Below are 57,671 nucleotides of genomic sequence, written 5' to 3'. Positions count from 1 at the left end.
AAATAAAAGGAGCTATGAAAATAAAAAAATTTTCTGTGCAATATAGGTCTGAACTGGGGCACGCTCTCGCTAGCTTCGCCACGTAGCGGATACTAAGCGAAAAACTGCGTTTCTCTTGTTTTTCGCAAGTACCGACGGGCTCAGACTACCCCAAATTCAGACCTATTTTGCCGAAAATTTCTTCATTAATTTGATTTTCACAGTAGCTTTGCTATTTTTTCTCCTGATTCGTTGACTTCTTGATACGTAGTCATGATAAGCTCTCTTCCAGCTCTTTAAATACTTCATCCATGGGTTGTGAATCATCCTTTAATGCTTGAGAATAGCCTGTAGTCATCATGGCATGGAAGGCATCATTCGACATTTCTTCTTGAATGGGGATGGACTTTTTCTCTATTTTTGCAAATACTCTTGTTTTTTTCGTGATAGACATAAACCATACCTCCTTTTATAAAAGTATAGGAAATGTGTTGTATATTACAACAATTAAAGGTACAAAAAAGGAGCTGTGAAAATCAAAAAAAATTTTTGATTTTTATAGCTCCTTTTTCCCTATGCTCCCGAACGGACTCGAACCGCCACTACTGGCGTCGGAGGCCAGCGCTCTATCCATTAAGCTACGGGGGCAATTATTTGCCAAAGCTACAGAGCTTAAATCAGTCTATAACAATGGTGATAACTTCAAAAGTATAGAACATTCCGATAAAAAATTCAAGGGAATAGCAGATAAACTTCACTATGGTTTATCGAGAAAGTTCATTGCATTCCTGTAGTAGAAAACTTCACTATGCCTTGTCAAAAGAAAAAAGAAAAAATTTCTATTCATTTACCCACTGCTTCTTGAAAAAAATTTCCTATTTGCTATAATAATCATATTGTACAATTTCAGAAGGGGTGAGTCTATGCAGGAAGATTTTTTGACGAAAATACGCTCTGCTTACAACCAATTTACCAAGGCAGAGAAAAAGGTAGCGGACTATATTTTACAAAATCCCGATCAGGTTCTGTTTATGTCTATTTCGGATTTGGCGGAAACCTGTAAGGTGGGGGATACTTCTGTTTTCCGTTTTTGTAAAACTATGAATGTGAAGGGCTACCAGGAATTTAAGATGACTCTTTCTCTGTCCATGCGTGGAAATGGAAAGGAAAGCAAGGAGGGAGATGGAGGCAATGTTTCTTTACAGGATAACAATATTGCGGAGCTTGCCGGAAAGGTTTTGGAAGAAACCATTGATTCCATTAAGGAGACTCATTCTCTCTTGGACTTTAACAAGGTTACGGAGGCTATGAATGCCCTTTCCAAGGCAAAACGGATTCTGTTCTTCGGTGTTGGCGCTTCCATGCTGACCGCGATGAAGGCGATGAATAAGTTCCATCGTATTGAGCCGAAGGTTTATTGTTCGGAGATGGTAAGTCAGCAGTTGATGAGTGCAGCAACCATGGAAAGAGGAGATGTGGCCGTGATTTTCTCCTATTCCGGTGCGACCAGGGACATCGTGGAGATCGCAAAGCTGGCGAAGGAGTCCGGAGCCACTGTGGTATCCATCACCCGTTTCCAGAAGTCGGAGCTTACGGATTATACGGATATTTTATTGCTTTGCGGAGCCAATGTGGGTTCTCTGCAGAAGGGCTCCACCTCCGCAGAAATCAGTCAGCTCTTCTTGGTAGACATAATGTACACCGAGTATTATCGGAGACATTACGAGTATTGTAATCAGATTCTGGAAAAAACCACTGTGGCTATCAAAGATAGAAATTAAAGGAAGCGGTCAGAGGACTAGGCTGTCCAAAGCTATAGATCCCATAATCATAATAGTCTGATATGATTCATGTCTTTATAAAAAATAGGTCTGAAATAGGAGAGTGAATACTCCGATTTCAGACCTATTTGCCTTAGGAATAAATCTTATCCGTTTTTCTCTAAACTGTCCCGAAGCTCTTGAATCTTGTCACGATATAGTGCGGCATCTTCGAAGTTTAACTCTGCAGCGGCTGCCCGCATTTTCTTACTAAACTCACGAATCATCTTTTCAATCTCTGCTCTGGACATGGATTCCACATCCTTTTGGAAGCCCTTCTCATCATCTCGCAGTACCTTGGAGATGGCAATCAAATCTCGAACTGCCTTCTTGATGGTGGTGGGGGTGATGCCATGGGCTTTGTTGTATTCTTCCTGAATCGAACGTCTTCTCTTGGTTTCGTCAATGGTACGCCTCATGGAGTCGGTAATGGTATCCGCATACATGATAACATGCCCCTCGGAATTTCGAGCAGCACGACCAACGGTCTGAATCAAAGAGGTTTCGGAACGAAGGAAGCCTTCCTTATCCGCATCCAAAATGGCCACCAGCGTAATCTCCGGAATATCCAGTCCCTCTCTAAGCAGGTTAATGCCCACCAAAACATCAAACTTATCCAGACGCATATCTCGGATAATGGCGGCTCTTTCCAAAGTATCAATATCGGAATGGAGATACTTAACTCTTACCTTTGCTTCCTGCAAATATTTGGTAAGGTCCTCTGCCATTTTCTTGGTAAGGGTGGTGACCAGAATCTTATTGCCCTTGTCGGTTTCCTTATGGATTTCGGAAAGTAAGTCGTCAATCTGTCCCTTGGTGGGGCGCACCACGATTTCCGGATCCAAAAGTCCTGTAGGACGGATAATCTGCTCTGCCCTTAGGATTTCATGCTCCGCCTCGTACTCTCCGGGAGTTGCGGAAACGAAGAGCATTTGGTTGATTTTTCCTTCAAATTCACTGAAATTTAAAGGTCTATTATCCAGAGCGGAGGGAAGACGGAATCCGAAGTCCACCAGAGTGGTTTTTCGGGATAGGTTTCCATTATACATTCCCCGAATCTGGGGCAGGCTGATATGGCTCTCGTCTACAATAATCAGGTAATCCTCCGGAAAGTAGTCCATTAGGGTGTAGGGAGGCTCTCCGGGCTGGGCAAAGTTTAAGTGTCTGGTGTAGTTCTCGATACCGGAGCAAACCCCGGTTTCCCGAATCATTTCCACATCAAAGTTGGTTCGCTCGGAAATACGCTGGGCTTCCAAAAGCTTTTCTTCACTCTTAAAATAGGCTACCCGCTCATCCAGCTCTTCCAAAATATTTTTGCAGGCAATCTTCATTTTCTCCATAGGAATAACGTAGGGGGTGGCAGGGAAGACCATGCAGTGCTCAAGCTTCGCCTTGCCCTTTCCGGTGAGGGCATCAATCAGCTGAATTTCCTCGATTTCGTCTCCGAAAAACTGGATGCGATAGGCCTGTTCGCCTTCGGATGCGGGGAAAATGTCTACAATGTCCCCCTTTACCCGAAAGGTTCCGCGGCGAAAATCCATATCGTTTCGGTTGTACTGGATTTCCACCAGGTTCTTAATCAATTCATCTCTATCCCGCATCTGTCCGGGACGGAGGGAAATGGCCATATTTAAATATTCCGTGGGGGCTCCCAAACCGTAGATGCAGGAAACGGAAGCCACCACCACCACGTCCTTACGCTCGGAAAGGGCTGCCATGGCAGAGTTTCGTAATTTGTCGATTTCCTCGTTGATGTCCGAATCCTTCTCAATATAGGTGTCGGTGCTGGGAACATAGGCCTCCGGCTGGTAGTAATCGTAGTAGGAAACGAAGTATTCCACTGCATTTTCCGGGAAAAATTCCTTCATCTCGGAGTAAAGCTGTGCCGCCAGAGTCTTGTTATGGGAAATGATGAGGGTGGGCTTTTGGATTTGTTGAATCACATTGGCCATGGTAAAGGTTTTTCCGGAGCCGGTGACACCCAGCAGGGTTTCAAACTGGTTTCCCTCCTGTAAGCCCTTCACCAGTTTTTCAATGGCAGCAGGCTGGTCCCCCATGGGGGCGTAATCCGAATGCAGTTTAAATTCTCCTGTAAGCTGTGATCTATCCATAAAACTCCTCTTTTAAAAAATGTGTAGTTGATACAGATTTCTAAAGCTAAAAAAGCATGTTATTTCTAGTATAGCAAATTCATATACGTTAAAAAAGAAATTTACAGTAGAATAGAGGGGAATATAATGCGGGGTTTATCAGCGGGAGAGTCTTGCGCCCTAGGAGAGCAAGCATTTAGTAGCTATAGAGTCTTGCGTCTTTGGAGGACAAGCATTCAACAGTGAAAAAGTGTTAGAAGAGAAAGGAGCGAAAATGCAGTATTCCATTTGTGCATTGCCGGGAGACGGAATCGGACCGGAGATTGTAAGAGAGGCTAGAAAAGTACTGGAAAAGGTGGCAGAGCTGGAGGGCTTTAGCCTTCAGTTTACGGAAAAAGCCTTTGGGGGTGCAGCCATTGATTTGTACGGAGAGCCTCTGCCGGAGGATACTTTAGAGGCCTGCAAAGCTTCCCAAGCAGTGCTGATGGGAAGCATTGGGGGAAAGGTAGGCGTTTCCCCCTGGTATTCTTTGCCGGTGGAAAAGCGGCCGGAGGCGGGTCTTCTTTCTCTTCGGAAGCAACTTGGCCTTTTTTGTAATCTTCGTCCTGCCAAGCTTTACAAGGAACTTCGGGATGCCTGTCCTTTGAAGGAAGAAATCATTGGGGATGGCTTTGACATTATGATGATTCGAGAGCTTACCGGGGGCTTGTATTTCGGAAAGCGCTCCATTACCGAGGAAAATGGAGAAGAGGTGGCCAGAGACGAGCTGATTTATCGGGCTCATGAAATCGAAAGAATCGGACGTATTGCCTTTTCCCTGGCAAAGGCAAGGGGGGGCAAGCTTTGCTCCGTGGATAAGGCCAATGTTTTAGATAGCTCCAGACTTTGGAGAAAGATTTTCACAAAGCTGGGAGAGGAAGAGAAGGAGGTGGAGCTTCGCCATGCCTTAGTGGATTCCACTGCCATGGAGCTGGTTAGAAATCCGAGAAACTTTTCCGTGATTGTCACCGAAAATATGTTCGGAGACATCCTTTCCGATGAGATGGCGGAGATTGCCGGCTCTTTGGGCATGCTTCCCTCTGCTTCCTTAGGGGAAAATGCCTTTGGGCTTTACGAGCCCAGCGGCGGCTCTGCTCCGGATATTGCAGGACAGAATATCGCCAATCCCTTAGCTACCATTCTATCCGCAGCAATGCTGCTGGAAATTTCTCTGGGGGAGAAGAAGACGGCAAAAAGAGTGGAAAATGCCGTGGAAAAGGTATTGGCACTGGGGGGCAGAACCAAGGATATCTTCTCCGGAAAGGAAGGAGAAAAGCTTTTGTCCTGTTCGGAAATGGGGGATTTTGTAGTGGCTCAGCTGTAAAGTTCTAACAGTTTTCTTTGCATATAGGTCTGTAATGGGGCACGCTCTCGCTAACTTCGCCTTCGTAGCAGCACTAAGCTTCAATCGGCGCTTTGCTTGATTTCAGCAAGTGCTGACGGGCTCAGATTACCCCATTTTCAGACCTATATGCAAGAAAACACTAGGATATTGAACTTTTTCAGCTTTCGCTTTGTTGTAAGAGGAACTTCTTGGAACCTTGTTTGTCAAAAAAAATAATAGAAAATCTTAAAAAAATAGGCAAAACGGAAAAAGCTTGTGGCGACTCCGATTTGCCTTGCTTTATGTGGGGGCTCTCCGTATAATGGTAGAACGGCGTAAGCCATGAGAATAAGGAGAGTGGAATGGATAATAATAATGATTTTAAAGGCGGTGAGAATGGAGGCTTCTCCAACTGGGGACAGACGGTTCTCATCGTTTTAATAGCGGCAACAGTAACCTTCTTTATATATACGGTAGCCCAGCGTTTTATGACCAAGGGCATGTCTCAGGAATTAAGCTATAGTCGTTTTCTTTCTATGGTGGATCAGGACTTGGTGGCCAAGGTAGAGTGGGGAGACGGACAGATTACGGTTTACCCCAAGAGTAGAGTGCAGACAGAGCAACCGAAGGAGAATCCAAGTAAAGAGGAGAAGGAAGGCATTGCCAGGGATGATGAAGAAGGAAAGGCCTTGAACTTTGATACGTCAAAGGAAGAAACTTCTTTCTCTGAACAGAATTCCTCCTTGTCGCAAGATTCCTCTAAGAATAATGAGGAAGGTCTCAAAGAGAACGGTTTAAAATCGGAAGAGGTTTATTTTAAGGAGGATATTTCCGAGAGGACTTCTTGGGAAACTATCCTGGGGATGATTTTAAAGAATCATTTGAAGAGAAGAAATAATGCAGGATCCGACAGCTCTTCTGGACTGACGCAGGGAGAAAGCAGAGTCTATTATGTTGTGCCGGTCAACGCGGATGCGGCATCTTTGGTGGAGCGTCTCTATAGACATAACGTGGAGATTTACAGAAAGAGACCGGATAATTCCGCCTTTCTGATGCAGATTATTGTCAGTATTGTGCTACCCTTTGTTTTCCTGATTCTTCTGATGAACACCATGGTGAAGAAAATGGGAGCCTCCGGTGGAGGATTCTCCGGGGTGGGTAAGTCCAAGGCGAAGATGTATATGCAGAAGGACACCGGCATCAGCTTTAAGGATGTAGCAGGTGAGGATGAGGCGAAGGAAAGCCTTGTAGAAATCGTAGACTTCCTACATAATCCCACAAAGTATACTTCTATCGGTGCAAAGCTTCCTAAGGGAGCCCTTTTGGTAGGGCCTCCGGGAACCGGAAAAACCCTTCTGGCCAAGGCTGTGGCAGGAGAGGCCAATGTGCCCTTCTACTCTCTTTCCGGTTCAGACTTTGTGGAGATGTTCGTTGGTGTGGGAGCCAGCCGTGTAAGAGATTTGTTCCGACAGGCAAACCAGACTGCGCCTTGCATCATATTCATTGATGAGATTGATGCCATCGGTAAGACCAGAGATACCCGTTACGGGGGCAATGATGAAAGAGAACAGACTCTGAATCAGCTCCTTTCCGAAATGGATGGCTTTGATGCGGGGAAGGGAATCATGGTCATGGGGGCCACCAACCGTCCGGAAATCCTGGATCCGGCTTTGCTTCGTCCGGGACGTTTTGACCGCCGTGTCATTGTGGAAAAGCCTGATTTGAAGGGAAGAGTCAATATCTTAAAGGTGCATGCCAAGGACATCAAGCTGGACGACAGCGTGGACTTTGACGAAATCGCCTTGGCCACCAGCGGCGCGGTGGGAGCGGATCTTGCCAACATGATGAACGAATCCGCCATCACTGCGGTAAAAAATGGTAGAGAAAAGGTTAGCCAGAAGGACTTGTTTGAGGCGGTGGAAGTGGTTTTGGTAGGTAAGGAAAAGAAGGATCGTATCCTTTCCCAGCAGGAGAGAAAGATTGTTTCTTACCACGAGGTAGGACATGCCCTTGTGGCAGCAGTGCAGAAGCACTCCGAGCCGGTACAGAAGATTACCATTGTCCCTAGAACCATGGGAGCTCTGGGCTACGTTATGCAGGTACCTGAGGAAGAAAAATATCTGAATACCAAGGCAGAGCTTCATTCCATGATGGTGGAATGTCTGGCAGGCAGAGCGGCAGAGGAAATCGTTTTTGAAACTGTAACTACCGGAGCCAGCAATGATATTGAGAAGGCGACGAAGATTGCCAGAGCGATGGTAACCCAGTACGGTATGTCCGAGAAGTTCGGCTTAATGGGACTTGCCAGACAGGAAAATATGTACCTGGGAGGTCGGGCTGTCTTAGAGTGCGGAGACGATACCGCTACAGAGGTGGACCAGGAAGTGGCACGCATTTTGAAGGAGTGCTACGAAGAGTCCAAGAAGATTTTGTTGGAAAATCGTTTTGCTCTGGATGAGATTGCAAAGTTCCTGATTGAGAAGGAAACCATTACCGGAAAAGAGTTTATGAAGATCTTTGCCGAAGTAAAGGAAAAGGAAGGAAGAGAAGAGCATCCGGAAAATTCTTCAGAGCTGAAAGAAGGAACAGAGGAAAATGAGGGCAAAGAGGAAGGACACTCCGAAGCCTAAGAGGCAGACGCTTCTATAGATAAACCGCATTTTCTGAAAGAAATGTACGAAAAAGGTCTGTCAGAGTTCCTTCTCTGGCAGACCTTTTCCCTATGATAAAATACCATATATGACTATGCCCGGTCTCTAAGGACGTACTTCCATAATGTCTGAAACAGTACAGGAAAACAAAAGGCAAAGCTGTCGTATGGTTTCTGTAGAGACCGGTAGGTTTTTCTTCAAACGATGCAGCAGTGCGGCAGAAACTTTGTGGTCTTGAATAAGACGATATTGGCTCACTTGTTCTCGTTCAATCAGTCGCCAAAATGGGGCATAACTAATCACATATACTCCTTTTAGAATGAGAAAAGGAAGACAAAATATAAAGAATTCTTCTATCTTGTATAATTTTAACATTACTATGCAGATTCGTATAGAAAGGAATAGACAAAATGACTTTTCTTTTCCTCTTAATTCTTCCCATACTCCTGCTTATCTATTCTCACTGGGAAAGAAATCAACTCAGAGTGGAGAGGTATAGGATTTCTACTGACAAGGTAAATAAAGCCTATCGTTTTCTCTTCCTGACAGACCTCCATGACAAGAGCTTTGGAAAGGATAATACTCTTTTATTGAAAAAAATTGAGGAATTAAAGCCTCGATGGATTTTCATTGGGGGAGATTTTCCTATAAGCTATTCCGGAGAAAAAACGGCGGAGAGAGATGAGGTGGAAAATTCCTGTCGTTTGCTGTATGCTTTAGCAGAAAAATATCCTCTTTACTATGCCTTTGGAAACCATGAAGAAAAGTTGTTTAGTAAAGAGGATTTTCAGGGAAAGCAGCAGGCCTTTTGGAAGGCTTTGGAAAAGGTGGAGCTCTTAGAAAATCGTTCCCTGCGCTTAGAGCAGGACTTAGAACTTAGCGGTTTGTCCTTGGATTTATCCTATTATCAGCCTCTACTTTGGAAGAAGAAAAAACCCTTAGGGGAAGAGGATAAGAAAAATTGGGAAAAGGCTATAGAAGCTACCGGGGAGAATCGGCCAAAAAACATTTTTCGTATTGCCTTAATGCACAGCCCCTTTTATCAAGCGGAAATGGAGGCTTTGCCGGTGGACTTGGTGCTGTCCGGACATTTTCATGGAGGGGCTATCGGCTTCCCGGGCTTTGCTTTGATGACTCCCCAGTATAAGTTTTTTGTGAAGAATCCAAGAGGTTTACGAAAAGTAGGGGGACAATGGCATTTTACCGGAAGGGGACTGGGCACCCACAGCATCAATGTGCGCTTGGCAAACTTCCCGGAGCTGGCTTGCTTTGACATTCTTCCGATGGGAGAAGCGTAAGGAGAAAATGATGGAAGAAAAGGTGATTTTTTATAAGCTGGATGCCTTTGAGGGGCCGCTGGACTTATTGCTCCACCTTATTGAAAAAAATAAAATCGATATCTATGATATTCCAATTTCGGAAATCACAGAGCAGTATCTGGAATATATGAAGGCGCTGGAGGAAGAGGATTTGGAAATCGTTTCCGCCTTCCTGCTGATGGCAGTGACGCTTCTGGAAATGAAGGCCAGAATGTTGCTGCCCAAGAAGGAGGAAGAGGAAGGGGAGGAAGTAGATCCCAGAGAAGAGCTGGTACAGAGACTTTTAGAATATAAAAAATATAAAAGAATCAGCAGAATGCTACGAACCAAGGAAGAAACTGCCCCCAATATCATTGAAAAGGAACCCAGTATTCCGAAGGAAGTGGAAAAGTACAAGCCGCCTTTGGATCTGGAGGATCTGTTGAAGGGCTTGGATATTCTTCGCCTTCGGGAGACCATGAAGGAGATTTTAAGGAGGAAGGAAGCCAGAAAGGACCAGCTTCGGGCAAACTTTGGAAAGATTAAGCGGGAAAAGATAAGCTTGCAGGGGAAAATGCAGGATATTCTGGCTTATGCGAAGAGCCACGGCCGATTTTCCTTCCGACAAATGCTAAAGAAAAAGCAGGGAAAGACGGAGACGGTGGTGAGCTTCTTGGCCATTTTGGAGCTGATGAAAATGGGGAAGATTACTCTTAAGCAGGAAAATGCCTTTGGAGACCTGGATATTACTGTTAATAAAGAAGCGGAGCAGGAAGAAATGGATCTGACGCTGGTGGAAGATTTTGATTAATAAAGCGCTGCGCAAGCTATGCATGGAAGGTCTCGTCAGTGAATTAAATATAGAAAAGAATTTATCTTAAATAGCTTTTAGAAGGGAGTAAGGCAGGTGGAGGAAAACGAACAGTACTCTTTGAAAGAAGAGTTGGAAAAAACTTTGGCAGGGGAAGCTGCCGAAGTCTTACGGGATAGGGATTCGGTGGAAGAAAAAGCCGAAGGCTCTCGGGATAATGCCCCGGTTCTTAGCTTGCAGGAAGAAATAGAAAGAGAAGATGCCCTAAGCTTGCAGGAAGAGGAAGATTTACTGGAAGCTCTTTTGTTTTCTTTGGGAAGAACCGTGAGTCTGGAAGAGATGGCAATTTGTCTGCACATGGGTGTGGATGGAGCAGAGCTTGCGGCAGAGCGTTTACGGAAGAAATATGAGGAGCGACAGGGAGGGCTTTTGATCCGAAAGCTGGAGGGAAAATATCAGATGGTCAGTCATCCCAAAACCTATGATGCTTTGATTCGAGTGGTTAAGCAGAGTAGGAAACCGGTGCTTTCCGATGTGCATTTGGAAACCCTTTCCATTATCGCCTACTGCCAGCCGGTTACAAAGGCAGAGGTAGAGCGGATTCGTGGGGTAAAGTCCGACCATGCGGTAAATCGTTTGGTGGAATTCGGCTTGATTGAAGAAGTGGGCCGTTTGGACGCTCCGGGAAGACCTGTGCTCTTCGGCACCACCGAGGAGTTCCTGACTCGTTTCGGTGTAGATTCTCTTGCCTCCCTTCCCAGTCTTCCCAAGGATCTGGAGAAGCTTTTGGAAGAGGAAGTAACGGAGGAACTTAAGGACAGCCTTGGCTTAGAGCCGGAGAAGGTAGAAGAAGCTAAAGAAGAGCAGTTGGAAGATCAAAAAGAAGAGCCGGACGAAGAACCGGAAGAAGTTACGGATGAGGCGGAAGAAAGTACAGAGCCGGAAGATGCTGTAGAGGAAGAGACTCCGGAGCCGGAATTTTCTGCGGAAAGCGAAGAAGAAAAAGAACTGGAAGAAGCTGCGGATGAGGCGGAGGTAGAAGCGGAAGAAACAGCGGAAGAAAGTACAGAAGGGCAGGAGGACGCGAAGGCATTGGACCCGGAACAGTAGGCAGGGACCTTTTGCAAGAGGAAGAAAGCTTTATCGAAGCTTATCTTATGGAATTGGAGGCGGAGAAGGAAGTAGAGCTGGAAGAAGACAACGAAGTATTCGAGAACTCGGAAACCGAAGATAAATCAGAGGCTGATGTGGAACCGGAGCCCGAAGAGGACTTAGAAGAGATTCGGGAGCCGGAACTCGAAGAAGAATCGAAAGACTTAAACCTTCTCCCTGCAAGGGGAACCTGCCGTAGAAAGCCGTTAAGAAACTGTTATAGAGAAGAAAAGGGAGTGCAAAGAAATTCCTGGAGAAAGGAGAAATGCAAGTGGAGGCTAAGTTAAAAATCAAATATCATGTAAAGGAGCTGGAAAAGCTTCGCTACATTGACGGAAAAAGTGACTGGATTGATTTACGGGTAGCGGAAAATGTCAGTATGAAGCAGGGAGAATACCGACTAATCAGTATGGGTATCTCCGTGGAAATTCCCAAGGGCTATGAAATGCTGATTGTTCCCAGAAGCTCGGCCTATAAGAACTTCGGGATTTTGCAAACCAATGCCATGGGAGTGGTGGATGAATCCTTCTGCGGCGACAATGACATTATCCATATGCCTATCTTAGCCATGCGAGATACGGAAATTCATATCAACGATCGAATCGGACAGTTCCGCTTGATGCCTCACCAGCCGGAGGTACATTTTATCGAGGTGGATCATCTGGATAACGAAGACCGTGGGGGTTTTGGCACCACCGGGAAGGCATAATAGGAGGGGAAAATGCAAAAAAGGAAGAACAAAAAAGGAAAAAGCTTAAGCTCTTTTCTGCTACTCTTTCTCCTTCTCTCCTTAAGCCTTTTTGCCTGTAAGAATAAGGCGAAGGAATATCGTCTTCTGGGAATAGAAGCCCTGGAACGGGGAGACGGAAAGACGGCATTGGAAAACTTTAATCTGGCCTTGGAGAAAAGTAACGGGCAGGTCTCCGCTTTGCAAATGGATATTCTCGCTTATAAGATTGAGGCGGAAATTCAATTGGGAAATATTTCCGATGCGGAGGAAAGTTTGCAAAGCTATAAGACCTTGGCGAAAAAGGATTTGCCCCTGCTGGAAGAGAGAATTGCCGGAAAAAAGCTGATTCAGGAGCTGGGAACTGCTTTGAATGACAATAAGCTGGAGGATGCGGAGAAGCTCCTTTCAGAAATCAAAGAAAAGGGGCTGGAAGAAGATAGGGAATATCTTTTTGATGGGGCGGTATATCTGGAGAAGACCGCCAAATGGCAGGAAGCTTATGAAGCCTTTCAGCAATACTGTACCCGTTATCCGGGAGATGAAGATGCGAAAAGGGAGCTTAGCTTTCTGAAAAACCGTATGGAAGCGTTGGAGAAGAATCCTTTGCTGAAAGAAAAAGCGGGGATAGTGGAAAAGCAGGAAACAACGGAGACTACAGAGACAACAGAGACAACAGAAGGAAGCAATTAAGAAAAGCAAGACTATTTCAAAAGGAGCTGGAGAATAATCGGAGAAGTTTTCTATCTTGCATAGAGTCTATGTAAAACTTGATCATTTTATAGCTCCTTTTTTAGTGTCAAAAATCCGTAGTCAAAACTCAATTATTTATGGAGTAGATTCAAAAAAATATTAGAACCAAAAAACTTTTAGGAATGCATTTCAAAAACTATCACAAAATAAAAACTTTTTGGAATGCATTCCGAAAACTATCACAAAACAAATAGTTTTCGGAATTAAATCCAAAAACTTTACTTTCTATAGAAAGGATGCTATTCTCAACGGGAAGGGAGGTGCCGGGGTGATTATAAGAGAAGAATATCTGAATAAGCTAAAGGCTCTCAAGGATAAACACATTATCAAGATTGTGACCGGAATAAGAAGATGCGGAAAATCAACGCTACTGCTCCAGTTCCAAGATTGGCTGTTAGAGCAAGGGATTGATCAATCCCAAATTATTTTTATTAACTTTGAGGATTTGGAGTATGAGGACTTGAATAATTATAGAAGTCTTCATAAATATATTAAAGAGAATTTAAAGAAAAACAGCAAGACTTATATTTTTCTGGATGAAATTCAAAATGTAGATAAGTTTCCTAAAGTATTGGATAGTCTACAGTTAAACCCGGATATAGATTTGTATGTGACCGGCTCCAATGCCTATATGCTTTCCAGTGAGATAGCTACCCTGATTTCCGGAAGATATATCCAGATTGAGATGCTTCCTCTGTCTTTTAAGGAATATTGTCTGGCAAAGGGGGGATTTGAAGATAGGATTACAAGATATACTGAATACTTAGTATCCAGCTCGTTTCCTTACGCTTTAGCATTGGATTCCGAACCGAATATTATTAGAGATTATTTGGAAAGTATCTACAATACAATAGTAATTAAAGATATCATGAATCGGAAACAGGTGACGGATTCTATGATGCTTCAAAGTGTTTTGAAGTTTATTTTTGACAATATCGGGAATCCCTTTTCCACCAAAAAAATAGCGGATACCATGACTTCCGACGGTAGGAAGATTGATTCTAAAACGATAGAAAAATATCTTACGGCTTTGAAGGAATCTTACGTCATTTATCAGGCTAAACGCTTTGATATCAAAGGGAAACAGTACCTTAAGACCTTGGATAAATACTATGTGGTAGATATTGGACTTCGATATATGCTTCTGGGCAAACAAGCTATGGATGCAGGCCATATACTGGAAAATATTATTTATCTGGAATTGCTTCGCAGATCCTATGATGTGTATGTGGGAAAGGTGGATAGCTTTGAGGTGGATTTTGTCGCACAAAATCAGGACGGCAATCATTATTATCAGGTGGCTCTGACGGTAAGAGAAGAAGCTACCTTGAATAGAGAATTAAGACCATTGCAAATGCTTCAGGACGACTATCCCAAGGTGCTTCTTACACTGGATGATGACCCTTCAAGGGATATAGACGGCATAAAGATTCTGAATGCAAGAGACTGGCTACTGGATTTGAAACAGTAGAATGGAAATTGAAACTGTACAAATGGAAATCAAAGTCGTAGACATGGAAATTTTCTTGCTAGGACAGGAAAAGGATAGTATACTTTTTTCTCGTATACTTATACCAAAAGGAGAGTAGCGGATGGCGAAGAAAAAAGCGGGAAAGCAAGTAGGAGAAAGAGGTGGAAATATGGCAAGATATGAGGAATTATCCGTAGAGGAATTGGAAGCCTTAAGAGCGGAATTAAAGGATGAATACAGGCGCTACCAGACCATGGATATGAACCTGGATATGAGTAGAGGAAAGCCCTGTAGAGAGCAGCTGGATTTGAGCAATGATATGATGGATGCTCTGGACAGCAATGCGGATATGTATTCCAGCGAGGGTGTGGATGTTCGAAATTACGGGGTATTGGATGGAATTGCAGAGGCCAAGGAGCTACTTTCCGATATGATGGAAAATCATCCTGACCATATCCTTATTTTCGGAAACTCTTCTTTGAATGTGATGTATGACTCCATTTCCCGTTCCATGACTCACGGTGTTATGGGAAGTACCCCCTGGTGTAAGCTGGATGAGGTAAAGTGGCTTTGCCCGGTTCCCGGTTACGATCGTCACTTTGCCATTACCGAGTACTTTGGGATTAAAATGATTCCGGTACCTATGACGGAGCAGGGTCCGGATATGGATATGGTGGAGGAACTGGTAGCTTCCGATGAGGCGATTAAGGGAATCTGGTGTGTGCCGAAGTACTCCAATCCTCAGGGCTATAGCTATTCCGATGAGACGGTACGCCGTTTTGCCCGCCTGAAGCCGGCAGCAAGAGACTTCCGTATCTACTGGGACAATGCCTATGGTATGCATCACCTTTATGACCATGAGCAGGATTATTTGATTGAGATTTTGGCGGAGTGTAAGAGAGCGGGACATCCGGATTTGGTGTATAAGTTTGCCTCCACCTCCAAGATTTCCTTCCCGGGCTCCGGTATTGCTTCCATGGCAACCAGCTTAAACAACCTGGACGATATTAAGAAGCAGGTACAGTACCAGACCATCGGACACGATAAGGTAAACCAGCTTCGTCATGTTCGTTTCTTCCAAGACATCCACGGTATGGTGAAGCACATGCAGAAGCATGCCAATATTCTTCGGCCTAAGTTTGAGATGGTGGAGGTTATTTTCGAGAAAAACCTTGCAGGCACCGGTGTGGGAGAATGGACCAAGCCGAAGGGGGGATATTTCATCAGCTTTGAAACCCTGCCCGGCTGTGCCAAGGCTGTAGTGGATAAATGTAAGAAGGCGGGAGTAACACTGACTCCTGCAGGCTCCGCCTTCCCCTATAAGAAGGATCCTAATGACAGCAATATCCGTATTGCGCCAACCTATCCCCCACTGGAGGATCTGCGTATTGCCTCCGAGCTTTTCACCCTCTGTGTAAAGCTGGTGAGTGTGGAGAAGCTTTTAAAGGACAAGAAGGAAGTACAGGCGTAAACGCTACTCTTCCCCTAAAAATTCCTGTAAAAGATAGGTATAGACCTTTTGGTGCTTGGCCTCCCATTTTAAGCAAAGGGCCTTGGCACTTTCTTCATCGGGAACCGTAAGCTCCACTCTACAGAGCAGGGTGCGATTTTCCCGAATTTCCAACTGCACAAGGTATTCCTTTGTGTCTGTCTCCGAATAATCGGAATATAAGGCCGCCTCACTTTGCAGGCGGCTTTTGTTTTTGGAAAGAAAGAGGTCTATATCCTCCCGTACCAGCTCCGGAATATCCTGGGAAAAGAAGTTTAATGTCTGCTTGCCCTCCTCCGTGATTTCGTAGCGGGTGGTACTTTGGCTATGTTCTGCGGAAATAAGGGAAGCTTCCACCAAATCATTGATGCATTGCTGTAAAGTAAAATAGGTGGTATATTCATTTTCTAAAAAAAATCCACTAAGCCGACTGTTGCTTAGGGGGTATTTTACGGAATGAAGTAAGTAAAGAATCATCAGTTTGTATTGGGTCAATGCTTCTGTAGCCATAAATTCCTTTCTTTATCCCCTAAATGGGGGTTCCCAGCTTATTCAGAATATAAATATTTGCAAAATGCGCTTTTTTCTAAGAAATACGCTATACTGCTCTAAGGAAATTGCTTTTCCGAAAGAAAGTATTGAGCCTTAAAGAGAAAAAAGCAAAGAATGGAATTAGTTTAACAGAATTGTAAGCCTAGTTGCAATAGAAGGAAGCGTTAATGGAAAATTCTGTCTTTCTCGAAAGGGCTTCCTGTGCTAAAATAAAGCCCTATGGAGAGTTTGCTATGAGAGAAAAAATCAATAAGTTAGCCAGAGGAATTATTGAGGAAGGAATCCCTTCCCTGCATTTTTCTGTTGAGAAGATTATGGCAGTAATTCCTTATAGAGAGAGTCGAACCTTTGAAATCTTTTTGCAGTCGGTAAATGGAGTGGCCATGCGTGGCCTGGTCTATGCCAAGGGCCCCTATCTTACCCTGCATAAATCCGCCTTTGGGGGTGTGCGTACCAAGGTAAGCTTTACCATTGATACGAAGAATCTGGGGGATGAGGAGGAAATCAAAGGGGAGCTTTGCTTTGTGTACAATGGGGGAGAGAAGCGGATTCCCTATTCCTTTGTGGTGGAAAAGCAGCCCTCTGCAAAGCAAATCCATGAGATTAAGGATTATTCTCATTTGCAACAGATGGCGGAGGAGGACAGAAAGGGCTGTAGCAGAATCTTTGATTACAGCGACTTTTTGGAAGCTCCTATTTTTCAGGACATTACCGCCCTTAGACTTTATGAGCTTTTAAAGCCCTGCGGGGACAGGACTCTTGCTTTAGAGGAGTTTTTGACTTATTTCTCTCATCGGCCTAAGAATGCCAAGAAGCGAGAGGTGCTTCCCTACCAAAGACGGGAGGAAAGGGAGGAGGTTCTCCATTTTCCGGAGGATGCAAGTCTGGAAGAAAAGATTACGGAGTGCATCCACAGAGGAGATTGGAGGCTTAGTGCCTTTGCCCTTTATAAAAAGGGTGTGGAGGAGAATGTTAAGATTACCAAATTGTACGAGAATCTCCTTTATGCTATGCCCATGGGCTATGCGGAAGAATTGCCTAAAGGGGTATATCTTTATTTCTCCTATGAGTATCGTTTAGAAGAGGGGATTAAGCTTCCTCTTTATTATAATATTTTGAAGAATTTCCAGGAAGGTTCCGAGATTTTCTCCCACTTTGCAAGACCGATGCAGGACTATGCCATTTCCTGTCTTTTGCAGGGGGAGATTAATGAGGAGCTGGCTTTGTTGTATAGCAAGCTGATTTTACCGGAAATGATTGATGAACGGATGGCGGAGTTCCTTCCGAAGATTTTAAACAGCTATCTGGTGGAGGTGGAGGATCAGAATATTGAGCGTTTGGTTCTGACCCACCCTGCGTTGCGTCGGGAATGTTCCTTCCCGGTGAAGGGGGGATTTTGTACGGTACCCATGCCCCTTCCCAATATGATTCTTCTTTTCCAGGATGCCTTAGGAAACCGATACAGTCGGGTGCCTCACAGAAAGACCAGACTGATGGAAGAGACGGAGTTGGAGAAGAAGTGCCAAAGCCTCTCGGAGGATAAGGGCATTTTCCTGATTCGGAAGACCCTTAGCCTGGTGGAAAAGGGAATTTCCGACAGTAAGGATTTGGAACTGATGGAAAAGGCCTTTTCCTATGAGGACTTTACCCTGTATTTTCGGATGAAGATTTTGCATCTGATTCTTTCCTATCATAAGAAGGCGGAGGGAGTAGAGTTCCCTAAGGAGAATCTGGAATTTCTCCATGCCCTTTCCTTTGCCGCTTTAAAGAAGGAAGAGAAGGAGGATGTGCTTAGTGCCCTGATTTATCGGGGAGATTATGACAAGGCTTTGGAATATCTCATTGCCTATCCCTACCTTTCCTTGGATAAGCGGGCTTTGGAGGCATTTTTAGAGGGGGCTCTTTCCGAAGGACAGGGAGAGAAGGTTTACGGGGAAGAGGAAAGAGAGATGCTTTTGTATCTTTCGGAAAAAGCCTTTCTTTCCAAGCTGGAAAAGGACAGTATTCTTCATTTCCTTTTGGAGGAATATAACGGCACCACAGAAGAGATGCTGCAAATGATGCGGGTAGCAGACCAAAAGAAACAGCAGAAGGCGAAGATTCCCTCTTCTTCCTTCTTAAACATGGGGGAGCGGCTTTTGGCCCAGAGCCTTTTTACGGAGAAACGAAAGGAAAGCGAAGAAATTTTTGCTCTCTATACCCGTTACGGGGGAGCGGATCCTTTACTTCTTCGTGCCTTTTTTACAGCCTATTCCGCCTCTGTCTTCCTGGGACAGAAGCCGGAAAAAGAATGGATTATGCAGCAGATTTTTGAAGAGGTCAGGGGAGAAAGCCATAAGGAAAGAGTACCGGTACTTTATCTTTTGGCACTAAGCCTTTCCTTCTCCAAGAGAGCGGAGCTTAAGGAGGAAGAGCTGGAGGAGCTTTCCGCCTTCCTGCCTATTCTCTTGGAAAAGTCTTTGATTTTCAGCTATACCAAGGAGCTGGGAAAATTTGTTTCCCTGCCCAATGAAATATTAGAAAAGTCTGTCTTGGAATATCACGGAAGAGAAGAGGAAAAACCCTTCCTATCCATAAGAAATCAGGGAGAAGTGGAGTTCCACAGAGAGGAATTACAGGAGTGCTATCACGGCATTTATACAGCATCCTTCCTGCTTTTCCCGGGAGAAAGCATGGAATATCGCTTTACCTTGGGGAAAGAGGATACCTTACTGTACCAATCCACTCTGAAGAAGGAGGAATCCGAGAAGGCCTATATGGGAGAGGATGCCTATGCCAAGCTTTGTCGGATGTGTGAACTGATGACGGAGAAGAAGGCGGAGCCTTTACTGGAAATGATGGAAGAGTACGGCAAGAAGGAAATTGCTTTATCGAAATTACTGGAGGAGTAAGAGAAAGAGGTATTTGTGAAAAGCATTGGCATTAGTTTAGGGGATGACTATACCGACATTTCCCTATATCAAGAAGAATATACATATCGCTTTCCTACCCTTCTTTGTAGAGAGAAGCGAGGGACAGAGTTCTCCATCGGAGAGGAAGCCTATAAGAAGAATCTCACCGGAGGAGTAGTTCTTGTGGATAAGCTCTTGTCCCTGTTTAAGAAAAAAGGCAGTGCCACCATTGAAGGGCAGTGCTATGAGGCGGAGGAGCTTCTGTCGATCTTCCTTCGTTTTCTGCTGAAAGAAGGAGAGAAGCGGATAGCGGAAAAGGAACTTCCGGAGGAAGAGGGAAAGGATACTTTAGTCCTTACCCTTCGGGATGGAGAGCCGGAGCTCTTTAAAAGATTAAAGGAGCTTTTGGGAAAGCTTTTCGGAGAGGAGTATTCGGTGCAGTGCATCAGCCACACCGAGGCCTTTGCCCACTACCTTTTAAGGCAGGATAAAACCCTCTACAACCGCTTGGTGGGCATGTTTGAGTTTTCCAACCAGGTGCTTCACTACTATGAAATGCAGGTGTCCAAGGGGGCGAAGAAGTATGCCATTTCTGCGGGGGAAGCCCAGCCGGAGGCCATTTCCTTTGACATTATGGAAAAGCCTCAGGGAAAGCGAATGGCGGACCAGATTCTTTCCGGTCTTAGCGATAAAATTACCAGAGGGAAGGTCTACAGTGCCTTCTTTTTGTCCGGAAAGGGCTTTGAAAGTACGGACTTTGCTCCGGGCTTTATGAAGAAACTTTTAAAGGGAAGAAGAGTTTGCGTGGAATCCTTCCTCTTTGCCATCGGGGCCTTGGAATATGCAAAGCTCCTGGGAAGAGGAGAAGAGGAGGAGTATCTTCTGCTTTGTGAAACCAGGGTAGCCTATGATGTTTCTGTCCGAGTGAGTCAGAAGGAAAGGGAATTCCCCTACTATCTGGCAAAGGCGGGAGATGCCTGGTTGGAAAAGGAAGAGGAGATTTTGCTCTTACCGGATCAGCAGGATTATATTGATTTTACGGTGCAGCCCTTTGTGGGCAGTAAGGGCAGGCAACTTCGCATGCTACTGGAAGGCTTTCCGAAGAGAGAGGAGCGTTGCACGAAGCTCTCTTTAAAGAGTCGATTTGTGGATGCGTCCACGATTTTGATTTCCGTGGAGGATAGGGGCTTAGGAGACTTGCACCCTGCCTCCGGTATGGTGATTGAAGAGCGAATCAGTTTGGGAAAGGAGTAATGTATGGCAGTGATTTTATGTCAAAAAGAAGCTACATTTCCCTATTATTATGAGCGGTTGGATATTTCTGTCTATTCCTTGGAGGAGCTTTGCTATGCGGTGGGAAAGTATCCCCTCCTGATTCCGGAGCATTTTGTGGATCATCGTCTTTTGGAATGGGTCAGTACCGGCTTGAATCGCCCCATGCTTTCCGAAAAGCTGAAGCAATTAAAGGACATGGGGGAGCGGGAGGAGCGTTTGCTTTTCCGTCTGCTTCGGGAGTGCTCCTATTTTACGGAGAGAGAGCTGGAGGACTTTTCCTTAGAGCTTAGAAGGATTCAGGCTCTATCCGAGCCGGAGCGGAAGGAAAGGATGGGAGACAGCTTCTTTTCCTTAAAGAAATACAGAAAGGCCTTGGATGCCTATCAGGACGCATATCATTTGGAGGAAAATGGCAGAAGGCTTCGTAAGATTGCAGAGTCCTACCTGTATTTAAAGCAGTTTCAAAGAGCAGGAGATGCCTTTGCGAAATTATATAGAAAAAATCAGGATAAGGCTGCTTTACGAAGATTGTATTTCCTGTCTCAGATTACCTTTCCGAAGGATCGGTACAAGGAGCTTTGGCAGGGAGTAGAGGAAGACCTGGTCAAGGAATGGCAGGCAGAATGGGAAGACGCTTTGAAAGAAGCGGAGCAGGCGGAAGGAATTTTGGAGCTGAAGAATGCCTATAACGAGGGAGAAGAGGCATTTTTCCAAGAAGCGGAGAAAAAGCTGGAAGCCTGGAAAGAAGAAATACGTGGTAGAGCCTAGTTACAGGAGGGGAAAATGAAAGAACTTGCAAAACAATATAATCCGGAAGAGGTAGAGGACCGTATCTACGAAAAGTGGCTGAAGGGAAATGCCTTCGCCGCAAAGGTAAATCCGAATAAAAAGCCCTTTACCATTATGATGCCGCCTCCCAATGTTACCGGGCAGCTGCACATGGGACACGCCTTGGACAATGCCTTACAGGATACCCTGATTCGTTTTAAGAGAATGCAGGGCTTTGAGGCTTTGTGGCAGCCGGGAACGGATCATGCCGCCATTGCCACAGAGGTAAAGGTTATCAATAAGCTGAAGGATATGGGCATTGACAAGTGGGAGCTGGGAAGAGAAGGCTTCTTAAAGGAGGCCTGGAAGTGGAAGGAAGAGTACGAGGATCGTATTGTCAACCAGCTCCATAAGATGGGCTCCTCCCCGGACTGGGATCGTCTCCGTTTTACCATGGACGAGGGCTGCTCCCATGCGGTACTGGAAACCTTTGTCCGTCTGTATAAAAAGGGCTTGATTTACCGCGGTTCCAGAATGATCAACTGGTGTCCGGTTTGTAATACCTCCATTTCCGATGCGGAGGTTTTGCATGAGGAGCAGGAAGGCTCCTTCTGGCACATCCTTTACCCGGTAGTGGGAGAGGAAGGCCGTTTTGTGGAGATTGCTACCACCAGACCGGAAACTCTCTTAGGTGATATGGCGGTGGCTGTAAACCCGGAGGATGAAAGATATAAGGATATCGTAGGAAAAGAACTGCGTCTGCCTTTGACAGACCGGGTGATTCCGGTGATTGCGGATGCCTATGTGGATAAGGAGTTCGGAACCGGTTGTGTAAAGATTACCCCTGCCCATGATCCCAACGACTTCCTTGTAGGAGAAAGACATGGCTTAGAGGTTTTAAACATCTTAACGGATGATGCCAAGATTATCTGTGAAGGCTCCCCCTATAACGGCATGGATCGTTATGAAGCCAGAAAGAAGATGGTGGAGGATTTAGAAAAGCAGGGACTCTTAAAGAAGGTGGTGCCTCACAGCCACAATGTAGGTGTGCATGATCGTTGCGGAACCACCGTTGAGCCTATGGTAAAGCCCCAGTGGTTTGTGAAGATGGAAGAGCTGGCAAAGCCCGCTATCGAAGCGCTGAACAAGGGAGATTTGGAATTTGTTCCGGAAAACTACGGTAAGACCTACCTGCATTGGCTGGAAAATATCAAGGATTGGTGTATTTCCCGTCAGCTTTGGTGGGGACACCGCATTCCTGCTTACTACTGTGAGGACTGCGGAGAGCTAATCGTATCTTTGGAAAAGCCGGAGTGCTGTCCAAAGTGTAAGAGTGCATCCCTTCGTCAGGACGAGGATACCCTTGACACCTGGTTCTCCAGTGCCCTTTGGCCCTTTGAGACTTTAGGCTGGCCGGAGGAGACGGAAGATTACAAGTATTTCTATCCTACGGATGTGCTGGTTACCGGCTATGACATCATTTTCTTCTGGGTAGTTAGAATGGTATTCTCCGGAATTGAGCAAACCGGAAAGACACCTTTTAAGAAGGTCCTGATTCACGGTCTCGTTAGAGATGATCAGGGAAGAAAGATGAGTAAGTCCTTAGGAAACGGAATCGATCCTTTGGAAATCATCGGAACCTACGGGGCGGATGCCTTGAGAATGACGCTTCTTACCGGAAATGCCCCGGGAAACGATATGCGTTTCTATCATAGCCGTGTGGAAGCCAGCAGAAACTTTATGAATAAGGTTTGGAATGCTTCCCGTTTCCTCTTTATGAATGTAAAGGAAGAGGAGAAAGAAGCTCTTCTGGCCCTGGTAGGAAAGAAGGAAGCCAGTCTGGAAGAGGTGCTTTCCGTGCTTCCCAAGAACCTGGCGTTGGCAGACCGGTGGATTCTTTCCAAGTGTAACCACACCGTTTCCGAGGTGACCAGAAACTTAGAGTCCTTTGACCTGGGAATTGCCCTGGATAAGATTCAAAACTTTATCTGGGAAGAGTTCTGTGACTGGTATATCGAGATGGTAAAGCCCAGACTCTACAGTGAGGGAGGAGAGAGCAAGACTCTTGCCCTTTGGACTCTCTTAAAGGTTTTGAAAACTTCCTTAAGTTTGTTGCATCCCTTCTGCCCCTTCATTACGGAAGAGATTTACGACACGGAAAAGTCTTTATTCCCGGGAGAAGAGAAGATGCTGATGCTGTCGGATTGGCCTGTTTTCGCGGAAGAACTGGACTTTTCCGAGGCGGAGAAGGAGGGAGAGACCATCAAGGAAGCGGTTCGTGCCATCCGAAATATTCGTACGGAAATGAATGTTCCCCCTTCCAAAAAGGCTACAGTTTACTTCGTAACCGAGGATGAGGGGTTAAGAAAAACGTTTACACATAGTAAGGTATTCTTTGCTACCCTTGCTTATGCACAGGATGTTATAATACAGCAAGACAGAACAGGTATTCCTGAAAATGCTGTTTCTGTCTTGATACCGAAGGCCAACATTTTCCTTCCCTTCTCTGATCTGGTGGATTTGGATCAGGAAAGAGAGCGTTTGGAGAAGGAAGAGGAGAGGCTGAAGAAAGAAATTCAACGTGCAGAGGGAATGTTAAAGAATGAGCGCTTCCTGTCCAAGGCACCGAAGGAAAAGGTGCAGGAGGAGGAAGAAAAGGCTATGAAGTACAGACAGATGCTTGAGCAGGTTCTGGAAAGAAAGAAGGCTCTTTCCTAAGCTTTAACTTCCCGAGTAGACGGGAGGTTTTATGTGTAAAGCAGAGAGAACAACGGCAGAGGAAAAGAAGAGAAGAGTATGGAGCGCTTTGCTCCTGCTTTTCTCCTTCTTGTTCCTCTTTTCTTTTCAGAGTTTTCAAGGACATGCCGAGGAAAGGGCAGCCAGCAAGGAAGAGCTTAGCGGCGTGAAGAAGGGAAGCACCACAGCCTATATCTGGGAAAAGGAAGACAGCGCCTGGAAGCTTTTGTATCTGGACGTAAAGAGTAAGTCCTGGAAGTATGCCAAGGAGCGTTGGGTACAGATTGGAGATCGTTTTTATTATTTCAATGCGGAAGGAAAGATGGCTGAAGGCTGGTTTAACGAGGATAGCCACTGGTTTTTCGCACAGTACGATAATAAAGAGCAAAACAGTGATACTGCCGGCGTAGTTCTTACCGGATGGGCAAGCATTCCGGACGAAAAGGGAAAGAATCAAATCTTTTACTTTGAAAAGGATGAGCAGGGACGTCCCCGAGGCATGGTACAGGCAGAGGGAGAAACCAACATTTCCTATCTGATTGAGGGAAAGAACTATTACTTTGACGCTCTGGGCTACGTGGATAAGAAGCTGATTTCCTTTGATGTGACGAAGTATCCCAGAAGCAGAGTGTAAAGGATATATCCTCAATGCATAGTAAATACAGAATAGGGACACTATGACCATTAAAATTATTGCGGTTGGGAAAATCAAAGAGAAGTTTTATCGAGAGGCACTTTCTGAATACGGAAAGCGCCTTTCTTCCTATTGTAAATGGGAAATTATTGAAGTGGCGGATGAAAAGACCAAGGAAGAAGCCAGTGAAACGGAAGTTTTACAGGTTTTGGAGAAGGAGGGAGAAAGAATTCTTAGTAAAATTCCGGATCGTGCCTTTGTGATTGCCTTGGCCATCCTGGGAAAGGAGTTGGATTCCATAGCCTTTGCCAAATTTTTGGAAAAGCAGGCCCTCCATGGAGAAAGTGAATTTTGCTTTGTGATTGGAGGCTCCCTGGGTCTGGCCCCCTCCGTCCTTTCCAGAGCCAACTATTCTTTAAGCTTCTCCGCCATGACCTTCCCTCACCAGCTTATGCGGGTGATTCTTTTGGAGCAAATATACAGAGTCTTCCGTATTAATGCAGGGGAGCCTTATCATAAGTAAAAAAGAAAAACGCATAAAAAAGCGATTACTTATAAATTCTTTTTATTTAAGTCAGACAAAAAATTTATAAATCGTGCAAAATGCTGGTAATCCTATTGGGAGAATGCTACAATGAAAACTAGTTTTTAATAGATTCGTAATTATCTCAATAGAATAGGAGGAGAAAATGTACCAGTCAGGCACGTATGTGGTTTATGGCTGTAAGGGTGTCCATAAGATTATCGGAACGACACACCTGAATTTAGAAGGAATTCCAAAAGACAAAGAATATTATATCTTGCAGGCAGTAAAGAAACCGGATGGTGCCGTATATGCTCCGGTAGAGGCAGGCAAGACCAATATGCGCTCGGTAATGACCAGAGAGCAGGCGGAAAGCTTTATGCTTGGTGTGGAGAACATTCATGCTTTACAATGTAAGACGCCGAAACAGCGGGAAGAGAATTGCAGAGACAGCATCAAAAGCTGTGCGCCGGATGCGCTGTTACAGGTTATCAAGACCTTGATGGAAAGAAGAGTGGAACGGGCAAGACAGGGGAAAAAACTTACTCTTTTGGACTTACACTTTATGGAGCAGGCAGAGGATATTCTTTATGAGGAGCTCTCCATTTCTCTCAGCATTCCCAGAGTGGAAGTGGAAGAAAGAATCCATGCCCATTCTCCCAAGAAGGCCGGCTAGAGTATAGAGTCGATGGAGAAGTCGCCAAGGAATGATGGAAGGAAAGTAAAGGAATAAAAAAGTAAAGGCAGTAAGAAAGTAAAGTCAGTAAGAAAGTAAAGCAATAAGAAAGTAAAGGCAGTAAGAAAGCAAAGGCAGTAAGCAAGTAAGGGATACATAGCTTTACAAAAACAGCTTTGGCGCAGGGATAATCTTAGCCCCTACGCCGGGGCTGTTTTTTTTGTAAAGCGTTTTATTTTCCTCGACTTCCCTATCCCTTCTTGCTTTCCCTTCCCTCTTTTCGTATACTAGGCATGTTCAAAAACTAAGAATAGAATTTAAGGTGTTAAAAAATATAATGAATAAGCAATTATTAGAAAGTATACGATATCTTGTAATGGGGATTCTCACCACTTTAGTGAATTACGTGATTTATCACGCTCTGGATCTTCTTTTGCAAAAGCAATCTATTTCTCCTTTTTTTTCCTATAAAATATCCTATGGGGTTGCCTTCTTCCTGGCGGTGGTCTTTGCCTACTACGGAAATAAGTTTTTTGTCTTTCAAAAAACGGAAAAGAAGGGAATTCAGGAATTTCTTTCTTTCTTTTCCCTGAGAGTGTTTTCCGGCATAGCCAGTTTTTTCCTGCTGGTATTTTTTGTGGATATTTTACATTTTTCCCATGGGCTGGGATGGCTGGGTAGCTCGGTCATTAATCTGGTGGGAAATTACTTTGCCAGCAAATTTTTGATTTTTAAGTAAGGAGAAAATGCTATGAATAAAGAGAGAAGCGCTTTCGAGAAAATCCGTTTAGGAAAGCAGGAAATCATTTCCTTCCTGCTCCCCCTTCTGGCCATGTTGGGGATTTTTGTGGCAAAGGGAGTATTTCCATTTGGAAAAGAAAGCTTTTTGCGTACGGACTTATATCACCAGTACGCTCCCTTTTTTCAGGAATTTCAAAGAAAGCTGCAATCCGGGGAATCTTTACTCTATAGCTTTCATATAGGTCTTGGCAGCAATTTTATTGCTTTGATTGCCTACTATCTGGCCAGTCCTTTAAATTGGTTTATTTTGCTTTTTCCTAAAGGCTTGGTGATTGAGTATGTAAGCTATCTGGTGCTTCTGAAAATTGCGCTGACAGGAGCGACGGCTTCCCTGTATTTTCGTTATCATTTTCAGAAAAACAGTCCTTACTTTATTATCTTTGCATTGTTTTATGCCCTGTCCGGTTACATTGCGGCCTATTCCTGGAATGTAATGTGGCTGGATTGTGTACTGCTTTTCCCTTTGATTCTCCTGGGCTTAGAGCGAATGATGGATAGAGGAGAGGTAGGGCTTTATACGGTAAGCTTGGCACTTTCCATTCTTTCCAATTATTATATCAGCATTATGATCTGCCTTTTTTTGGTGGTATATTTTCTGTTCCAGTTTTTCTTTATCCTTCGGGAAAGAAGACAGGGGATTTTTCTCATTCTTTTTCGCTTCGGCCTGTATTCCTTGTTGGCCGGGGCAATGGCGGCGGTTTTTCTGCTCCCGGCCTATTTTGCCTTGCGCTTTACCGCCTCTTCCAGCATTTCCTTTCCGAAGACCTTTACCCAATACTTTGGCATTATCGATATGCTTGCCAGACAATTTGCCTTTGTGGAAACGGAGCAGGGATTAAAGCATTGGCCTAATATTTATGCAGGGACTTTGTTGCTCTTCTTAATTCCCTTGTACTACCGAAATCAAAGCATTTCCCTTTCTCGAAAATGCTTTTACGCTATCCTGAGCATTTTCTTCTTTTTAAGCTTTTCTATCAATGTTTTGAATTTTATCTGGCATGGCTTTCATTATCCCAACAGCCTGCCTGCAAGACAGAGCTTCTTATACATTTTTCTCCTCCTTACCCAGGGGGCGGAGCTTATGGTGAAGCGTAAAGGCAATACGAAAAAAGACTATAGTCTTTCCTTCTTCCTTTGCTTTGTTTTTGCGCTTTTGTGCCAGAAGCTGATTACGGCGGAGGGCTTTCACTGGTCTGTCTTCTATATGGGTATGCTCTTCAGCTTTTTGTACTACCTTCTTTTCGTGCTGGAGAAAAAAGCATTTACCCCAAGAAGCTTTTTCTATACCTTATTGGCTCTTTGCTTTATAGAAGCTACGGCAAATATGGCGGTAACCTCCGTGCCCACCACCAATCGGGCAAATTATCTGGAGGGACAGAAGGAAACGGCTACGCTGCTTTCGGAAGTGAAGCTGGAGGACTCCGATTTTTACCGTGTGGATAGGGCGGACCGAAAAACCAAGGATGATGGAGCTCTTATGCAGTATCCCAGTGCCTCTATTTTCTCCTCCACGGCCTACGGAAAAATGTCTGAGGTTTATACTCTCTTGGGAATGGAAGCTTCCACCAATGCTTACGCGATTAATGGGGCCACACCCTTGATGAATAGTCTTCTTTCGGTCAAATATCTGATTACTAAGGAAGAATTGAAGAATGGGGAGGAGCAGGGGCTGGCTTATTGGACAGGAGAGGGAGACTATCGCCTGTATGAAAATACCCAAACACTGCCTGTAGGCTTTGCTTTAAGCGAAGAGGAGCTGAATCAGTGGAATGAAAAGGCGGGAACTCCGGCATTGGTACAAAACAGTATTTCCGAATCTTTGACAGGGGAAAATGCTCTGGAAACCATTCTGGGAGAAAGAGAAGGAGAAGATTACAGTTTTACTGCAGACGAGGAAGGTCACTATTTTGCCTATGTGAATAACACGAAGGTGGAAGAGGTTAAGGTGCAATTTCCGGAGAGAGAAAAAAGCTATGACCATGTGGATAGAGGGTATTTGTTGGATTTAGGCTATCTTTCAGCCGGAACGGAAGTAAAGCTCAGCTCCAAGACGGAGGGGCAGAGCATGGATGCCACCGTGTATCGTTTTCACTATGATGTACTTTCCGATTTTGTGGAAGCTTTGTCCGGACGAGGATTTAAGCTTGGTAAAATGAATGCAAGAACGATAGAAGGTACTGTGCAGGCTAAGGAAGAGGGCAAGGTTTTCTTCAGTATTCCCTATGATCCGGGCTGGAAGGTCACAGTAGATGGAAATCAGGTGGAGCCGGAGGCAATATTTACGGGATTTTTGGGCGTGCCCGTATCGGAAGGACAGCATGCCATTCGTTTACAATATACGCCGGAGGGCTGGAGATTCGGACTCTTATTAAGCTTTACGGCGATTCTTTTCTTTGCAGCATTTCTCTTGATTCGGAAGAAGCTGGGGTCGGCACCGAAAAGCTTGGAGCACCCTGTAGCGGAGAACCTGCGGGTGAAGATTCCCCATGATAAAATTCCTAACGGAAGAAGTCGAAAGAGAGGCCACAGTCCCTATCCTGTAAAGGTTTATACCGGCAGACTTCCCAGAGGAAGAAAGCGGGGGCTGGAACTGGAAAAAATGGATGTAAAGGAGTAGCGGATGAAATTATGGGGTGGAAGATTTACGGAAAACGTGGATGAGTTGGCACAGGCCTTCAATGCCTCTCTCCCCTTTGATAAGCGTTTAGCTATGGAAGATTTGGAGGGCTCCCTTGCCCATGTTAAAATGCTTTCCAGGGTGGGGGTTCTCACGGAAGAGGAAGGTCGGAAGATCCAAGAGGGCTTGGAAGGGATTCGAAAGGATTTACAGTCCGGGAAGCTTTTGATAGAAGGGGATGCGGAGGACATTCATTCCTTTGTGGAAACGGTTTTAATTCACAGAATCGGAGAGCTGGGGAAGAAATTGCATACCGGCCGCTCCCGAAATGACCAGGTAGCACTGGACATGCGTCTTTATGTACGGAGAAACAGTGAAGAATGCAGAGGGTATCTGGAGGAATTACTTGCCGTCATTGAAAAACTCATGGAGAAGCACAGAAGAGATATTATGCCGGGCTTTACCCATTTGCAAAAGGCTCAACCAACTACCATCGCTCATCACTTCGGGGCCTACAAGGAAATGTTTTTAAGAGACAGGAGTCGTCTTTTGGACGGAGAGAAGAGAATGAATTTCTCTCCCTTGGGCGCCGGAGCTTTCGGCGGCACCACCTATCCTCTGGACCGGGAAATGGTGGCAAAGGAGCTTGGCTTTACCGCTGCTACGGAAAATTCCATGGATTCCGTTTCGGATCGGGACTATTTGATTGAATATCTATTCTGCCTATCCATGATTAGTATGCATTTATCCAGACTGTGTGAGGAAATTATTCTTTGGAACAGCAACGATTATGGCTACATCCGCTTGTCCGACAAATATTCCACAGGCTCCAGCATTATGCCCCAGAAGAAGAATCCGGATATGGCGGAGTTGATTCGGGGAAAAACCGGAAGAGTTTACGGCAATCTCTTTTCTCTTCTGACCACCATGAAGGGACTGCCTCTGGCCTATAACAAGGATATGCAGGAGGATAAGGAGGTGGCCTTCGACAGTATGGACACCCTGCAATTTTGTCTTCGCGTCATGGCGAAAATGCTGGAAAGCATGGAATTCCGTTTGGAACGCCTTCGGGAAAGCGCGAAAAAGGGCTTCAGCAATGCTACGGATGTGGCAGATTATCTGGTGAAAAAAGGCATGCCCTTCCGTACTGCCCACGGTGTTGTGGGAGAGTTGGTTTTGTACTGTGAGAAGGAAGGAAAGGATTTGGAAGAGCTTTCCTTGGAAGAGTACAGGAAGTTTTCCGATTTAGTGGAAGAGGATATCTATGATGCTATTTCTCTGGAAAGCTGTGTAAAGAACAGGAAGACCAAAGGAGCTCCCGGAGCGCTTTGGGATTAATAAAAAAGAAGATGTAAACGTAAGCTTGTTTGCATCTTCTTTTTTTATTTCCCGGGCTCTGAAAAAAGAATACTTCGGGAACTATCGAAATGAGGAGAAATATTCTCTTGGGAGAAATTATCATTCTCTATGGAGGAATTAATATTCATACAAAAGGAATAATAGTGGATATAAATGAATAAATATGCTTGACATATGAATAAATATCTATTATTCTAAGCTGGTCTTGAAGGTAGAGCAGCGTTTTTGGAGAAGATGGATTTTTGAAAGGAGTCAATATGGGAAGCATGATACCGGAGGGAAATACCAAGGGGGAGAAGATTATTCTGGCTTATTCCGGAGGTCTGGATACCACTGCCATTATTCCTTGGCTGAAGGAGAACTTTGGCTATAAGGTCGTTTGTGTCTGCGTGGATGTGGGGCAGGAAGAGGAGCTTTCCGACCTTCCGGAACGGGCGAAGCTGTCCGGAGCGGAGAAACTGTATATCGAGCATATTCAGGATGAATTCTGCGAGGAATATGTTCTTCCCTGTATTCAAGCCAATGCCTGCTATGAAAATAAATATCTTTTGGGAACTTCCATGGCTCGTCCGGCTATTGCCAAAAGATTGGTGGAGATTGCCAAGAAGGAGGGGGCTAGCGCCATTTGTCACGGAGCTACCGGAAAGGGTAACGACCAGATCCGTTTTGAGCTGGGTATTAAGGCTTTAGCACCGGAGCTGCATATTCTTGCCCCTTGGCGGATGACAGAGCTCTGGACTTTTCAGTCCAGGGAAGATGAAATGGCATACTGTAAGGAAAAGGGCATTGACCTGGCTTTTGGAAGCCATGAGAATTCCTACAGCAGGGACAGGAATCTTTGGCATATTTCCCATGAAGGCTTAGAGCTGGAGGACCCGGAGACAGAGCCTAATTATGAGCATCTTTTAATGCTCTCCGTAACACCTCAGAAGGCACCGGATCAGGAAACCCCTCTATCCATTACCTGGGAAAAGGGAGTGCCGGTGGCATTGAATGGGAAGAAAATGTCCTTGAAGGAGATGATTGAGGAACTGAATCACCTGGGGGGAAAGAACGGTATCGGCATTGTGGATATCGTGGAGAACCGCGTGGTGGGGATGAAGAGTCGTGGAGTTTACGAAACTCCCGGCGGAACCATCCTTTTGGAAGCCCATAAGCAGTTGGAAGAGCTGATTTTGGATCGGCAGACCATGGAAATGAAGAAAATAGTGGAAGAGAAGTTTTCTCAGGTGGTTTATGAAGGAAAGTGGTTTGCTCCTCTTCGGGAAGCTTTACAGGCCTTTGTAAAGAGCACCCAGGAGAAGGTATCCGGAGAGACCAAGATGAAGCTTTACAAGGGAAATATCATAAAGGCCGGAACCTCTTCTCCCTATTCTCTTTACAATGCTTCCCTGGCAAGCTTTACCACGGGAGATTTATACGATCATAAGGATGCCGGGGGCTTCATCACTCTTTTCGGACTTCCGGAGCTGGTAAGGGCTTTACAGGATAAGAAAGCGTAAAAGGAAGTTTTTCATAAGAATAAATTCTTTCCTTCGAAGAATAATAAAGCAAAATACTGTGTGAAGGTTCCAAGCTGGTGGAGGAAGAGGGCTTGGAACCTTGCTTTGTGTTTAGGCCTGTTCTCCCTGTATCGTGTCCTGTCTTTGTTACTCATGAGATTTGGGGGACCATATTACATTGAGAAAGCTTGTGCAAAACAGATAATTTATGCAAAACAGAAAATTTGTGTAAAACAGAAAATTTGTGTAAAACAGAAAACTTGTGTAAAACCGAAATATTATGCTAGTATAAACAGCAAAATTATAGGATATAGGATTTGTATGTTATAGAAGTCTATTAAGGGCCGAGTGTAGGAGGGGAAAGCTATGAAAGAGCAGAAGCAAGAAAGCATTGTTCAGTATTTAGAGGCTCTTTCTTCCAAGAGCCCTATTCCCGGGGGCGGCGGGGCGGCAGCGCTATCGGCTGCATTTGCCTTTTCTCTGGGAATGATGGTGGGAAATCTTACATTGGGAAAGAAGAGCTATGCGGATTTTAAGGATGAGTTGGAAGGAATCATGAAATCTCTGGAGGAGGCAAAGCAGAAATCCCTTGCTTTGGAAGCAAGGGATGAAGAGGTTTTCCTGCCCCTGTCAAAGGCATATTCCTTACCCAGAGAAACAGAGGAAGAACAAAAGATTTATAGAGAAACTATGGAGAACTGTCTTATAGAGGCATCTTTGGTACCCACAGAACTTTTGGAGCTATGTTTAGAGAAGATTCCATTATTTGCCCGATTACAGGAGAAGGGATCCCGAATTGCCCTGTCGGATGTTGGGGTGGGGGCCGGCTTCCTGAAGACAGCCATGGAAAGTGCCATACTAAATGTATATATTAATACCAAAAGTATGCAGAATCAGGAAATCAAGGCGAAAAGAGAGGCAGTTTGCGATAGGGCAAGAACGGGCATTTCTTTGCTGGAAGAGATTATTCAGGCGGTAGAAAACGTGGTAAGAGGATTATAAAGACTTAATTTCAAATGGGGAAAGGAGTAGTAAGGAAGTATGGAAGAATTATTGGGAAAACCGGTGGCGGAAGAAATAGAGAAGGAATGTGTGGCCTTTTTGGCGGAAAGACCCGGGGTGATGCCGGCTTTGGCGCTTATTCGTGTAGGAGAAAGGACGGCGGATGTTACCTATGAGAAGGCCATTAAAAAGCGTTTTCTATCCTTCGGATTGGAAGTAAAGAGCTATCAGCTTCCGGCGGATTGCAGCAATGAACAGTTTCAGGAGGTTATTCAATTTTTAAATGGAGATGAAGAGATTCACGGAATCATGGTATTTCGTCCCCTTCCCTCTCATTTGGATCAGGAAACAGCCTTCAGAATGATTAAAAGAGAAAAGGATGTGGAAGGGGTCAGCAGAGAGAATATGGCGGGCTTGATTTTAAAGGATGAAAGTGCCTTTGCGCCCTGCACGGCACAGGCGGTTATGGAAATGTGCCGTTTTTATAAGATTCCTCTGGCGGGAAAGGAAGTTTGCATTTTGGGGCGTTCTTTGGTAGTGGGAAGACCCTTGTCCATCTTGATGACCAATAAGGATGCCACGGTAACTCTCTGCCACAGTAAAACGAGTAATATAAAAGAAGTGACTAAGCGAGCGGATGTTTTGGTTTGCTGTATGGGAAAAGCAAAGGCAATAGGCTCTTCTTATTGTAAGGAGGGGGCTACGGTAATCGACGTAGGAACCAACCGGGATGAAAAGGGAAATCTTGTAGGAGATGTGGATTTTGATACTATGTCAACCGTTGCCGAAAAGATTTCTCCGGTGCCAAGAGGCTTGGGCGCTGTAACTACTGCGGTATTGGCCAAGCAGCTTTTGAAAGCCTACCGTTTACAGGAGAAGGGATAAGGGCCTGTAAAAAATCAAAATAATAAATAGATTTTCGGCAATATAGGTCTAAATGAGAGGTAGTCTGAGCCCGTCGGTACTTGCGAAAAACAAGAGAATCGAAGTTTTTCGCTTAGTATCCGCTACGTGGCGAAGCTAGCGAGAGCGTGCCCCTAATTTAGACCTATATTGCTTAGAAAACTATTTTGATTTTTTTACAGCCCCTTCTTTCTATTTTCAGAAAATTTTTAACAGAAATAGAAAATGAAAGGGAAGTCTTCAAGAGCTATTGACAAAAGTTTGACAAAAAAATTTTTTGGCATTTGTACAAATATCATAAAAATAGTAAGAAAATATAGGGGAATTCTATGCACAAAATTCCGTGCATAGGGTTCTCTTTCTTTGTTTTTAAGAATCTTCATAGTATAATAAGAATTGTCTATGAGGAAGATTTTGGGAGGTATAAGAATGGGTGTTACCACTTTTAAGGGTGGCGTTCATCCCTATGACGGAAAGGAATTGGCAATGGACAAGTCCATTGTTGATTTGCGTCCTGAGGGGTTGATGGTTTATCCACTTTCGCAGCACATTGGAGCCCCTGCCAAGCCCTTGGTACAAAAGGGAGATCGGGTTCTTTTAGGACAGAAGATTGCAGAGGCCAACGGATTTATTTCCGCACCTGTTATTTCTTCTGTTTCAGGTACCGTTAAAGCCATTGAGAAGAGACTTACCGTAGGGGGAGCTATGGTGGAATCCATTGTGGTGGATAATGATCAGCAATACGAATCCATTCCGGGCTTTGGAGAGAAACGGGACTATCATAACTTGTCTCGGGAAGAAATTGTGAGCATTGTAAGGGACGCAGGCATTGTGGGCTTAGGAGGTGCCGGTTTTCCTACTTTTGTAAAGCTTAGTCCGAAGGAAATCGATAAGATTGACTTATTTTTGGTAAATGGGGCAGAGTGTGAGCCTTATCTTACCTCCGATTACAGAGATATGATGGAGATGCCGGAGAAACTGATTGGCGGTTTACAGGTAGTCCTCTCCATTTTCCCAAATGCCAAGGGAAAGATTTGCATTGAAGACAACAAACCGGAAGCAATCAAGCTTTTGACGGAAAAAGTTAAGGGCATGGACAATATTGAGGTAGTAGCCTTAAGAACCCGTTATCCCCAGGGGGGAGAGCGTCAGCTGATTTATGCTGCCAGCGGAAGAAAGATTAATTCCTCCATGTTACCGGCGGATGCGGGGGTTGTAGTGGACAATGTAGACACCGTTGTGGCTATTTATGAGGCGGTTTGCGAGTCCAAGCCTTTGGTTAGAAAGATTTTAACCGTAACCGGAGATGCGGTAGCAAGTCCCGGTAACTTCCGTGTACCCTTGGGAACCAATTATCAGCAGGTGATTTCTGCCGCAGGCGGTTTTTCGGAGGATCCGGAAAAGGTGATTTCCGGAGGGCCCATGATGGGCATGCCGCTTTTTGTGCTGGATATTCCTGTGACCAAGAACTCCAGCTCTATTTTGGCGTTTAAGAAAGACCCGGTAGCGGAAGAGGCTACCACTCCCTGCATTAACTGCGGCAGATGCGTTACAGCCTGCCCGGAGAATTTGATGCCTACATTGATGATGGTGGCTTCTCTTCAAAAGAACACGGAACGCTTTGAAAAGCTTTACGGTATGGAGTGTATCGAGTGCGGATGCTGTTCCTATGTCTGTCCCGCAAAGCGTCCTTTAACCCAGGGCTTTAAGCAGATGAAGAGAAAAGTCAATGCAGAGAAGAGAGCAAAAGCCGTAAAGGCCCAGGGAGGTAAATAAATGAAACTTTTACATCTTTCTGCGAATCCCCATGTGCGTGACAGGGTGACTTCCGCGGAATTAATGAGAGACGTTGTGATTGCCATGCTTCCCACTGCTATTTACGGCGTTTTACAGTGGGGATTTCACGCTCTATTGGTGGTGGTACTCACCACTTTGATGGCGGTATTTACAGAGTTTGCCTATCAGAAGGCTATGAAGCAGCCTGTGACGGTTAACGACTGGTCTGCTGCGGTAACCGGTATGATTTTGGCCTTAAACTGTCCTCCCGGAATTCCCTATTGGATTCCTATGTTGGGATCCGTGTTTGCCATTATTGTGGTAAAGCAGCTTTACGGAGGATTGGGGGCCAACTTCATGAACCCGGCCCTGGCGGCTCGTTGCTTCCTGCTGATTTCCTTTGCAGGAAAGATGACTGCTTTCAACAATGCAGGGGCAGACGGAATTGCCACCGCAACCCCTCTTGCAATTTTAAAAACAACTCCGGATGCCAGCATGAATCTGATGGATATGTTTGTGGGAAGAATTCCGGGAACCATCGGAGAGGTATCCAAGATCTGTCTTTTGATCGGTGCTTTATACCTGATTGTTCGGAAGGTTATTTCTCCTAAGATGCCTTTGATTTACATCGGAACCGTAGCGCTGTTTACCCTGATCTTCTCCGGAAGAGGATTTGATATGCATTACCTTGCTTCCGAAATCTTAGGAGGCGGACTGATTTTCGGTGCCTTTTTTATGCTGACAGACTATGTATCTTCTCCCATTACTCCCAACGGACAGATTGTCTTTGCGGTGCTTGTGGGAATTTTAACCGGATTGTTCCGTCTTTTCGGCGGTTCTGCAGAGGGCGTTTCCTATGCGATTATTTTGAGCAATATTTTGGTACCGACAATCAATAACATGACGATACCGAAGGCATTTGGCAGGGAGGGAAAGTAAGATGAAAAAAGATTCCTTTATGAAAGACGCCTTAGTGCTTACTGCCATTACCTTAATCTCCGGACTGCTTTTAGGCGTGGTATACGGAATGACGAAGGATACCATTGCCAATGCCATTAAAGAAGCAACCAACAAAGCCTACAAGGTGGTTTTGGATGCTGCGGATTATGACAGTGAGGAACTGAAGGATACTTTACAGAAGGCTACCGAAGAAGGAACTTTGGCAACGGATAACGGCGGTGCAGAGCTGACGGATGCTATTGTGGCTAAGGATGCTTCAGGGGAAACTGTAGGATATGTGCTGAAGGGACATGCAGCAGGCTACGGCGGTCCCGTTGTAGTGGTTGTAGGTGTGGATAAAGACTTAAAGGTTACCGGAATTTCTTTCCCGGAAACCTTACCGGAGACGGCAGGTCTTGGACAAAAAGCAACTCTTCCCGAGTTCTACAAGCAGTTTGCCGGGAAAACTACAAAGATTGCCGTGAAAAAAGGCGGCGGTGCAGGAGAGAACGAAATCGATGCGATTTCCGGTGCTACCATTACCAGTACGGCAGTAACCAATACGGTAAATGCATCCACGGAATTTGTGGAAAATTACGTTTTAAAGTAGGAGGGGGAGATGAATAAATACATAGAAAGATTATATAACGGTATTATCAAAGAAAACCCTACCTTCATTATCATGCTGGGAATGTGTCCTACCTTGGCAACCACCACCAGCGCGATAAACGGATTGGGAATGGGATTGTCCACCACGGCGGTATTAATGTTTTCCAATATGCTGATTTCCGCCCTTCGTAAAACTATTCCGGAGCGTATGCGTCTTCCGGGAGAAATCGTGGTAGTAGCATCTCTGGTTACCATTGTTCAACTTTTGATTCAGGCCTATGTACCGGCTTTATATGAGGCTTTGGGTATCTATATTCCTTTGATTGTAGTTAACTGTATCATTTTAGGAAGAGCGGAGTCCTATGCCTTGTTTAACGGTCCGGCTTTGTCCTTCTTTGACGGTCTTGGTATGGGTATCGGATTTACCATGGCCTTAACCATTATCGGATCCGTAAGAGAGTTAATCGGTGCAGGAACCATCTTTAACTTCAGATTGATTCCGGAGGCCTACAGCATCAGCATTTTCGTACTGGCTCCCGGTGCCTTCCTGGTTCTTGCGGTTCTTACGGCAATTCAGAACAAGTTGCGTCTTCCTTCCGCAACCAACGGAGATGCTCCGGAGGAATTTGTTTGTGGCGGAAACTGTATGGGCTGCTTCTCCGATTGCAAGGAAAAAGCTCCTGAAAAGAGTGAAGTAGAGAAGAAGGAGGCGGCAGTATGATTGATTTGCTATTGATTGCCATTAAGTATTCCCTGGTTAGTAACGTAGTGCTTTCCCAATTCTTGGGAATCTGTCCCTTCCTTGGTGTGTCTAAGAAGACAGAGTCCTCCAAGGGTATGGGAGGAGCGGTAATCTTCGTTATCGTGATTGCCTCTGTAATTACCCATGGCATCTATGTTGCCTTCTTGGCGGCTTCCAGCCCCCTTTGCAAAGCTTTGGGGCTAACGGATGGTCTGGAGTATCTGAATACCATTGTGTTCATCCTGGTTATTGCGGCGCTGGTACAGTTTGTAGAGATGTTCTTAAAGAAGAATGTACCTTCTCTTTATGAGTCTTTGGGAGTATACCTTCCTCTGATTACCACAAACTGTGCGGTATTGGGTGTGGCCTTGAATAATGTTTCTTATGGCTATAATTTTGCCCAGAGCTTAGTTTACGGACTGGGAATTTCCGTAGGTTTTGCTTTAGCATTATTGCTGATGGCGGGAATCCGGGAGAATATCATTGAAGGAAATGATAGAATTCCCCGTTCTTTCCAGGGGTCTCCCATTGTCCTGGTTACCGCAGCCCTTATGGCGATTGCATTCTTCGGCTTTGGCGGATTGATTTAAGGAGGATTGAGTATGAGTCTAATGACAACATTGGTCCTGGTTGCCGCCGGTTTAGTGGGTGCAACAGGTTTGATTTTGGGCGTATTTTTAGGAGTGGCCTCCGAGAAATTCAAGGTGGAGGTGGATGAAACAGAGGCGAAGATTCGTGCGGCACTTCCGGGAAACAACTGCGGTGCCTGCGGATTCCCCGGCTGTGACGGCTGTGCTAAGGCTATGGCATTGGGAGAGGCTCCTGTAACACAGTGTCCGGTAGGAGGAAGTCCCGTAGCGGAGAAGATTGCGCAAATTCTTGGCACCGGAGAGGTGTCCATGGACCAGGAAAAAAAGGTTGCCCATGTACACTGCCAGGGATCCTGCTCCAAGACAAAGCAGATTGCCAGCTATACAGGTATTGCCGATTGCAATGACTTGGCGGTGGTTCCGGGAGGAACGGAAAAGTCCTGCCCATACTCTTGCTGTGGCTATGGCTCCTGCGTAAAGGTCTGTGCCTTTGATGCTATTCATGTGGTGGATGGTGTTGCCATTGTGGATAAGGAGAAGTGTACAGCCTGCGGTGCTTGTATTAAAGCTTGCCCCAAGGCGTTGATTTCCTTTGTTCCTTATAAGAAGAAACACATTGTTTCCTGTAAGAATCTCTTAAAGGGCAAGGCGGTAAAGGATAGCTGTTCCATCGGCTGTATTGCCTGTGGAATTTGTGAAAAGAATTGCCCCTTCGATGCCATTCATGTCCTGAATGATTTGGCGGTGATGAATGAAAAATGTACCGATTGCGGTATTTGTGCCCAGAAGTGTCCCACTTCCGCCATTACCGGTAAAAGGGTGAAGAAGGTAGAAGCAAAGGAAGCTCCCGTACAGGAAAAGAAGGAAGAGGCTAAGGAAGCTCCCGTTTCCGCAGGCTAAATGCAAAAGATATCTTTATCATCATCAGGATATGGCAGAAAAGAGTATTTCATAAGCATAAAGAAATAAACTGAATAAAAATTTTCATAAAACTCTTTTAAAACTTACAAAAGTAGTCGATAAAGTATCTGTTGTGAAAATTTTCATAAAAAGGGAACTGTCCCGAAAAGACAAAATAAGAAAGAAAATTACAGTAAAAAGTACTAAAAGTAAAAAAGAACTACCATAAAATTTGCTTTTGCTTTGAAAGAAATTGTAAAAGTTTTTTTCTTAACAATATTGTCTATTTCTCAGGGCTAGTGTAGAATCCTCTTTATATGGAAAATGGCAACGGGAATTATCTCGTAAGTGAGCAATCAAGGAGGAGAGCGGCATGAAGGAATGGTCAAAGGCATTCAGAAATCTAACGATTCTGAGTCAGTTTGGATTATCCCTTGCAATGCCGCTTTTATTATGCTTATTTGTGGCATATCAATTAAGAGAGCACTTTCACCTTTCTTACTGGATATACCTGCCTGCATTTTTCTTCGGTCTTGCGGCTTCCTTTATGACAGCCTATAAGTTTTATCTGTCTGTTTCCGAGAAGGAGAAGAAGCAAGAAACAAAGGATAGAGCTTTTAACCAACATCGTTAGGAAGCTCCGACTTTAGCTTTTACATTAGAAAGGATAAGAAAAATGAAGGTACAATCTACTGTGAAAAAAGAAACTGTGCAGATTGCTGTGCAGTGCGGAATAGCTTGCCTTGTGCTGCTAATCTGTTTTTTCTTTCTTCATATAGCAAAACCGGAAATAGTCAGCTTTGATTATAAGGTGATTCTTTCCGCCGTATTGGGAAGCTTTGTGGCAGTAATGAATTTTTATCTCATGGGGATTACTGTTCAGGAGATTGTCAACACGGAAAATCAGGAGGATGCTTACCAGAAGATGAGAGCATCTTACCGAAACCGTACCATGCTACAGTTGATTTGGATTGTGATAGCGCTAATCGCTCCCATTTTTAACGCCGTAGCGGGTATTGTTCCCTTACTTTTTCCGGGAGCATTTCTGAGAATACGAGGGGTTCTCGACTGGAAAAAGAATACGAAAACACAAGGAGGTGAAAACTAGAGTATGAATTTTGATATTTCTGGAGCAAAAATATTCCTTAAAATTCCTACAGGAATTCCTTTCCTAGGAGATTTTCTGCTTTCGGAAACCCTAGTGGTCAGCTGGATAGTTATGGCGATTATCACCGGACTATGTATCTTCCTTACCCGAAATCTGCGGGTGGAAAATATTAGTAAACGACAAGCCATTGCAGAGCTGATTGTAGAAAGTGCCAACAACTTAGTGCGCAGTAATACGGGAGGAACCAAGTTTGATAAGATGATTCCTTTTGTGGCAGCCCTTTTTGGCACCAGTATCGTTTCCAACTTAATCAGTTTGACCGGATTACGAAGCCCTACCGCAGATCTGTCCACAGAGGCAGCCTGGGCACTTACGGTTTACGTAATCATCATTGCCAACAAGATTAAGGCAGGTGGAGTTATTGGATTTTTGAAGGGATTTACCCAGCCCATTCCGGTTATGACGCCGTTTAACATCCTTTCGGATGTGGCTACCCCCATTAGTATGGCATGTCGTCATTTCGGTAACATTTTGTCAGGAGTGGTTATCAGTGGTTTGATTTATGCATCATTGACCATTGCCTCTTCCGCAGTTTTGGGATTGATTCCCGGTGTTGTAGGAGATTTTCTATCAAACATTCCTATTTTTGCAGTGGGTCTGCCCGCTATCGTAGGATTTTATTTTGACTGGTTTTCCAGTGCCATGCAGGCATTTATTTTTACCATGTTGACGATCATGTATATCGCCAACGCAGCAGAAGGATAAACAAATTAATTTAGGAGGACAAGAAAATGAGTGAATTTCAGTTTTTAGCAAGAGGTATTGCATTAGCAGGATGTGGAATCGGTGCAGGTGCTGCATTAATCGCCGGTATCGGACCCGGTATCGGAGAAGGTAACGCTGTAGCTAAGGCTTTGGAAGCTATCGGAAGACAGCCCGAGTGTAAGGGTGATGTTACTTCTACCATGTTATTAGGTTGTGCGATTGCCGAGACAACCGGTATCTACGGATTCGTAACCGGTCTTCTTCTGATCTTCGTTGCTCCCGGTATGTTCATGAATTTCTTAAAGTAAGAACAATTACGAAGCAAAGCGAAGAAAGGAGAAAAGTATGGAATCGCAACAGTTGGTAACCATCATTCCATGGACCTTCATTGCCCAGATTTTGAACCTTTTTATTCAGGTATATCTCATTAAGCGTTTTCTTTTTAAGCCCATTAACGAGGTTTTAAAGAAGAGACAGGAAGCGGCAGATAAGGATATACAAGAGGCAAAGAAAGCAAAAGAAGCAGCTGAGGCTGTTAAGACAGAATATGAAAGCAGTATGTCTGATGCTAGAGGTGAGGCAAACCGCATTATTGAGGATGCGAAGAAGGATGCCAACCTCCGTGCCGAGGAATTGATTAAAGAGGCGGAACAGCATGCAAGCTCTATTAAGGCAAAGGCAGAAGAGGATATCCGTTTAGAGAGAAAGAAAGCCTTGAATGAGGTAAAGGATGAAATCGGAAGCATTGCTATGGATATTGCAGGAAAAGTTGTGGAGAAGGAAATCCACGAAGATGAGCATAAAGCTTTAATTGATGAGTTCTTACAAAATGTAGAGGAGGCATCATGAATAAGGCATCCAGCTTGTACGGGAAAAGTCTTTACGACTTAGCCAAGGAAGAGCATCTGGAAAAAGAAATTTTAGAAGAGATGAGCTGTGTGAAAACACTTCTGGAGGAAAATCCGGATTATTATTCTCTTCTGGCAGAGCCTTCCATTCCCAAGAAGGAGAGATTGTCTCTTTTGGATCAAGCCTTTGCAACAGAACTGCAGCCTTATTTATTGAATTTTTTGAAGCTGCTTTTGGAGAAGGGTCTGGTAAGAGGCTTTAAAGAGAGCTACAAGACCTACAAAGCACTGTATCAGGAAGATCAGAGGATTGCAGAAGCTCTGGTCACCAGTGCGGTGCCTTTACAAGAGGAGCAAAAGTCGGCTTTAATCGAAAAGTTGCAAAAGCTTTGTGCAAAAACCATTATTCTCTCCGAAAAAATCGATCCCAAGGTATTGGGCGGATTGAAGGTGGAAGTAGCAGGAAAGACCTTAGACGGTACGGTTTCTGCTCGATTGAAAGAGATTCGTAAAACTGTTAATGAAGTAGTCTTGTAAAAAGGATGGGCATAGAATGGAATTAAAACCAGAAAAAATTTCCGAGGTCATTCGAAGCCAGATTAAATATTACCAAAATGCCATTGTTCAGAATGAAACAGGCACCGTACTCACCGTAGGTGACGGTATTGCCCGAGTTTCCGGTCTGACAAATTGTATGTCCGGAGAGCTTTTAGAGTTCGAGGACGGCACTTTCGGTATGGCTCAAAACCTTGAAGAAACAAGTGTTTCTGCGGTACTTTTCGGTTCCGACGTAGGAATCAGAGAAGGGCAGAGCGTAAAGCGTACAGGTAGAGTAGTATCTGTTCCTGTAGGAGAACAATTAATCGGACGAGTAGTAAATGCGATTGGACAGCCTATTGACGGCATCGGTCCCATCGAGAGTACAGAGTTCCGTGCAGTGGAAAGCCCTGCACCCGGCATCATCAAGAGACAGCCGGTTAAAGAGCCTTTGCAGACAGGAATTAAGGCCATTGACTCCATGATTCCTATCGGAAGAGGACAAAGAGAGTTGATTATCGGTGACAGACAGACCGGTAAAACTACCATTGCTATTGATACCATCATTAACCAAAAGGGTAAGGATGTTATCTGTATCTATGTGGCAATCGGACAGAAGAGATCTACTGTTACCGCATTGGTAAATGAATTAAAGGAAGCCGGTGCTATGGATTACTCCATCGTTGTTGCGGCAACTGCTTCCGAGCCGAGCCCCTTGCAGTACATCGCACCTTATGCAGGATGTGCTATGGGAGAGTATTTTATGAATCAGGGAAAGCATGTCCTTATCATCTATGATGATTTGAGTAAGCATGCGGTGGCATACCGTGCAATCTCCCTTTTGATTCGTAGACCGCCAGGAAGAGAAGCATATCCCGGAGACGTATTCTACTTACACTCCAGATTGCTGGAAAGAGCCGCAAAGCTCTCTCCTGAATTAGGAGGAGGATCCTTAACAGCCCTTCCTATCATCGAGACACAGGCCGGTGACGTTTCCGCATATATTCCTACCAACGTTATTTCCATTACAGACGGACAGATTTTCTTGGAGACAGAGCTGTTCCACAGCGGTATTATGCCGGCGGTTAACCCCGGTATCTCCGTATCCCGTGTAGGAGGAAATGCGCAGATTAAGGCCATGAAGAAGGTAGCAGGAACCTTGAAGCTGGTTTACTCTCAGTATAGAGAGTTACAGTCCTTCGCGCAGTTCGGTTCCGACCTTGACCAGGATACCAAGCAGAGACTTGCCCAGGGTGAACGTATAGTAGAGGTACTGAAGCAGGGTAAGGGAGAGCCTGTTGCCGTTGAGAAGCAGGTAGCAATCCTTTATGCGGTAGTTCAGGGAATCCTGACTGCTGTAGAGGTTAAGGATATCCGTCACTATGAGGAAGAGCTTTATCACTTCTTAGATGCCGATGCAGAGGCTCTGAGCGCAATGAATGCCATCAGAGAAACCGGTAAGCTGGAAGAAGAGACAGAGAAGAAACTTAAGGCTAGCTTAGAGCGTTTTACAGCGGAATTTTTAAAGAGACTGTAAACCCAGGAAGAAGGAGAAAACATGGCTGCAGCAAATATGAAGTCAGTGAAACTCCGTATTAAAAGCATCCAGAATACCATGCAGATTACCAAGGCCATGGAGCTGGTAGCTTCCTCTAAGCTTCGAAAGGCAAAGGAAAAGGCGGAGAATACCAAACCGTATTTTCAGACTTTAAAGAAAACTCTTTCTGAAATTGCCAATGGAAATACAGATTTTTCTTCTCCCTACACCAAGAAAAACAGCTCCGAAAAGTGGTGCTATGTATTGATTGCGGGAGACCGTGGTATGGCGGGAGGCTATAATGCCAATCTTTTCCGTACCCTGGAGGAAGAAATCAAGGGCAAGGAATTTGCTTTGTTCCCATTAGGAAAGAAAGCCTTAGAGTATGGACGGCAGAAGAAGTATGAGTTGTTTAATGACAGCTATACTCATGTTGGAGAGGTTGGAATTTCCGACTCTTACAGCATTGCCCAGAAAATCTGTGAAGCCTATAAAAATCAGGAATTCGGCCATGTGGCATTGATCTATACGGATTTTGTGTCCATGATGAGCCAGAAGGCGGGAGCTATTTCTCTCTTGCCCTTGTCTGATTTTAAAGAGGAAAGCGAAGAAGAAGCGAAGAAGATTCGTAACCTGATTCTCTACGAGCCAAGTGGAGAAGATGTTTTTAATGCGATAGTACCGGAATATCTTGCAGGGCTGGTCTATAGCGGAATTTGTACTTCTGTTGCCAGTGAGCTGGCAGCAAGAAGAACAGCTATGGAGGCAGCTACAGATAATGCCGGAGAGATGATTGATAAATTAAGTCTATTCTACAATAGAGCAAGACAGGCAAGTATTACCCAGGAAATCACGGAAATCGTTGCCGGTGCGGAAGAGTTGTAGTGTAGAAAAAGGAGAGATACATGACAGAAAAACATGTAGGAAAGGTTATACAGGTCATGGGTGCCGTCCTGGATATTCGATTCCAGGAAGGGGAACTCCCCTCCTTATTGAACGCAATTTCCATCCAGCTTGGAGATACCGAGCTTATTGCGGAGGTTGCACAGCAGTTGGGAGATGATGTGGTACGTTGTATCGCAATGAGTTCCACCGATGGCTTGGTTAGAGGAATGGAAGCTGTTGATACAGGAAACCCCATTACAGTACCTGTTGGAGAGCCCTGCTTGGGAAGAATCTTCAACATTTTAGGTAATCCTGTAGATGAAAAACCTGCCCCTGAGACAGAGGAAAGATGGGCGATTCACCGTCCGGCTCCTTCTTTCGAGGAGCAGACCCCTGCTACAGAGATCCTGGAGACAGGTATCAAGGTAGTAGACCTCATTTGCCCTTACGCAAAGGGAGGAAAAATCGGACTTTTCGGTGGTGCGGGAGTAGGTAAAACCGTATTGATCATGGAGCTGATCCATAACGTGGCAACAGCACACGGCGGTATCTCCGTATTTACCGGTGTAGGAGAGCGTACCCGTGAGGGTAACGACCTTTACGGAGAAATGAAGGAAAGCGGCGTTTTGGATAAGACTGCCCTGGTTTACGGACAGATGAACGAGCCGCCCGGAGCGAGAATGAGAGTTGCACTTTCCGGTCTGACCATGGCGGAGTACTTCCGTGATGTGAAGCACCAGGACGTATTGCTCTTCATTGATAATATTTTCCGTTTTACCCAGGCAGGTTCAGAGGTATCCGCACTTCTCGGAAGAATGCCTTCTGCGGTAGGATATCAGCCAACACTGGCAACAGACATGGGTGCTTTGCAGGAGCGTATTACTTCCACAAAGCAGGGATCTATCACCTCCGTTCAGGCGGTTTATGTGCCTGCGGATGACCTTACCGACCCGGCGCCTGCAACAACATTTACCCACTTGGATGCGACAACCGTATTGTCCAGAGACATTGCAAGTAAGGGAATTTACCCTGCAGTAGATCCTTTGGATTCCACCAGCCGTATTCTTACTCCGGAAATCGTAGGAGAGGAGCACTACCAGGTGGCAAGAGGTGTGCAGCAGGTACTCCAGAGATATAAGGAATTACAGGATATCATCGCCATCATGGGTATGGATGAATTGTCTGAGGAAGATAAGATTAGCGTTTTCCGTGCCAGAAAGATTCAGAACTTCCTGTCTCAGAGCTTCTCTGTAGCAGAGCAGTTCACCGGTCTTGCAGGAAAGTATGTTCCATTAAAGGAAACTATCCGCGGCTTTAAGATGATTTTGAACGGAGAATGTGACGAGCTTCCTGAGTCTGCTTTCCTCTTAGTAGGAAACATCGATGAAGTTTTTGAAAAAGCTAAGAAACAGTAAGGAGGGACCTTTATGGCAAACTTCCATTTAGAGATTGTTTCTATGGATGGGCAAAAATTTGACGATGAAGTAGAACGTGTCAGCTTAAGAACCATTACAGGAGACCTGGCTATCATGGCTCACCATATCAATTACTGCACAGCGGTAGGTATGGGTACAGCCAAAGTGATTATGAAGGATGGTAGCGAGAGAAAGGCAGCCTGTATCGGAGGAATGCTTTCCATGATGGACAACCATTGTCGATTGATTCCCACCACCTTTGAGTGGAGCGAGGAAATCGATGTTGATCGTGCTGAGAGAGCCAAGGAGCGAGCTGAGAAGAAGATTCAGGATGAAAAGCTTTCCGAAGAACAAAGACTTCGGAATCAGGCAAAGCTTTATCGTGCGCTTATCCGTTTACAAACAGCAGGAAAAAACAGCAGCTTATAAAAATACTATTTTATAAAAACGATATTTTGTAAAAACGATATTTTATAAAAATGATATTTTGTTATAACAAGACTTTATAAAAGCAATTTTTATAAAGAATCGTAGCAAATTTAGAGCTTAGAATGAAGGCTTGGGAGATACTCCTTTAAAGCATTTCTTCTAAGCTCTTTTTTTATACATAAAATTTGGATGGAAATCCCGGAGTTTTTCATTCAATGTAGCTATCCTTTAGTGAATTTATGATACAATGGATTCTAAAGAAAGTATAAACACAAGAGAAAAGGAAGAAGACCATGGATAGAAATGCATTTTTTAGAAGAATTCCCAAAATTGACAACATATTGGAGGAGGAGCAGATTCTCTCTTTTATTCAGGATTACGGTTTATCCTATGTTACGGACTGCGTAAGGCTTGAGGTGGAAAATCTCCGAAAATGCGTTCGGGAGGAAGAAGAGGAAAGTCGGATAGAACAGGCCTTTTCTTCTCTTTACAGTCGGATTACGGAGCGTATCGAGGGCGATGTAAAGCCGAAGTTAAAGAAGGTGATTAATGCCACAGGCACCATTTTACATACCAACCTTGGTCGTGCTTTGCTTTCTCCGAAAATCGGACAGGAGCTCGCCAAGATGCTTTCTTCCTACTCCAACCTGGAATATGACTTGGAAAAGGGAGAGCGGGGGGAGCGCTACAGTCATATTAAGGACAGCATTTGCAAAATCACCGGCGCAGAGGATGCTATGGTAGTCAATAACAATGCTTCGGCGGTTTTATTGATTCTCTCTACCCTGGCCAAGGGAGGAGAGGTTGTGGTATCTCGAGGAGAGCTGGTGGAAATTGGCGGAAAATTCCGTATTCCCGATGTTTGTGCCGCTTCCGGGGCGGAGATGCGGGAAGTGGGAACTACCAATAAGACTCATTATCGGGATTATGTGGAAGTTGTAAATGAAAACACCAAGGCCTTCTTAAAGGTGCATACCAGCAATTACAAAATCTGCGGTTTCACGGAATCTGTAGAGGCCAGAGAATTAAAGCCTCTTTCTTTGGAAACCGGAATTCCTATTGTTGAAGATTTAGGCTCCGGCGTGCTTCTTCCTTTGGAAAAATACGGACTTCCCCATGAACCTACGGTACAGGAAGCCATCGAAGCCGGTGTGGATGTGGTTTGTTTCAGTGGAGACAAGCTTTTGGGAGGCCCTCAGGCCGGAATTATTATCGGAAAAAAAGAATATATTGATCAAATGAAGAAAAATCCTCTTACCAGAGCCCTTCGGGTAGATAAGCTTACCATTACCGCCTTGGAGCTATGCTTTTTAGAATATCTGAAGGAGGAGGGAATTGAAGAAAGAATTCCGGTACTTCGTATGCTGTCGGAAGAGCAAGCTGTGGTGAAAAAGCGGGGAGAGGCATTGCTTCATTTGTTCCAAAAGGAATCTATCCCCGGAGAATATTCTTTGCAGCCCTCCAAGGCCCAAGTGGGAGGAGGTTCTCTACCGGATACTTATATGGATAGCTATGCTTTGGTTTATCATCCGGAAAAGCTTTCCGTCTCCCAGCTGGAAGCCAGACTGCGAAAGGGGAAAACGCCGATTATCGGAAGAATCTGGGAAGATGATTACTGGATGGATTTAAGAACCATACAGGAGGAAGAGCTGGAAGAAATTGTAGAGGCTTTTCAGGAAGCTCTGTACTAGAATGAAATTAAGTGGCTGCAAAAAATCAAAATAAAGCAATTTTCGGCAATATAGGTCTGAATACGGGGTACGCTCCCGCTAGCTTAATTTTTGCGTAGGGAAGGGCTGTATTCAATATCGAGAGGTGCTCTGATGCAGTATGGGTCTGTATTCAGGGCACGCTCCCGCTAACTTCGCCTTCGTAGCAGTACTAACTTCAAGCTTCGCTTTGCTCGCTTTCAGTAAGTACTGACGGGCTCAGATTGCTCCTCATACAGACCCATATGCATCATTCGCTCCAATCAATTAATTTCAACAGTCCTTCTCTTCGCTTGCTATCAGCAAATATCGGGCTAAGACTATCCGTATTCGGACTTATATTGACGAAAATTTCGTTCTTTATTGCGCCCCCCTTTATTCCTGCTCATAATACTCCGGAAAGGCGATGGAATTTTCCTTAAAGATATGCATGAAAATATCTTCCACCAAGGCTTCCATTTGGCTAAAGCATCTTCTGTAGGTAGGGCAAACATCCTCCGGGGCTGTAAAGAAATTCGTCTCTTTCTGTAAAAGCTTAATCAGTTCTCCGGCTGTACTGTGTTCTTCCTCCAAACTCTTTACATAGGCAATGTCTTCAGAGCTTGGTTTTCCGGATTTTTTCATAATTGGGAAGACCAGCTTTTCTTCTTTCGCAAAATGTTCTTCCAAATCTGCCTTTAAGAGGGCAAAGTGATGATGAATGGAACTAAGCTCTTCTCCATGGTGCTCGTAGTGCACCACAAGAATCTTATTCAAAAGAGCTTCCACATCTGCCAGTAGCTCTCTTTCCTTGATATGGTGGCTGCGCTCTAAATCCGCCAGCATTTCCGGTACGGACAGAGCACGAAAACGCTGCAGCTCCCCCTCGTAGTCTAAATCATTTTTCTTTGGTAGGGCTGCCAATTTTTCCAGCTCCTGTATAAAAGGCTCTAAATCAATATTTTTCTCTTTGGCGATCTTCGCAATAGGGTCGTGTCCTCCACAGCAATAATCCAAACGATATTCATTTAAATAAGGAATGGTACCGGGATATTCCTTTACAACATCCGCTAAGGTCATTTCTTTCGTAATCATATAAACTCCTCTCCTGATTTTTTCTCTTTACGACTTTAGGATAGCAAAGAAAAAAAGAGATAAATGTTGCAAATGTAACAAAAACAATCAAATTAAAATGCAAGGTGAAAAATATCTTGACAAAAGAATATGATAGAGTAAAATTAAATTGCAAACAATCTATCAGATAAAAAACTATTACAAAAGTTTAGCCCTTAAGGGAAAATAGAGTACAGGAGGAAAATATGGGAATTTATGATTACAGTGTAGAGAAGAGAAATAGGGAAATGCTATCTCTAAAAGAGTATGAGGGAAAGGTGCTTTTGATTGTCAATACGGCAACCGGCTGTGGATTTACACCTCAATACGAGGACTTACAGAAGCTCTACGAGAATTTCCATGAAAAGGGTTTAGAGATTTTGGATATTCCCTGTAATCAGTTTGCAGGACAGACGCCGGGAACGGATGATGAAGTCCACGAGTTCTGTACCCTACAGTACAAAACAGAATTCGATCAGATGAAAAAGGCAGAGGTCAATGGTGCCAATGCTCTTCCGTTATACGGCTATCTTAAAGAGCAAAAGGGCTTTGAGGGATTTGGAACGGGCGTAAAGGCTATGGCCATGGGGGCGATGTGCTTTGCCAAGGATCCAAAATACAAGAAGAATCCGGATATCAAGTGGAACTTTACCAAGTTCTTGGTGGATAGAAAGGGAAATGTGGTACAGCGTTTTGAGCCAACCCACTCTATGGAGGATGTGAAGAAGGCAGTAGAGGCACTCTTATAATTTGCTAGACTAAGCGATATAATTTTTATTTAAAACGAGTATCCTGAAAAGGCGGGATACTCGTTTTGAATATTCTGCAATTCTGAATATCCTATTGTGCCTTTTCCTGTTAAAATGTGTGTATAGTATTTGAGCGCATTATTCTGATTTTTGGGGGCGGATATGGCGAAAAGAAGGAATCAAAAGTGGAAGTGGTATCATTTGCGAGAAATATTACTGCACAAAGCTGATGAAGAGCATCCACTAAGCATGGCGGAAATCCAAGATTATTTAAGAGAGCTGGATATTGAGACAGATCGGAAAAGTGTCTATGATGACTTGGAGTGCCTTCGCCAAATGGGCTATGATGTGGTGATGGAAAAGCAGGGCAGAAGCTATGTCTATTATCTTGGCAGTAAGGAATTTGAACTGGCGGAATGTAAGCTTCTGGCGGATGCGGTGCAGGCCTCCCGCTTTATTACGGAGAAAAAATCCAAGGAACTAATCAAGAAGCTTACTACCTTTGTCAGTGAATATGAAGCCAGACAATTAAACCGTCAGCTGATGCTCCCCGGAAGAATCAAGAGCATGAACGAATCCATCTATTATGTGGTGGACGAATTGCATAGAGCTATTGCGGAAAACAGGCAAATCAGTTTTTCCTACCTGCAATGGAATATGGCAAAAGAACTGGTGGAGAAAAAGAAAAAGCCCTACCTGGTCAGTCCCTGGAATTTGATTCTGGAAAATGAAAATTATTACCTTCTCGGCTATGATGGAGAGGAGGAGAAGTTTAAACACTACCGGGTGGATAAAATGAAGAATATCCGGATTATGGAGGAGAAAAGACAAGGGGAAGATGCTTTTCAGAATCTGGACATGGAGCATTTTCGGCAAAGAACCTTTTCCATGTTTGCAGGAGAACGGAAAAAGGTGAGCCTTATCTTTCGGGAGGAAATGGTTGGAATTCTTCTGGATCGTTTTGGAAAAGAGATTTCCCTTTTTCCTGCGGAAGAGCCAGGCTATGCCATCTGTCATGTGGATGTGGCTGTGAGTGAAATGTTTTTTGCTTGGGTATTTTCTTTGGGAGGAGCTGTAAAAATTCAAGGGCCGGAGGATATTAAGGAAGCCTATATCCATGCCATGAAGAAGGGGTTGGAAGAATATTGTTAGGAAATAAAATGGATACATATCCTGAAGAGAGATAATGAATATCCTCAGGCAAGAAAAGTCCTTGCCAAAAAGAAAATAGCTGTTACAATAGGGAAAAGCACATTGTGCTTTTTCTTTTACGATGAATGCTTTAACACATAAAAGCATAGACGCATAAAAGCGAGAAAGCGCAAAGAAACAAAAATGAATTTGCAGAAAATTGTATCGGCAAAACTTTCTTGAAGGAACGACCGGAACTATGCGCCTAAATAAAGAAGGGGAGGAAACTATGGCACTTATTGTATCAATGATTGAAGCGGTAACCGGATTTTTATGGGGAGACTTGGTAAAGATTCCGTTGCCCGGAGGAAGCGGTTTGGGGCTGTCTTTGATGGTGATTCTATTAATCCCCGCCGGCATTTATTATACGATTCGCACGAAATTTCTTCCTATTCGTTTATTTTCAGAGATGGTGGCGGTGATTTTGGAAAAACCGAAAGGGAAGGAAAAGGGAGATTTGAAGAAAGGGAAGCTGTCCGGCTTACAGACCCTGATTGTTTCCACGGCCACAAGAGTAGGAATGGGAAATCTTGTGGGAGTAGTTGCGGCTATTTCCGCAGGGGGAGCAGGTGCGGTTTTTTGGATGTGGATTACCGCTTTAATCGGTTCTTCCACTGCTTTCGTAGAGGCTACATTAGCCCAGCTGCATAAGAGAAAAGATCCCCTATACGGGGGATTCCGTGGCGGTCCTGCCTACTACATCCATGACTTCTTTTTTAAGAAGGCTCCCGGAGAGGAACTGAATGGAGAAATTCCCAAAAAGAAAAACATTATTGCGATACTTTTTGCCCTTTCCGGTTTGATTTGTTGGGGAGGAATCAGTCAGGTTATTGGCAACTCTGTGTCCTCCGCATTTGAAAATGCTTTTTCCGTTAAACCGATTATTTCCACAGCGATTTTGGTGTTTCTTGCAGCGGTGATTGTGTTAAGAAAACACGCTACAGCAAAGGTTTTAGACGTGATTGTACCGGTGATGGCCGGCTTATACTTTGCTCTTACCGTTTTTGTGATCTTGAGAAATATCACTTCACTGCCAAGTGTATTTCAGAGAATCTTCTCTGAAGCCTTCGGTCTTCGGCAAATGTTGGCAGGCGGTTTTGGTGCGGTAGTCATGAATGGTGTGAAGCGCGGACTTTTCTCCAATGAAGCAGGCTCCGGATCTGCGCCTTGTGCAGCGGCGGCGGCAGATACGGATCACCCTGCGAAAATCGGATTGTTTCAAGCTATGGGGGTATTCATTGATACCATTGTAATCTGTTCCTGTACCGCTTTTATCATGCTTTTGGTACCGGAAGAGCAGATTGTAAATCTGCAGGGAATGGATATTTTGCAGACTGCTATGGCATATCACTTCGGTTCCTTCGGAAAGATTTTTATTGCTATTATTTTGTGGCTCTTCAGCTTTTCGACTTTTTTGGGAATCCTGTTCTATGCCCGTTCCAATATATCTTACATTTTCGGAGATAACTGGACATCTCAAACCGGCTATAAGATTTTTGCCTTGATTATGCTGTTTGTGGGAGGCTTGGCACAATACACCGTAGTGTGGGATATGGGAGACATGGGCGTTGGACTGATGACTATTTTTAATCTGATTGTAATGTATCCATTAAGCAGAGAAGCACTGGCAGCCTTAAAGGATTACGAAGAGCGATTAAAGGAAGAGCGTAAAGAAAAGAATTAAATACAGAATCTATCTGGGGGAGAAACCGGCTGTAAAGATGCGGTTTCTCCTCTATTACTGGGAGATAATATTATTCTTGCCTTTTCATCCTTAAAAAGGTATTCTTAAGCTAGTGAAATAATACTTTTCATTAAGGGGAGGTCAGTATGGAACAACAAGATGAACAAAAGGAAAAGTTACAGCAAGATGGCGATTCCGGAGAAGCCGGGAGCACTCCTTCTGAGAATCTTCAGGCAGCAACAGAAGCTGTAGAAGAAAAGTTGGAAGAAGGAAAAGAAGAGCTGAAGAATCAGGCTGAGAATCTTGCAACGGAAGCGCAAGGGCAGGTGGAACAGCTGGCAGAGGAAGCTCAGGATAAAGTGAATGAAATTGCTCCTGAGGTGGAAAAGCAGGCTGAAGCAGCGGAAAGCAAGCTTGAGGAAGCTGTTCAAGAGGCACAAGCTCATGCCGTAGAAGCTGTTCAAGAGGCACAAGCCCACGCGGGAGAAGCAGCAGAAAAAGTTCAGGACAAGGCTGCAGAGCTTGCAAAGGAAGCAGAAGCCAAAACTAAAGAAGCGACTCAGGAAGCCGGGGCTAAGGCTGAAGAAGTAGTAAAGAAAGTAGAGGAGGCAGCTACAACAGCAGGTGCAGCTGTAGCGGAAAAGGCATCCGAATTAAAAGAGAAGGTAGAAACGGAAACCGACAAAAAACTCAAAGAAATCAAGGCAAAAAAACAGGTAAAAGACAATGCCAATGCAGAAAATGCAGGAAAGAATAATTCCGCACTTTTTGTAGGAGTTGCCGTTGTTTTGATTTTACTTGTTTTGGCATCTTTCTTCGCTTTATTACCGAGAAAGACAAAAGTCAATTTGGATAAGTATGTCACGGTAAGCTTTGACGGCTATGATGGCTATGGAAAAGCCTTAGTGAAGTTTGATAAGGATGCGTACCTGAAGGATTACAAAAAGAAAATCAAGTTAAAGAAAAGCGGGAATTTCCTGCAGGACAGCTTGACCAAGAACTACGGAGCGGCAGAGCTGCTTTATGATTTCTACGTTGACGGAAACTGGAAGATTGAAGGGGATTCGTCGGACGGAAAGCTGAAGAACGGAGAGACCGTAAAGCTTAGCTGGGGATTCAGTCAGGAAGAACTGGAAGAACAATTTAAAGTCAAATTTACCTCTAAGGGAACAGAGTTCAAGGTGGAAGGTTTAAAGGATGTTCAGCTCTTTGATGCCTTTAAGGATTTTGACTATAAGTTCACCGGCATTTCCCCTGAGGGAGCTGTGGAGTGGAAAGGAACCGGAGATATGGATGGCTCCAAGGGTTACTACTTCACGGTTGAACCTTCCATGGATTTGAAGAATGGTGACAAGGTAAAGGTGAAAATCGAGCCGGCCAATCCGGAATCTTTAATTCAAAAATACGGTATTGCTCCTAAGGAAACAGAAAAAGAAATTACGGTAGAGGGCTTACCTTCCTATGTGGAAAAGGCTGACGCAATTTCAGATTCTTTATTGCAGGATATGCAGAAGGAGATTACAGATAAGATTCAGTCTCAGTTAGCAAGCCAAGGAGAAGAGGTAAGCTTTGTGGGGGCGGAATACTTGGGATATTATTTCCTGACTTCCAAGAGTGCCAATGCCTTTGAACACAATATCATGTTCCCGGTAATGAAGGTCAATGTGCAGATTAACATTCCGGATAAGAGCTATTCCGCTCAGCACAGTTATTACTTTACAGGCGCATTTACCAACCTTATGGATGAGGGAAGCGGTAAGGTCACAGTAGATTTAAATGATATGGATATTCCTTATCACTACGCCACCATCGATACAGGAGTTGTAGCTTGGTTCAGTACTGTAAAATTCAATTTTAGCGGATTTGAAGACCTGAATTCTCTTCGGAATCAATGCGTAAGCCAGAAGCTGGACAAGTATACTGTAGAGGAAACCGTAAAAGATCCTGCGGCGCAAAGCACAGAGTCCGGTGCAGAGAATAAGGAAGAAAGCTCTACTGCAAATGCGGAGAAGGAAAGTAGCTCTGCAGCGGAAAGCAGTGCCGCAAATCCATCCTAATAAAGCTTTTTGTACAAAATTTCAAAATACGAAGAAGGACTGTGCTCTCATCCCTTGCAATTTAAATCTGCCTAGGGTAATATGAGATTCTCAAAGAGGGAAGAAGATAAATTCTTCCCTCTTTTGCTGAGAAAATTACATAGTAGGGGTGAAGAAGCTTAAGATGGCAGAGATATTGGAAAAATTGGATAAGGGGCAGAGTTGTTCAGGATTGGATATAGAGATTCCCATGGCGGTGGGAAGAATGCTCATGAAAAGCGGTGCAGAAACCTACCGTGTAGAAGAAACTATGAATTATGTGGCAAAATCATTGGGAATTCAGCATTTTTCCACTTATGTTTTAAACCGAGGAATCTTTGCCTCCGGTACCAATGAGCAAGGTATAAAAGAATCCGGTGTAATGAATATACCGGATACAGTTTATAATTTGCGGAAGGTGGAAGAGGTGAATACCTTGTCCCGCAGCCTTTCCGTGGAGAATAGAATTCCGAAAGCGGAAATTTTGCGACGTTTGGATGCCATAGACAGAATAGAGGGATATGGATTTTTTTGGATTTTAGTTGCCTACTACTTTGGATCCTTCGGTTTTGCCATGGCTCTTGGAGTCCCTTTTATGGATTCTGCCATATCCGGTTTGGCCGGTATATGTTTGGGTATAGCCAGTTACTATTTATCCCGCTTTGTGAGCACAAGTTATATTATGACAATTTTGGGAAGCTGTGTGGTGACGCTAAGTGTAAATGTGATGTATTATTTCGGAGTTGGCGAACATCCCAGTCGAGTAATGCTTGGTGCTTTGATGCTATTGGTTCCGGGAGCCTTTTTTACGAATTCCGTGAGAGAATTTTCTCAAAACAACTACCTGGTAGGAACGTCTTTGCTGCTTACCGCGATGCTTACCTGTGTTTCGATGTCCGTTGGAGTTGCGGCAACGACGGAGGTTTTACCCTTTGCTATGCAAATGGGAGAGGCCCAGGGAATAAATTTTTATGGGGTATTGTATAAAGCGCTCTGTGCAGTGACGGCAGGGATGGGTACGGTTTCCTTTGCCCTTCTTTATCAAGTACATTATAAATACTTTTGGGATATCGGCATTATCGGTTCTGTTTCCTGGTTCATTTATCTGATGGTGGAGGATATTTCAGGAATGGATTCCATGGCGGTTCTGTTTTCGGGGATTTTTGCGGCAGTATTTTCCCGATCCTTAGCGGCCAAGAGAAAGTGCCCCGCCACAATCTTTTTATCCACCAGTATATTCCCCCTGATTCCGGGTATTGGTGTATATAAGGCAATCTATTATTTAATTACGGGAAATGGAGCATTATCGTTAAAATATGGGCGATCTTGTTTTCTTACAGCCTTTACCATTGCTATTGCCATTGGAATCGTGCAACAGATTCCCCAGAGTTTCTTCCAAAAAAAATCAAAATAAGCTTGCATTGTAGGGGAAAATAAGATATATTTTTCCCTATCGGGATGTAGCGCAGGTGGTAGCGCGCTTGACTGGGGGTCAAGAGGCCGCAGGTTCAAGTCCTGTCATTCCGAGGAAAAGGCTTTGTAAAGGAAACTTTGCAAAGCCTTTTTTGATGGATTCTATAAGCATGATACAGACTGCTTTAAAAAAGTAATGCTTTTATGCTTTGTAGAAATACTATCTCATCCGGTAACAGGGAAAGATGTCACGAAAATTAATGGGTAATTATTATCGGCGATAGCAGAGAAAAAATAAGCAAAACATCGAAAAGTAAGAAAAATTTTAAAAAAACTCTTGACAGTCCCATAAACGGGTGTTAAGATACACAAGCTGTCGCAAAAAACAAGACAGCAAAAAGCAGAAAGAAAGCAAGGAAAATCAAGGCTTCAGCCGAGGTGAGCCGGAAAACTTTTTGCAAAACTGAACCTTGAAAATCAAAGATCGAATAATACACAGACCCTGAAGATTCTTGAAGAATTTTCAGTAATGTTTCAAACGAAACTTACACGAACGGTTTAATAAACCAAAAGTAAAAAAAGGAAAAACAAAAGCTAAGCTAAGTTTTGACTGGAGAAAGAACTTAAAGAGAGTAATCTCTTAACTTTTTATGAGAGTTCGATCCTGGCTCAGGATGAACGCTGGCGGCGTGCCTAACACATGCAAGTCGAACGAGATGCGTATCGGAAAGCTTCGGCCGGAAGATACGTTATCTAGTGGCGGACGGGTGAGTAACACGTGGGTAACCTGCCTTATGGAGGGGGATAACAGAGAGAAATCACTGCTAATACCGCA

The 57,671-nt window shown here is 44.4% G+C and carries 52 protein-coding genes, 2 tRNA genes and 1 rRNA gene (1 of these 55 running past the window's edge); 49 read left to right on the top strand and 6 right to left on the bottom strand.

Going from position 1 to position 57,671, the window contains the following annotated elements; all coding sequences use genetic code 11:
- Positions 1–6, top strand: partial view of a DUF1294 domain-containing protein gene (locus HNQ46_RS03615; RefSeq protein ID WP_007157874.1) — the final stretch only. The gene continues 291 nt to the left of window position 1, outside the view; only the last 6 of its 297 coding nucleotides appear in the window; the start codon falls outside the window, past its left edge; its stop codon occupies positions 4–6.
- A gap of 244 nt (positions 7–250) precedes the next feature.
- On the opposite strand, the gene HNQ46_RS03610 is transcribed toward HNQ46_RS03615, so the two are convergent.
- Positions 251–433: a toxin-antitoxin system protein gene (locus HNQ46_RS03610; protein ID WP_183683143.1), complete on the bottom strand. Its 183-nt coding sequence runs from the start codon at positions 431–433 to the stop codon at positions 251–253.
- 122 nt (positions 434–555) lie between these two features.
- Positions 556–627: transfer RNA gene (locus tag HNQ46_RS03605), tRNA-Arg, on the bottom strand.
- Positions 628–902: 275 nt separating this feature from the next.
- On the opposite strand from HNQ46_RS03605, the gene HNQ46_RS03600 reads away from it, so the two are divergent.
- Positions 903–1,760, top strand: coding sequence for a MurR/RpiR family transcriptional regulator (locus HNQ46_RS03600; protein ID WP_007157873.1), 858 nt, complete (start codon positions 903–905; stop codon positions 1,758–1,760).
- A gap of 146 nt (positions 1,761–1,906) precedes the next feature.
- On the opposite strand, the gene uvrB is transcribed toward HNQ46_RS03600, so the two are convergent.
- Positions 1,907–3,910 (bottom strand): excinuclease ABC subunit UvrB, encoded by a 2,004-nt coding sequence (gene uvrB, locus HNQ46_RS03595; RefSeq protein WP_183683140.1) that lies wholly within the window; start codon positions 3,908–3,910, stop codon positions 1,907–1,909.
- Between the two features lie 253 nt (positions 3,911–4,163).
- On the opposite strand from uvrB, the gene leuB reads away from it, so the two are divergent.
- Together leuB and ftsH are read left to right on the top strand one after the other, a co-directional pair.
- Positions 4,164–5,252 carry a 3-isopropylmalate dehydrogenase gene (gene leuB / locus HNQ46_RS03590; RefSeq protein ID WP_183683136.1) on the top strand — a complete coding sequence of 363 codons (1,089 nt, stop codon included), beginning with the start codon at positions 4,164–4,166 and terminating at the stop codon, positions 5,250–5,252.
- A 362-nt stretch (positions 5,253–5,614) separates the two neighbouring features.
- Positions 5,615–7,882, top strand: coding sequence for an ATP-dependent zinc metalloprotease FtsH (gene ftsH / locus HNQ46_RS03585; RefSeq protein WP_183683133.1), 2,268 nt, complete (start codon positions 5,615–5,617; stop codon positions 7,880–7,882).
- A 126-nt stretch (positions 7,883–8,008) separates the two neighbouring features.
- Here the strand turns inward: ftsH and HNQ46_RS12280 are convergent, their stop codons facing one another.
- Complete coding sequence (locus HNQ46_RS12280) at positions 8,009–8,278, bottom strand: helix-turn-helix domain-containing protein (protein ID WP_243155835.1); 270 nt, start codon at positions 8,276–8,278, stop codon at positions 8,009–8,011.
- 35 nt (positions 8,279–8,313) lie between these two features.
- On the opposite strand from HNQ46_RS12280, the gene HNQ46_RS03575 reads away from it, so the two are divergent.
- The 8 genes from HNQ46_RS03575 to HNQ46_RS03540 all read left to right on the top strand — a co-directional run bounded on the left by HNQ46_RS03575 (position 8,314) and on the right by HNQ46_RS03540 (position 15,586).
- A complete protein-coding gene (locus HNQ46_RS03575) occupies positions 8,314–9,201 on the top strand; it encodes a metallophosphoesterase (RefSeq protein WP_183683127.1) in 888 nt (295 codons plus the stop codon).
- Between the two features lie 7 nt (positions 9,202–9,208).
- Complete coding sequence (locus tag HNQ46_RS03570; protein WP_183683124.1) at positions 9,209–10,012, top strand: segregation and condensation protein A; 804 nt, start codon at positions 9,209–9,211, stop codon at positions 10,010–10,012.
- Between the two features lie 96 nt (positions 10,013–10,108).
- A complete protein-coding gene (gene scpB, locus HNQ46_RS03565) occupies positions 10,109–11,122 on the top strand; it encodes an SMC-Scp complex subunit ScpB (RefSeq protein WP_183683122.1) in 1,014 nt (337 codons plus the stop codon).
- 11 nt (positions 11,123–11,133) lie between these two features.
- Positions 11,134–11,451: a hypothetical protein gene (locus HNQ46_RS03560; RefSeq protein ID WP_007157865.1), complete on the top strand. Its 318-nt coding sequence runs from the start codon at positions 11,134–11,136 to the stop codon at positions 11,449–11,451.
- A complete protein-coding gene (locus HNQ46_RS03555) occupies positions 11,436–11,873 on the top strand; it encodes a dUTP diphosphatase (protein WP_040649546.1) in 438 nt (145 codons plus the stop codon). The genes HNQ46_RS03560 and HNQ46_RS03555 overlap by 16 nt, the downstream gene beginning before the upstream one ends.
- Before the next feature lie 12 nt (positions 11,874–11,885).
- A complete protein-coding gene (locus tag HNQ46_RS03550) occupies positions 11,886–12,584 on the top strand; it encodes a tetratricopeptide repeat protein (RefSeq protein ID WP_183683119.1) in 699 nt (232 codons plus the stop codon).
- A 328-nt stretch (positions 12,585–12,912) separates the two neighbouring features.
- Positions 12,913–14,115: an ATP-binding protein gene (locus tag HNQ46_RS03545; RefSeq protein WP_183683116.1), complete on the top strand. Its 1,203-nt coding sequence runs from the start codon at positions 12,913–12,915 to the stop codon at positions 14,113–14,115.
- Between the two features lie 169 nt (positions 14,116–14,284).
- On the top strand, positions 14,285–15,586 hold the full coding sequence (locus HNQ46_RS03540) for a PLP-dependent aminotransferase family protein (RefSeq protein WP_183683375.1): 1,302 nt from the start codon (positions 14,285–14,287) through the stop codon (positions 15,584–15,586).
- 3 nt (positions 15,587–15,589) lie between these two features.
- On the opposite strand, the gene HNQ46_RS03535 is transcribed toward HNQ46_RS03540, so the two are convergent.
- Positions 15,590–16,114: a DUF4364 family protein gene (locus HNQ46_RS03535; RefSeq protein WP_183683112.1), complete on the bottom strand. Its 525-nt coding sequence runs from the start codon at positions 16,112–16,114 to the stop codon at positions 15,590–15,592.
- 275 nt (positions 16,115–16,389) lie between these two features.
- Between HNQ46_RS03535 and HNQ46_RS03530 the strand changes: the two genes are divergently transcribed.
- The 30 genes from HNQ46_RS03530 to selA all read left to right on the top strand — a co-directional run bounded on the left by HNQ46_RS03530 (position 16,390) and on the right by selA (position 48,614).
- Complete coding sequence (locus HNQ46_RS03530; protein ID WP_243155834.1) at positions 16,390–19,047, top strand: DUF5717 family protein; 2,658 nt, start codon at positions 16,390–16,392, stop codon at positions 19,045–19,047.
- Between the two features lie 15 nt (positions 19,048–19,062).
- Complete coding sequence (locus tag HNQ46_RS03525; protein ID WP_183683105.1) at positions 19,063–20,301, top strand: DUF5716 family protein; 1,239 nt, start codon at positions 19,063–19,065, stop codon at positions 20,299–20,301.
- A 3-nt stretch (positions 20,302–20,304) separates the two neighbouring features.
- Positions 20,305–21,090, top strand: coding sequence for a tetratricopeptide repeat protein (locus tag HNQ46_RS03520; protein ID WP_183683103.1), 786 nt, complete (start codon positions 20,305–20,307; stop codon positions 21,088–21,090).
- A gap of 15 nt (positions 21,091–21,105) precedes the next feature.
- Entirely contained in the window at positions 21,106–23,808 is a 2,703-nt protein-coding gene (locus HNQ46_RS03515) for a valine--tRNA ligase (protein ID WP_183683100.1), read from the top strand.
- Positions 23,809–23,839: 31 nt separating this feature from the next.
- Positions 23,840–24,460, top strand: coding sequence for a cell wall-binding protein (locus tag HNQ46_RS03510; RefSeq protein ID WP_183683086.1), 621 nt, complete (start codon positions 23,840–23,842; stop codon positions 24,458–24,460).
- A 43-nt stretch (positions 24,461–24,503) separates the two neighbouring features.
- Entirely contained in the window at positions 24,504–24,983 is a 480-nt protein-coding gene (gene rlmH, locus HNQ46_RS03505) for a 23S rRNA (pseudouridine(1915)-N(3))-methyltransferase RlmH (protein WP_183683083.1), read from the top strand.
- A 166-nt stretch (positions 24,984–25,149) separates the two neighbouring features.
- Complete coding sequence (locus HNQ46_RS03500) at positions 25,150–25,659, top strand: CarD family transcriptional regulator (RefSeq protein ID WP_007157853.1); 510 nt, start codon at positions 25,150–25,152, stop codon at positions 25,657–25,659.
- 337 nt (positions 25,660–25,996) lie between these two features.
- Entirely contained in the window at positions 25,997–26,398 is a 402-nt protein-coding gene (locus HNQ46_RS03495; RefSeq protein ID WP_183683080.1) for a GtrA family protein, read from the top strand.
- 12 nt (positions 26,399–26,410) lie between these two features.
- Positions 26,411–29,077: a YfhO family protein gene (locus tag HNQ46_RS03490; RefSeq protein ID WP_183683076.1), complete on the top strand. Its 2,667-nt coding sequence runs from the start codon at positions 26,411–26,413 to the stop codon at positions 29,075–29,077.
- Between the two features lie 3 nt (positions 29,078–29,080).
- A complete protein-coding gene (gene argH / locus HNQ46_RS03485) occupies positions 29,081–30,415 on the top strand; it encodes an argininosuccinate lyase (RefSeq protein WP_183683073.1) in 1,335 nt (444 codons plus the stop codon).
- 278 nt (positions 30,416–30,693) lie between these two features.
- The gene (locus HNQ46_RS03480) at positions 30,694–31,938 is read left to right on the top strand and encodes an argininosuccinate synthase (RefSeq protein ID WP_183683070.1); all 1,245 of its coding nucleotides are present in this window, start codon (positions 30,694–30,696) and stop codon (positions 31,936–31,938) included.
- A gap of 366 nt (positions 31,939–32,304) precedes the next feature.
- On the top strand, positions 32,305–32,940 hold the full coding sequence (locus HNQ46_RS03475; protein ID WP_183683067.1) for a cyclodeaminase/cyclohydrolase family protein: 636 nt from the start codon (positions 32,305–32,307) through the stop codon (positions 32,938–32,940).
- Positions 32,941–32,979: 39 nt separating this feature from the next.
- Entirely contained in the window at positions 32,980–33,825 is an 846-nt protein-coding gene (locus HNQ46_RS03470) for a bifunctional 5,10-methylenetetrahydrofolate dehydrogenase/5,10-methenyltetrahydrofolate cyclohydrolase (RefSeq protein ID WP_183683064.1), read from the top strand.
- 447 nt (positions 33,826–34,272) lie between these two features.
- On the top strand, positions 34,273–35,619 hold the full coding sequence (rsxC, locus tag HNQ46_RS03465; protein ID WP_183683061.1) for an electron transport complex subunit RsxC: 1,347 nt from the start codon (positions 34,273–34,275) through the stop codon (positions 35,617–35,619).
- The gene (locus HNQ46_RS03460; RefSeq protein WP_183683058.1) at positions 35,620–36,558 is read left to right on the top strand and encodes an RnfABCDGE type electron transport complex subunit D; all 939 of its coding nucleotides are present in this window, start codon (positions 35,620–35,622) and stop codon (positions 36,556–36,558) included.
- Between the two features lies 1 nt (position 36,559).
- A complete protein-coding gene (locus HNQ46_RS03455; protein WP_007157841.1) occupies positions 36,560–37,168 on the top strand; it encodes an RnfABCDGE type electron transport complex subunit G in 609 nt (202 codons plus the stop codon).
- A gap of 9 nt (positions 37,169–37,177) precedes the next feature.
- Complete coding sequence (gene rsxE, locus HNQ46_RS03450; protein WP_183683055.1) at positions 37,178–37,888, top strand: electron transport complex subunit RsxE; 711 nt, start codon at positions 37,178–37,180, stop codon at positions 37,886–37,888.
- A complete protein-coding gene (locus HNQ46_RS03445; RefSeq protein ID WP_183683052.1) occupies positions 37,885–38,499 on the top strand; it encodes an electron transport complex protein RnfA in 615 nt (204 codons plus the stop codon). Before rsxE ends, HNQ46_RS03445 begins: the two co-directional genes overlap by 4 nt.
- A 12-nt stretch (positions 38,500–38,511) precedes the next feature.
- Positions 38,512–39,399 carry an RnfABCDGE type electron transport complex subunit B gene (locus tag HNQ46_RS03440; protein ID WP_007157838.1) on the top strand — a complete coding sequence of 296 codons (888 nt, stop codon included), beginning with the start codon at positions 38,512–38,514 and terminating at the stop codon, positions 39,397–39,399.
- Positions 39,400–39,772: 373 nt separating this feature from the next.
- Positions 39,773–40,033: an AtpZ/AtpI family protein gene (locus tag HNQ46_RS03435; protein ID WP_007157837.1), complete on the top strand. Its 261-nt coding sequence runs from the start codon at positions 39,773–39,775 to the stop codon at positions 40,031–40,033.
- Between the two features lie 42 nt (positions 40,034–40,075).
- A complete protein-coding gene (locus HNQ46_RS03430) occupies positions 40,076–40,507 on the top strand; it encodes an ATP synthase subunit I (protein ID WP_007157836.1) in 432 nt (143 codons plus the stop codon).
- Between the two features lie 3 nt (positions 40,508–40,510).
- The gene (locus HNQ46_RS03425; protein WP_183683049.1) at positions 40,511–41,272 is read left to right on the top strand and encodes a F0F1 ATP synthase subunit A; all 762 of its coding nucleotides are present in this window, start codon (positions 40,511–40,513) and stop codon (positions 41,270–41,272) included.
- A gap of 26 nt (positions 41,273–41,298) precedes the next feature.
- The gene (gene atpE, locus HNQ46_RS03420; RefSeq protein ID WP_007157834.1) at positions 41,299–41,580 is read left to right on the top strand and encodes an ATP synthase F0 subunit C; all 282 of its coding nucleotides are present in this window, start codon (positions 41,299–41,301) and stop codon (positions 41,578–41,580) included.
- A gap of 37 nt (positions 41,581–41,617) precedes the next feature.
- Positions 41,618–42,121, top strand: coding sequence for a F0F1 ATP synthase subunit B (gene atpF / locus HNQ46_RS03415; RefSeq protein ID WP_183683046.1), 504 nt, complete (start codon positions 41,618–41,620; stop codon positions 42,119–42,121).
- Complete coding sequence (gene atpH, locus HNQ46_RS03410; protein ID WP_183683043.1) at positions 42,118–42,657, top strand: ATP synthase F1 subunit delta; 540 nt, start codon at positions 42,118–42,120, stop codon at positions 42,655–42,657. The genes atpF and atpH overlap by 4 nt, the downstream gene beginning before the upstream one ends.
- 16 nt (positions 42,658–42,673) lie before the next feature.
- Positions 42,674–44,194 (top strand): F0F1 ATP synthase subunit alpha, encoded by a 1,521-nt coding sequence (atpA, locus tag HNQ46_RS03405; RefSeq protein WP_183683041.1) that lies wholly within the window; start codon positions 42,674–42,676, stop codon positions 44,192–44,194.
- 21 nt (positions 44,195–44,215) lie between these two features.
- On the top strand, positions 44,216–45,079 hold the full coding sequence (gene atpG / locus HNQ46_RS03400; protein ID WP_183683038.1) for an ATP synthase F1 subunit gamma: 864 nt from the start codon (positions 44,216–44,218) through the stop codon (positions 45,077–45,079).
- A gap of 20 nt (positions 45,080–45,099) precedes the next feature.
- Positions 45,100–46,494 carry a F0F1 ATP synthase subunit beta gene (gene atpD / locus HNQ46_RS03395; protein WP_007157829.1) on the top strand — a complete coding sequence of 465 codons (1,395 nt, stop codon included), beginning with the start codon at positions 45,100–45,102 and terminating at the stop codon, positions 46,492–46,494.
- Positions 46,495–46,506: 12 nt separating this feature from the next.
- Positions 46,507–46,923, top strand: a complete 417-nt coding sequence (gene atpC / locus HNQ46_RS03390) for an ATP synthase F1 subunit epsilon (RefSeq protein ID WP_007157828.1) — start codon at positions 46,507–46,509, stop codon at positions 46,921–46,923.
- Positions 46,924–47,216: 293 nt separating this feature from the next.
- Positions 47,217–48,614, top strand: a complete 1,398-nt coding sequence (gene selA, locus HNQ46_RS03385) for an L-seryl-tRNA(Sec) selenium transferase (RefSeq protein WP_183683035.1) — start codon at positions 47,217–47,219, stop codon at positions 48,612–48,614.
- Between the two features lie 393 nt (positions 48,615–49,007).
- On the opposite strand, the gene HNQ46_RS03380 is transcribed toward selA, so the two are convergent.
- Positions 49,008–49,706, bottom strand: a complete 699-nt coding sequence (locus HNQ46_RS03380; RefSeq protein WP_183683032.1) for a DUF542 domain-containing protein — start codon at positions 49,704–49,706, stop codon at positions 49,008–49,010.
- Between the two features lie 224 nt (positions 49,707–49,930).
- Between HNQ46_RS03380 and HNQ46_RS03375 the strand changes: the two genes are divergently transcribed.
- From HNQ46_RS03375 to HNQ46_RS03345, 7 genes are all read left to right on the top strand, one after another.
- On the top strand, positions 49,931–50,473 hold the full coding sequence (locus HNQ46_RS03375; protein WP_007157825.1) for a glutathione peroxidase: 543 nt from the start codon (positions 49,931–49,933) through the stop codon (positions 50,471–50,473).
- A gap of 162 nt (positions 50,474–50,635) precedes the next feature.
- Positions 50,636–51,625 (top strand): helix-turn-helix transcriptional regulator, encoded by a 990-nt coding sequence (locus HNQ46_RS03370; RefSeq protein WP_243155833.1) that lies wholly within the window; start codon positions 50,636–50,638, stop codon positions 51,623–51,625.
- A 268-nt stretch (positions 51,626–51,893) separates the two neighbouring features.
- Positions 51,894–53,348, top strand: coding sequence for an alanine/glycine:cation symporter family protein (locus tag HNQ46_RS03365; RefSeq protein ID WP_183683026.1), 1,455 nt, complete (start codon positions 51,894–51,896; stop codon positions 53,346–53,348).
- A 146-nt stretch (positions 53,349–53,494) separates the two neighbouring features.
- Complete coding sequence (locus HNQ46_RS03360; protein ID WP_183683023.1) at positions 53,495–55,405, top strand: hypothetical protein; 1,911 nt, start codon at positions 53,495–53,497, stop codon at positions 55,403–55,405.
- Between the two features lie 163 nt (positions 55,406–55,568).
- Positions 55,569–56,837, top strand: coding sequence for a threonine/serine exporter family protein (locus tag HNQ46_RS03355; RefSeq protein ID WP_183683020.1), 1,269 nt, complete (start codon positions 55,569–55,571; stop codon positions 56,835–56,837).
- A 40-nt stretch (positions 56,838–56,877) separates the two neighbouring features.
- Positions 56,878–56,950, top strand: a tRNA-Pro gene (locus HNQ46_RS03350).
- Between the two features lie 532 nt (positions 56,951–57,482).
- Positions 57,483–57,671 (top strand): 16S ribosomal RNA (locus HNQ46_RS03345); the annotation flags it as partial.

Origin of the sequence: Oribacterium sinus, assembly GCF_014202695.1 — a bacterium.
In the GTDB taxonomy this organism is placed as follows: domain Bacteria; phylum Bacillota; class Clostridia; order Lachnospirales; family Lachnospiraceae; genus Oribacterium; species Oribacterium sinus.
The sequence above is the reverse complement of the archived record's forward strand: the minus strand, read 5'-3'. Positions and strand labels throughout refer to the sequence as shown.

Excerpts from the sequence above, each read along its gene's own strand:
- HNQ46_RS03510 (WP_183683086.1), top strand. The coding sequence starts at position 23,840 with ATGTGTAAAGCAGAGAGAACAACGGCAGAGGAAAAGAAGAGAAGAGTA.
- HNQ46_RS03460 (WP_183683058.1), top strand. The coding sequence starts at position 35,620 with ATGAAACTTTTACATCTTTCTGCGAATCCCCATGTGCGTGACAGGGTG.
- rlmH (WP_183683083.1), top strand. The coding sequence starts at position 24,504 with ATGACCATTAAAATTATTGCGGTTGGGAAAATCAAAGAGAAGTTTTAT.
- atpG (WP_183683038.1), top strand. The coding sequence starts at position 44,216 with ATGGCTGCAGCAAATATGAAGTCAGTGAAACTCCGTATTAAAAGCATC.
- HNQ46_RS03475 (WP_183683067.1), top strand. The coding sequence starts at position 32,305 with ATGAAAGAGCAGAAGCAAGAAAGCATTGTTCAGTATTTAGAGGCTCTT.
- rsxE (WP_183683055.1), top strand. The coding sequence starts at position 37,178 with ATGAATAAATACATAGAAAGATTATATAACGGTATTATCAAAGAAAAC.
- HNQ46_RS12280 (WP_243155835.1), bottom strand. The coding sequence starts at position 8,278 with ATGTTAAAATTATACAAGATAGAAGAATTCTTTATATTTTGTCTTCCT.
- HNQ46_RS03540 (WP_183683375.1), top strand. The coding sequence starts at position 14,285 with ATGGCAAGATATGAGGAATTATCCGTAGAGGAATTGGAAGCCTTAAGA.
- HNQ46_RS03355 (WP_183683020.1), top strand. The coding sequence starts at position 55,569 with ATGGCAGAGATATTGGAAAAATTGGATAAGGGGCAGAGTTGTTCAGGA.
- HNQ46_RS03365 (WP_183683026.1), top strand. The coding sequence starts at position 51,894 with ATGGCACTTATTGTATCAATGATTGAAGCGGTAACCGGATTTTTATGG.
- HNQ46_RS03600 (WP_007157873.1), top strand. The coding sequence starts at position 903 with ATGCAGGAAGATTTTTTGACGAAAATACGCTCTGCTTACAACCAATTT.
- HNQ46_RS03515 (WP_183683100.1), top strand. The coding sequence starts at position 21,106 with ATGAAAGAACTTGCAAAACAATATAATCCGGAAGAGGTAGAGGACCGT.
- selA (WP_183683035.1), top strand. The coding sequence starts at position 47,217 with ATGGATAGAAATGCATTTTTTAGAAGAATTCCCAAAATTGACAACATA.
- atpF (WP_183683046.1), top strand. The coding sequence starts at position 41,618 with ATGGAATCGCAACAGTTGGTAACCATCATTCCATGGACCTTCATTGCC.
- HNQ46_RS03445 (WP_183683052.1), top strand. The coding sequence starts at position 37,885 with ATGATTGATTTGCTATTGATTGCCATTAAGTATTCCCTGGTTAGTAAC.
- HNQ46_RS03490 (WP_183683076.1), top strand. The coding sequence starts at position 26,411 with ATGAATAAAGAGAGAAGCGCTTTCGAGAAAATCCGTTTAGGAAAGCAG.
- rsxC (WP_183683061.1), top strand. The coding sequence starts at position 34,273 with ATGGGTGTTACCACTTTTAAGGGTGGCGTTCATCCCTATGACGGAAAG.
- HNQ46_RS03430 (WP_007157836.1), top strand. The coding sequence starts at position 40,076 with ATGAAGGTACAATCTACTGTGAAAAAAGAAACTGTGCAGATTGCTGTG.
- HNQ46_RS03425 (WP_183683049.1), top strand. The coding sequence starts at position 40,511 with ATGAATTTTGATATTTCTGGAGCAAAAATATTCCTTAAAATTCCTACA.
- argH (WP_183683073.1), top strand. The coding sequence starts at position 29,081 with ATGAAATTATGGGGTGGAAGATTTACGGAAAACGTGGATGAGTTGGCA.
- HNQ46_RS03570 (WP_183683124.1), top strand. The coding sequence starts at position 9,209 with ATGATGGAAGAAAAGGTGATTTTTTATAAGCTGGATGCCTTTGAGGGG.
- HNQ46_RS03535 (WP_183683112.1), bottom strand. The coding sequence starts at position 16,114 with ATGGCTACAGAAGCATTGACCCAATACAAACTGATGATTCTTTACTTA.
- atpE (WP_007157834.1), top strand. The coding sequence starts at position 41,299 with ATGAGTGAATTTCAGTTTTTAGCAAGAGGTATTGCATTAGCAGGATGT.
- HNQ46_RS03370 (WP_243155833.1), top strand. The coding sequence starts at position 50,636 with ATGGCGAAAAGAAGGAATCAAAAGTGGAAGTGGTATCATTTGCGAGAA.
- HNQ46_RS03455 (WP_007157841.1), top strand. The coding sequence starts at position 36,560 with ATGAAAAAAGATTCCTTTATGAAAGACGCCTTAGTGCTTACTGCCATT.
- HNQ46_RS03360 (WP_183683023.1), top strand. The coding sequence starts at position 53,495 with ATGGAACAACAAGATGAACAAAAGGAAAAGTTACAGCAAGATGGCGAT.
- HNQ46_RS03610 (WP_183683143.1), bottom strand. The coding sequence starts at position 433 with ATGTCTATCACGAAAAAAACAAGAGTATTTGCAAAAATAGAGAAAAAG.
- HNQ46_RS03375 (WP_007157825.1), top strand. The coding sequence starts at position 49,931 with ATGGGAATTTATGATTACAGTGTAGAGAAGAGAAATAGGGAAATGCTA.
- ftsH (WP_183683133.1), top strand. The coding sequence starts at position 5,615 with ATGGATAATAATAATGATTTTAAAGGCGGTGAGAATGGAGGCTTCTCC.
- HNQ46_RS03500 (WP_007157853.1), top strand. The coding sequence starts at position 25,150 with ATGTACCAGTCAGGCACGTATGTGGTTTATGGCTGTAAGGGTGTCCAT.
- HNQ46_RS03550 (WP_183683119.1), top strand. The coding sequence starts at position 11,886 with ATGCAAAAAAGGAAGAACAAAAAAGGAAAAAGCTTAAGCTCTTTTCTG.
- HNQ46_RS03495 (WP_183683080.1), top strand. The coding sequence starts at position 25,997 with ATGAATAAGCAATTATTAGAAAGTATACGATATCTTGTAATGGGGATT.
- atpH (WP_183683043.1), top strand. The coding sequence starts at position 42,118 with ATGAATAAGGCATCCAGCTTGTACGGGAAAAGTCTTTACGACTTAGCC.
- atpC (WP_007157828.1), top strand. The coding sequence starts at position 46,507 with ATGGCAAACTTCCATTTAGAGATTGTTTCTATGGATGGGCAAAAATTT.
- HNQ46_RS03480 (WP_183683070.1), top strand. The coding sequence starts at position 30,694 with ATGGGAAGCATGATACCGGAGGGAAATACCAAGGGGGAGAAGATTATT.
- HNQ46_RS03380 (WP_183683032.1), bottom strand. The coding sequence starts at position 49,706 with ATGATTACGAAAGAAATGACCTTAGCGGATGTTGTAAAGGAATATCCC.
- HNQ46_RS03530 (WP_243155834.1), top strand. The coding sequence starts at position 16,390 with ATGAGAGAAAAAATCAATAAGTTAGCCAGAGGAATTATTGAGGAAGGA.
- atpA (WP_183683041.1), top strand. The coding sequence starts at position 42,674 with ATGGAATTAAAACCAGAAAAAATTTCCGAGGTCATTCGAAGCCAGATT.
- atpD (WP_007157829.1), top strand. The coding sequence starts at position 45,100 with ATGACAGAAAAACATGTAGGAAAGGTTATACAGGTCATGGGTGCCGTC.
- HNQ46_RS03435 (WP_007157837.1), top strand. The coding sequence starts at position 39,773 with ATGAAGGAATGGTCAAAGGCATTCAGAAATCTAACGATTCTGAGTCAG.
- HNQ46_RS03470 (WP_183683064.1), top strand. The coding sequence starts at position 32,980 with ATGGAAGAATTATTGGGAAAACCGGTGGCGGAAGAAATAGAGAAGGAA.
- HNQ46_RS03440 (WP_007157838.1), top strand. The coding sequence starts at position 38,512 with ATGAGTCTAATGACAACATTGGTCCTGGTTGCCGCCGGTTTAGTGGGT.
- uvrB (WP_183683140.1), bottom strand. The coding sequence starts at position 3,910 with ATGGATAGATCACAGCTTACAGGAGAATTTAAACTGCATTCGGATTAC.
- HNQ46_RS03520 (WP_183683103.1), top strand. The coding sequence starts at position 20,305 with ATGGCAGTGATTTTATGTCAAAAAGAAGCTACATTTCCCTATTATTAT.
- HNQ46_RS03575 (WP_183683127.1), top strand. The coding sequence starts at position 8,314 with ATGACTTTTCTTTTCCTCTTAATTCTTCCCATACTCCTGCTTATCTAT.
- leuB (WP_183683136.1), top strand. The coding sequence starts at position 4,164 with ATGCAGTATTCCATTTGTGCATTGCCGGGAGACGGAATCGGACCGGAG.